At 70.4% G+C, this 57671-nt stretch carries 46 protein-coding genes, 1 tRNA gene, 1 other RNA gene and 1 pseudogene (1 of these 49 cut by a window edge); 25 read left to right on the top strand and 24 right to left on the bottom strand.

The genetic code is table 11. The features are described from left to right. Window positions 1-122: 122 nt before the first annotated feature. From ABD286_RS16415 to ABD286_RS16395, 5 genes are read right to left on the bottom strand one after another with little or no spacing between them, the layout of a single operon-like run. Window positions 123-1697 (bottom strand): hypothetical protein, encoded by a 1575-nt coding sequence (locus ABD286_RS16415; protein ID WP_344195400.1) that lies wholly within the window; start codon window positions 1695-1697, stop codon window positions 123-125. Then, window positions 1673-2443: an ABC transporter ATP-binding protein gene (locus ABD286_RS16410; protein WP_344195398.1), complete on the bottom strand. Its 771-nt coding sequence runs from the start codon at window positions 2441-2443 to the stop codon at window positions 1673-1675. Before ABD286_RS16410 ends, ABD286_RS16415 begins: the two co-directional genes overlap by 25 nt. A 10-nt stretch (window positions 2444-2453) precedes the next feature. Further along, on the bottom strand, window positions 2454-2666 hold the full coding sequence (locus ABD286_RS16405; protein ID WP_344195396.1) for a hypothetical protein: 213 nt from the start codon (window positions 2664-2666) through the stop codon (window positions 2454-2456). Window positions 2667-2725: 59 nt separating this feature from the next. Then, window positions 2726-3382, bottom strand: coding sequence for an MBL fold metallo-hydrolase (locus ABD286_RS16400; RefSeq protein ID WP_344195394.1), 657 nt, complete (start codon window positions 3380-3382; stop codon window positions 2726-2728). Between the two features lie 45 nt (window positions 3383-3427). Further along, a complete protein-coding gene (locus ABD286_RS16395) occupies window positions 3428-4333 on the bottom strand; it encodes an alpha/beta hydrolase (RefSeq protein WP_344195392.1) in 906 nt (301 codons plus the stop codon). A 336-nt stretch (window positions 4334-4669) separates the two neighbouring features. Between ABD286_RS16395 and ABD286_RS16390 the strand changes: the two genes are divergently transcribed. The 3 genes from ABD286_RS16390 (at window position 4670) to ABD286_RS16380 (ending at window position 6504) form a co-directional block, all read left to right on the top strand. After that, complete coding sequence (locus ABD286_RS16390) at window positions 4670-5863, top strand: hypothetical protein (protein WP_344195390.1); 1194 nt, start codon at window positions 4670-4672, stop codon at window positions 5861-5863. A gap of 153 nt (window positions 5864-6016) precedes the next feature. Continuing rightward, complete coding sequence (locus tag ABD286_RS16385; protein WP_344195388.1) at window positions 6017-6358, top strand: hypothetical protein; 342 nt, start codon at window positions 6017-6019, stop codon at window positions 6356-6358. After that, complete coding sequence (locus ABD286_RS16380) at window positions 6355-6504, top strand: hypothetical protein (RefSeq protein WP_344195386.1); 150 nt, start codon at window positions 6355-6357, stop codon at window positions 6502-6504. The genes ABD286_RS16385 and ABD286_RS16380 overlap by 4 nt, the downstream gene beginning before the upstream one ends. Window positions 6505-6619: 115 nt before the next feature. On the opposite strand, the gene rnpB is transcribed toward ABD286_RS16380, so the two are convergent. Continuing rightward, window positions 6620-7017, bottom strand: an RNA gene (rnpB, locus tag ABD286_RS16375) — RNase P RNA component class A. Window positions 7018-7215: 198 nt separating this feature from the next. Between rnpB and ABD286_RS16370 the strand changes: the two genes are divergently transcribed. From ABD286_RS16370 to ABD286_RS16355, 4 genes are all read left to right on the top strand, one after another. Further along, the gene (locus ABD286_RS16370; protein ID WP_344195384.1) at window positions 7216-8238 is read left to right on the top strand and encodes an AfsR/SARP family transcriptional regulator; all 1023 of its coding nucleotides are present in this window, start codon (window positions 7216-7218) and stop codon (window positions 8236-8238) included. An 84-nt stretch (window positions 8239-8322) separates the two neighbouring features. Continuing rightward, window positions 8323-9003, top strand: coding sequence for a response regulator (locus tag ABD286_RS16365; RefSeq protein WP_344195382.1), 681 nt, complete (start codon window positions 8323-8325; stop codon window positions 9001-9003). Beyond that, entirely contained in the window at window positions 9000-10343 is a 1344-nt protein-coding gene (locus tag ABD286_RS16360; protein ID WP_344195380.1) for a sensor histidine kinase, read from the top strand. Before ABD286_RS16365 ends, ABD286_RS16360 begins: the two co-directional genes overlap by 4 nt. A 198-nt stretch (window positions 10344-10541) precedes the next feature. After that, window positions 10542-15683 carry a peroxidase family protein gene (locus tag ABD286_RS16355; RefSeq protein ID WP_344195378.1) on the top strand — a complete coding sequence of 1714 codons (5142 nt, stop codon included), beginning with the start codon at window positions 10542-10544 and terminating at the stop codon, window positions 15681-15683. A 321-nt stretch (window positions 15684-16004) separates the two neighbouring features. Here the strand turns inward: ABD286_RS16355 and ABD286_RS16350 are convergent, their stop codons facing one another. After that, the gene (locus ABD286_RS16350) at window positions 16005-17438 is read right to left on the bottom strand and encodes a copper resistance CopC/CopD family protein (protein WP_344195376.1); all 1434 of its coding nucleotides are present in this window, start codon (window positions 17436-17438) and stop codon (window positions 16005-16007) included. Window positions 17439-17530: 92 nt separating this feature from the next. Between ABD286_RS16350 and ABD286_RS16345 the strand changes: the two genes are divergently transcribed. From ABD286_RS16345 to ABD286_RS16335, 3 genes and pseudogenes are all read left to right on the top strand, one after another. Further along, window positions 17531-18118: a hypothetical protein gene (locus ABD286_RS16345; RefSeq protein ID WP_344195374.1), complete on the top strand. Its 588-nt coding sequence runs from the start codon at window positions 17531-17533 to the stop codon at window positions 18116-18118. A 233-nt stretch (window positions 18119-18351) separates the two neighbouring features. Then, complete coding sequence (locus ABD286_RS16340; protein WP_344195372.1) at window positions 18352-22833, top strand: multicopper oxidase domain-containing protein; 4482 nt, start codon at window positions 18352-18354, stop codon at window positions 22831-22833. A 201-nt stretch (window positions 22834-23034) separates the two neighbouring features. Next, a pseudogene (locus tag ABD286_RS16335) lies at window positions 23035-23790 on the top strand (lytic murein transglycosylase); the annotation flags it as partial. An 839-nt stretch (window positions 23791-24629) separates the two neighbouring features. Here ABD286_RS16335 and ABD286_RS16330 read toward each other — a convergent pair. Further along, window positions 24630-26078 (bottom strand): RNB domain-containing ribonuclease, encoded by a 1449-nt coding sequence (locus ABD286_RS16330; RefSeq protein ID WP_425565408.1) that lies wholly within the window; start codon window positions 26076-26078, stop codon window positions 24630-24632. 63 nt (window positions 26079-26141) lie between these two features. Here ABD286_RS16330 and ABD286_RS16325 point away from each other — a divergent pair, with 63 nt between their 5' ends. From ABD286_RS16325 to ABD286_RS16310, 4 genes are all read left to right on the top strand, one after another. Then, entirely contained in the window at window positions 26142-26888 is a 747-nt protein-coding gene (locus tag ABD286_RS16325; RefSeq protein ID WP_344195370.1) for a YaaA family protein, read from the top strand. Window positions 26889-26901: 13 nt separating this feature from the next. Continuing rightward, window positions 26902-27999 (top strand): SLC13 family permease, encoded by a 1098-nt coding sequence (locus tag ABD286_RS16320; RefSeq protein ID WP_344195368.1) that lies wholly within the window; start codon window positions 26902-26904, stop codon window positions 27997-27999. 298 nt (window positions 28000-28297) lie between these two features. Next, on the top strand, window positions 28298-28519 hold the full coding sequence (locus ABD286_RS16315) for a hypothetical protein (protein WP_344195366.1): 222 nt from the start codon (window positions 28298-28300) through the stop codon (window positions 28517-28519). A gap of 481 nt (window positions 28520-29000) precedes the next feature. Further along, on the top strand, window positions 29001-29369 hold the full coding sequence (locus ABD286_RS16310; RefSeq protein ID WP_344195364.1) for a hypothetical protein: 369 nt from the start codon (window positions 29001-29003) through the stop codon (window positions 29367-29369). Between the two features lie 38 nt (window positions 29370-29407). On the opposite strand, the gene ABD286_RS16305 is transcribed toward ABD286_RS16310, so the two are convergent. The 8 genes from ABD286_RS16305 to ABD286_RS16270 all read right to left on the bottom strand — a co-directional run bounded on the left by ABD286_RS16305 (window position 29408) and on the right by ABD286_RS16270 (window position 34689). Beyond that, a complete protein-coding gene (locus tag ABD286_RS16305) occupies window positions 29408-29710 on the bottom strand; it encodes a DUF7668 domain-containing protein (protein ID WP_344195362.1) in 303 nt (100 codons plus the stop codon). 54 nt (window positions 29711-29764) lie between these two features. Further along, window positions 29765-30139, bottom strand: coding sequence for a hypothetical protein (locus ABD286_RS16300; protein ID WP_344195360.1), 375 nt, complete (start codon window positions 30137-30139; stop codon window positions 29765-29767). 67 nt (window positions 30140-30206) lie between these two features. After that, complete coding sequence (locus ABD286_RS16295; protein WP_344195358.1) at window positions 30207-31388, bottom strand: O-succinylhomoserine sulfhydrylase; 1182 nt, start codon at window positions 31386-31388, stop codon at window positions 30207-30209. Then, the gene (locus ABD286_RS16290) at window positions 31385-31798 is read right to left on the bottom strand and encodes a rhodanese-like domain-containing protein (protein ID WP_344195356.1); all 414 of its coding nucleotides are present in this window, start codon (window positions 31796-31798) and stop codon (window positions 31385-31387) included. Before ABD286_RS16290 ends, ABD286_RS16295 begins: the two co-directional genes overlap by 4 nt. Before the next feature lie 73 nt (window positions 31799-31871). Beyond that, window positions 31872-33023, bottom strand: coding sequence for a bifunctional RNase H/acid phosphatase (locus tag ABD286_RS16285; protein WP_344195354.1), 1152 nt, complete (start codon window positions 33021-33023; stop codon window positions 31872-31874). 3 nt (window positions 33024-33026) lie between these two features. Then, on the bottom strand, window positions 33027-33809 hold the full coding sequence (locus ABD286_RS16280) for a zinc ribbon domain-containing protein (protein ID WP_344195352.1): 783 nt from the start codon (window positions 33807-33809) through the stop codon (window positions 33027-33029). After that, window positions 33764-34615: a Nif3-like dinuclear metal center hexameric protein gene (locus ABD286_RS16275; RefSeq protein ID WP_344195350.1), complete on the bottom strand. Its 852-nt coding sequence runs from the start codon at window positions 34613-34615 to the stop codon at window positions 33764-33766. The genes ABD286_RS16280 and ABD286_RS16275 overlap by 46 nt, the downstream gene beginning before the upstream one ends. Before the next feature lies 1 nt (window position 34616). Further along, a tRNA-Val gene (locus tag ABD286_RS16270) sits at window positions 34617-34689 on the bottom strand. A gap of 204 nt (window positions 34690-34893) precedes the next feature. Between ABD286_RS16270 and ABD286_RS16265 the strand changes: the two genes are divergently transcribed. After that, on the top strand, window positions 34894-37716 hold the full coding sequence (locus ABD286_RS16265; RefSeq protein WP_344195348.1) for an immune inhibitor A domain-containing protein: 2823 nt from the start codon (window positions 34894-34896) through the stop codon (window positions 37714-37716). 119 nt (window positions 37717-37835) lie between these two features. Here the strand turns inward: ABD286_RS16265 and ABD286_RS16260 are convergent, their stop codons facing one another. Both ABD286_RS16260 and ABD286_RS16255 read right to left on the bottom strand, forming a co-directional pair. Then, window positions 37836-38303 (bottom strand): peroxiredoxin, encoded by a 468-nt coding sequence (locus tag ABD286_RS16260; protein WP_344195346.1) that lies wholly within the window; start codon window positions 38301-38303, stop codon window positions 37836-37838. Between the two features lie 22 nt (window positions 38304-38325). Next, complete coding sequence (locus ABD286_RS16255) at window positions 38326-38751, bottom strand: DUF3052 domain-containing protein (protein WP_344195344.1); 426 nt, start codon at window positions 38749-38751, stop codon at window positions 38326-38328. A 172-nt stretch (window positions 38752-38923) separates the two neighbouring features. Between ABD286_RS16255 and ABD286_RS16250 the strand changes: the two genes are divergently transcribed. Continuing rightward, window positions 38924-41236, top strand: coding sequence for an FdhF/YdeP family oxidoreductase (locus tag ABD286_RS16250; RefSeq protein ID WP_344195342.1), 2313 nt, complete (start codon window positions 38924-38926; stop codon window positions 41234-41236). A 62-nt stretch (window positions 41237-41298) separates the two neighbouring features. On the opposite strand, the gene ABD286_RS16245 is transcribed toward ABD286_RS16250, so the two are convergent. Genes ABD286_RS16245 through ABD286_RS16230 form a run of 4 tightly spaced genes read right to left on the bottom strand, consistent with a single transcriptional unit; the run spans window position 41299 to window position 44887 of the window. Beyond that, a complete protein-coding gene (locus tag ABD286_RS16245; RefSeq protein WP_344195340.1) occupies window positions 41299-42729 on the bottom strand; it encodes a PH domain-containing protein in 1431 nt (476 codons plus the stop codon). Continuing rightward, window positions 42726-43319: a PH domain-containing protein gene (locus ABD286_RS16240; RefSeq protein WP_344195338.1), complete on the bottom strand. Its 594-nt coding sequence runs from the start codon at window positions 43317-43319 to the stop codon at window positions 42726-42728. The genes ABD286_RS16245 and ABD286_RS16240 overlap by 4 nt, the downstream gene beginning before the upstream one ends. A 9-nt stretch (window positions 43320-43328) precedes the next feature. Beyond that, the gene (locus ABD286_RS16235; RefSeq protein WP_344195336.1) at window positions 43329-43490 is read right to left on the bottom strand and encodes an MFS transporter small subunit; all 162 of its coding nucleotides are present in this window, start codon (window positions 43488-43490) and stop codon (window positions 43329-43331) included. Continuing rightward, window positions 43487-44887, bottom strand: a complete 1401-nt coding sequence (locus tag ABD286_RS16230) for an OFA family MFS transporter (protein WP_344195334.1) — start codon at window positions 44885-44887, stop codon at window positions 43487-43489. Before ABD286_RS16230 ends, ABD286_RS16235 begins: the two co-directional genes overlap by 4 nt. Window positions 44888-45055: 168 nt before the next feature. On the opposite strand from ABD286_RS16230, the gene fdhD reads away from it, so the two are divergent. The 3 genes from fdhD to ABD286_RS16215 all read left to right on the top strand — a co-directional run bounded on the left by fdhD (window position 45056) and on the right by ABD286_RS16215 (window position 49893). Then, window positions 45056-45895 (top strand): formate dehydrogenase accessory sulfurtransferase FdhD, encoded by an 840-nt coding sequence (gene fdhD, locus ABD286_RS16225; RefSeq protein WP_344195332.1) that lies wholly within the window; start codon window positions 45056-45058, stop codon window positions 45893-45895. A 237-nt stretch (window positions 45896-46132) separates the two neighbouring features. Beyond that, the gene (gene aceE / locus ABD286_RS16220) at window positions 46133-48898 is read left to right on the top strand and encodes a pyruvate dehydrogenase (acetyl-transferring), homodimeric type (protein ID WP_344195330.1); all 2766 of its coding nucleotides are present in this window, start codon (window positions 46133-46135) and stop codon (window positions 48896-48898) included. A gap of 110 nt (window positions 48899-49008) precedes the next feature. After that, the gene (locus tag ABD286_RS16215; RefSeq protein WP_344195328.1) at window positions 49009-49893 is read left to right on the top strand and encodes an NAD-dependent epimerase/dehydratase family protein; all 885 of its coding nucleotides are present in this window, start codon (window positions 49009-49011) and stop codon (window positions 49891-49893) included. A gap of 116 nt (window positions 49894-50009) precedes the next feature. Here the strand turns inward: ABD286_RS16215 and ABD286_RS16210 are convergent, their stop codons facing one another. Continuing rightward, entirely contained in the window at window positions 50010-51188 is a 1179-nt protein-coding gene (locus ABD286_RS16210) for a glycerophosphodiester phosphodiesterase (RefSeq protein WP_344195326.1), read from the bottom strand. A gap of 126 nt (window positions 51189-51314) precedes the next feature. Between ABD286_RS16210 and ABD286_RS16205 the strand changes: the two genes are divergently transcribed. The 6 genes from ABD286_RS16205 to ABD286_RS16180 all read left to right on the top strand — a co-directional run bounded on the left by ABD286_RS16205 (window position 51315) and on the right by ABD286_RS16180 (window position 57061). Further along, a complete protein-coding gene (locus ABD286_RS16205) occupies window positions 51315-52511 on the top strand; it encodes a PucR family transcriptional regulator (protein ID WP_344195324.1) in 1197 nt (398 codons plus the stop codon). Window positions 52512-52628: 117 nt separating this feature from the next. Beyond that, a complete protein-coding gene (locus ABD286_RS16200) occupies window positions 52629-53558 on the top strand; it encodes an ACP S-malonyltransferase (protein WP_344195322.1) in 930 nt (309 codons plus the stop codon). Between the two features lies 1 nt (window position 53559). Then, on the top strand, window positions 53560-54579 hold the full coding sequence (locus ABD286_RS16195; RefSeq protein WP_344195320.1) for a beta-ketoacyl-ACP synthase III: 1020 nt from the start codon (window positions 53560-53562) through the stop codon (window positions 54577-54579). Window positions 54580-54678: 99 nt separating this feature from the next. Beyond that, window positions 54679-54927: an acyl carrier protein gene (locus tag ABD286_RS16190; protein WP_056917602.1), complete on the top strand. Its 249-nt coding sequence runs from the start codon at window positions 54679-54681 to the stop codon at window positions 54925-54927. Between the two features lie 138 nt (window positions 54928-55065). Then, on the top strand, window positions 55066-56310 hold the full coding sequence (gene fabF / locus ABD286_RS16185) for a beta-ketoacyl-ACP synthase II (RefSeq protein WP_344195316.1): 1245 nt from the start codon (window positions 55066-55068) through the stop codon (window positions 56308-56310). A gap of 124 nt (window positions 56311-56434) precedes the next feature. Continuing rightward, window positions 56435-57061, top strand: coding sequence for a hypothetical protein (locus ABD286_RS16180; RefSeq protein WP_344195314.1), 627 nt, complete (start codon window positions 56435-56437; stop codon window positions 57059-57061). An 18-nt stretch (window positions 57062-57079) separates the two neighbouring features. On the opposite strand, the gene ABD286_RS16175 is transcribed toward ABD286_RS16180, so the two are convergent. Next, a protein-coding gene (locus ABD286_RS16175) for a hypothetical protein (RefSeq protein WP_344195312.1) crosses the window boundary here: on the bottom strand, window positions 57080-57671 show its 3' portion. It continues 116 nt past the right edge of the window; only the last 592 of its 708 coding nucleotides appear in the window; the start codon falls outside the window, past its right edge; its stop codon occupies window positions 57080-57082.

Raw genomic sequence — 57671 nt, 5'->3', positions numbered from 1 at the left:
GTTCCAGCGGGAACCGGAACCGCCCTCGGGTGGGAGCCGCGGGTGACGAGCAGCCGGTGGCGACGACGAGGGCGAGGACACCGAGGAGTCCGGCCCGGCCGAGACGTGTGCGCCGAGCCATGTCAGCGCATCGAGACGAGGTCCTGCAGCAGGTCGGCCTGTCGGCGGGCGAACAGGCCCGCGCCGATCCGCACGGCGACGACGAAGCCGACCACACCCAGCACCGGCCCCAGCACGAGCACCGTCCACGCCGCCCAGGAGTACCCGAGCAGCGCGACGCCGAAGAGCACCAGCTCGGGCAGGGACAGCGCCATCACCGCACCACCGCACACGGTCTGCACGGCGAAGGTCACCCCGACCGAGCCCGGTCGGCTGCTGAACGGGCTCTCGCCCGGCGACGGCACGGCATACTGCTTGACCGCGCTGGTGATCGAGGCCACCGCGAACCCGTTGAGCACGACGGCGACGCCCGCCCCCAGCGCTGCGGGGAACAGCGCCCAGGAGCCGCCCACGAGGGGGCCGAGCAGGGCGTACCCGGGGACGCACACCAGGGCCAGCAGGCCCGACGGGAACAGCCGGCCCACGCGGTCAGCGACCCCGTCGACCCCTGAGGCGACGTGCAGCCAGAAGGCCGTCGAGTCGTAGCCGACGTCGTTGTGCTGCCCCCAGCCGATGAGGTAGGCCGAGACCAGCGGCATGACGGCGAGCACCACGTCGGACCCGTTGCCGGAGAGCCCGGGAAAGAGCAGTCCGGCCGGGAGCAGGATGGTCATGATCGCCGGGACGTTGAACCGGGGGTCACGCACCCAGTAGGTGCCGGCGCGCGCGGCGACGGCTCCCAGCGGGGTGCCCGGGAAGGTCGCGAACAGCCCGAGCCCGCGCCGCGCTCCGCCACCGTCGCTGGCCGTGCCCCGCGGGTTGCGCAGGACCGAGACGAGCAGCCGCTCCCACGCGACGAACAGCACGAGGGCGAGGATGGCGGCGAGAAGGAGCCGGATGCCGGCAGCGCCCCAGTGGCCGACCATGACGTCGCCCGAGGCGGCCCACGCCCACCCCAGCGGCGTCCAGGCGAGGACGTCCGCGAGGGCGACGAGGCGATCGCGCGTGAGCCCCCCGTCGTTGACGAAGCCGAGGGACGGACCCACCGCGAGCAGGAACAGCAGGCCCCCCACCCCGGCGACGTCCCGGCCCCGGCGTGAGGACAGGACGGCTGCGGCGGCTCCGGACACCACCCTGCTGATGATGAGGCAGGTGGCCAGCCCCAGGGCTCCTCCGACGAGGGCCACGACCGTCGCCACCACGGAGCGGGACGAGGCGAAGACGGTGCCGAGGACGACGAGGACCGTGCCGATTCCGGGGAGCCCGATCAGGGCGCTGAGCAGCAGCCCGACCGCCAGGGTGCGTTCCCGCACGGCGAACGTCGCGAAGCGTGTCGGGTCCAGGGTCGGGTCGATGCCGAAGAGCACCAGCGGCAGCAGCGCCCACCCAGCGATGAGCCCCGCCCCGCCGACGGTCAGCATGGTCCTGGTGAGCTCGGCGTCGCCCTCGAGTCGGAGGGTCACGAGCAGGAGCAGCGCTGCCAGGACGATGGCGCCGCCGTAGAGCAGTCCGAGCACCATGCCGACGATGGCCGCCGGACTGCGCCGGAACCCGTTCCGGACGAGGTCGAGCTTCAGTCGGAGGAGGTGCGCAACCACGCGAGCCCCTCCACGTCCGTGCGACCACCGACGAGGTCGAGGAACCGGTCGTCCAGGCTCATGCCCGCGCGGACGTCGTCGACCGTCCCGATCGCCCGGACCTGCCCGCTGGCGATGATCGCGACGTGGGTGCAGATCCGCTCGACGAGGTCCATGACGTGGCTGGACAGGACGACCGTGCCGCCGTTGGCCGCGAAGTCCTCGAGGATCCCGCGGATCGTCCGGGCGGAGACGGGGTCGACCGCCTCGAACGGCTCGTCGAGGACGAGCAGGCGCGGGGCATGGATCAGGGCGCAGGCCAAGGTGATCTTCTTGGTCATCCCGGCCGAGTAGTCGATGACGAGCTTGTCGCCGGCGTCGGTGAGCCCGAGGGCGACCATGAGCTCCTCGGTCCGCTCGGCGACGAGGGCGCGGTCCATGCCGCGCAGCAGCCCGGCGTAGGTGACCAGCTGACGCCCGGTCAGCCGGTCGAACAGGCGGAGCCCGTCGGGGAGCACCCCGATCCGGGCCTTGGCGGCGATCGGGTCGGTCCAGACGTCGGCGCCCAGGACGTGCGCGGTGCCGGCGTCCGGGCGCAGCAGCCCGGTGGCCATCGACAAGGTGGTGGTCTTCCCAGCGCCGTTGGGGCCCACGAGACCGAAGAAGGACCCGCGGGGCACGTCCAGGTCGAGGTGGTCGACGGCGACCATCTCGCCGAAGCGCTTGGTCAGGCCGCGCAGGCCCAGGGCGATCTGCTCGTCCGACATGCCCTCGACGCTAGCGCTGACGCGCGACGAGCATGGCCTTCTTGGGGACGTCGGTCTGAACGGTGTACCTGCGGGGCTTCTGCTCGTCCTGCTCCGCGTAGCCCATCTTGGCCAAGCGCATCAGGACGACCGGGCACTGCTTGCAGCGCGGCTTGTCCTTGCAGCACTTCTTCTTCGCCTTGGCCGTGGTCGTCGCCTTGGCCTTGGAGGAGTTCTTGGGCACAGGTCGAGGGTAGGTGAGGCTTACCTAACCGCCAAATCGGTGCCGATCCGCGGAACCGGTCAGCGCGTGAACTCGCGGCTGCGGCCGCCGGACAGGTCGTGGATCTCGGTGCCCTTCGAGCCGAGGTTCCCCGCCTGCGTGAGGTAGAGGGTTCGGCCCACCTCGCTGAGCAGGGCGTCGTGGACCGGTATGGCGTGGGGGGCAGCGATCCTGCGCAGGAACCCGGTCATGTCACGGCTGCGCGCCCACGGGGCGCTGAGGGGGAAGGCCAGGACGTCGATCTCACCCGGGTCGGCGTCGACCGCGTCTCCCGGGTGGAAGAAGCTGGGCTCCCCCTCCGCGGTGAGGCGCATCCCGGTGTTGTGGATCCGGGGGATGTCGTCGTGGATCAACGCGTGCATCTCCCCGACCCCGCTGACCGTGACGGTTCCGACCTCGACCTCGTCGCCGGCCCGCAGGGCCTCGGCGTCGATGCCCTTGCCGCCGAGCTGCGCGGCGGTCTCGGGGTCGGTCACGAGCTGGGCGCGCGGATTCGCCTCGAGCAGCGCCGGGAGCCGGTCGACGTCGAGGTGGTCGGGGTGCTGGTGGGTCACGAGGACCGCGTCGAGGTCGCGCTGGTGCTGAGCCTCGGGCGAGAACGTGCCCGGGTCGATCAGGAGACGCGCCCCACCGATCTCGACGAGGAGGCAGGCGTGGCCGAGGTGGGTGATCCGCATGGCTCCACCGTAGGCCGCTCGTCCGCACCGGGCCACGTGGACCGGTCAGCTCCTGTCGTGGCGCGAACCGGTGTCGTCCAACGCGTCACGGAGTCGGACTGCTATCCGTTCCAGCAGCGCCCTGGCGCGCTCGGGGTCACCGTCGAGGAAGTAGTGGTCCGCGCCGGGGACGACCTCGTGGTCGACGGCGACCCCGGAGTCCGCGAGGCGGGCTGCATACGCATCGCCCTCTGCGCGCAGCACGTCGCGCTGAGCCGTCACGACGTAGGCCGGCGGCAACTTGTCGAGCCGCGGTGCCAGCAATGGCGAGGCGTAGCCCTCCTCCCGGCGCGAGGCGTCACGGAAGTAGGTGGCGCGGACGAGCTCGAGCACCTGGCGCCCGATCATGCTCCCCGGTGCTCGCGCGACCTTGCTGTCGACGGGCTCCGCGACGTCGAGCGACGGGACGCCGAGGACCTGCAGGGCCGGCTGCACCGAACGCTCGTCGCGGGCCATGAGGCAGGCCGCTGCCGCGAGGTTCCCGCCGGCGCTCAGACCGCTGACGGCGACTCGCCTGCCGCCGGTGCTGAGCGAATCCCCCTGTGCCGCAGCCCAGACCAGCACATCGTGAGCCTGCTCCTGGGCAACCGGGTAGCGGTGTCGAGGGGCAACGTCGTAGTCGACGTTGACGACCACCACTCCTGCACGAGCCGCCATGTACCTCGCCCAGAAGTCGTCCATCGCGGGGTGACGCATGACAAACGCTCCTCCGTGCAGGTGCACGAGGACCCCGGTCGGCGTGCCGTGCGGTCGGTAGACGTCGCAGGGCACCGGGCCTCTCCTCGTGGGCACGCGGACCCGTGCAGTAGGCGCGAGGTCACCGCCCTCGAACTGCAGGGCGTCGCCGTACCGCACGGTGCGCGATGCACCGAGGCCAAGGCTCCAGGCGGTCAGGTCGGCTCGGATTCCCACGACCACCATTCGGTGCAGCGTCCGGATCGGCTTGGGCCTCAATGTCGTTCACGACTCGCTTCTGCCCTGAAACGGTGTCTAGTGCGATCGCACGGAGCGGACTGGCACGTCAGCACCGCTGCACGACCCACGCCTCGTTCGTGTGACGACTTCCGCACACCAGTTGGTGGAGAAGCGGCTGGACGAAAGGACGAGAGGACCTTCAAGGGTTGGCCAAGTCGGCGTGGGCGAAACGGCGCAGTCCCCACGATTGGTCCTGTCGCGGAGCCCCCGATCCGCGAGTCGCGGTGACCCCCCTGCTCACCACGACCACCATGAAGCAACGGAGATCCCCCCATGTCTGTTGAGACCAGCACCTCAGCCCGCCGCACCGTCCTCAAGTCCCTCGGTGTCGCAGCCGTCGTCGCCACCGGAGCAGCCGTCACCGGCGCGACGCCCGCCAGCGCGGCGCCCGCCCTGGACGACATCCTGCTCGACTCGTTCACCGGCACCGATGACGAGAAGCTCACCCAGGCCCTGGCTGTCGCCAAGGTGTCCTCGCCGCGCCGTGCGATCCGCCTCGCGGGCCGTGCCCACACCTTCACCCAGACGCGGACCACGTTCTCCGGCCTGCGGATCCTCGGCCCGAACGTCGGCTGGCAGAACCCCGAGATCGCCGGCATGGGCGGGTGCCTCCCGCAGTGCACCGTCACCCTCAACTGCGGCAACGCCGGCAACTCCTGGCTCGTCGGCACCTCCACGACGTACAACGTCATGATCGCCGGCATCACCTTCAAGTCGAGCAACGCCGTCACGCAGTTCTATCACCACCCCTACTCGGCCGGCACCTGCTACGCCGCGACCTTCGACACCCTGTCGTTCTACGGCTTCAAGCACGTCCTGGGCACCCCGGCCGACCCGTTCTCGATGACGCTGGTCACCACCAAGGGCTCGTGGACCTGCGTCGCCGTCCAGGACACGCAGTTCTCCCTGCGCGGTTCGGACAACTTCCTCTGGGTCGCCGGAGACATGAACTACGGCTGGCCCGGCGCGAACGGCGGCAAGTACCTCATGCGCTTCAGCAACCTGTCGAAGACGTCCGTGCGCCACCTCTACCTGACCGCCCGCGGCGGCTCCCGCGCCATCCTCGTCGAGGGCCCGGCCTCCCAGCAGGGTGGGCTGGACTTCAGCGACTGCGTCGTCGAGGGCCAGAACGCCAACGACCCGGCGATGGGTGCGCTCATCGTCGTCAAGGGCGGCGGCGTCTCCTTCACCAACACCAAGCTCAACTTCGGCATGGCCCGCCCGTCGGACTTCACCGACCAGACCGACACCGCGCTCATCATGGTCAAGGCCGGCACCGTCCTGCTCACCAACACCTGGACCTGTCGCGCCAGCGCCACGTCCGAGTCCGTCCCGGTCGTCCACGTCACCGGCGGCGCCGCATACGTGTCGCGCCTCATGGGCATGGGTGGCACCTGGGCCGGCAAGCCCAAGGTCGTCCGCTCCGCCGGCACGCTCATCGCCGACGAGACGGCCACCCTCGCCTGATCCGTCACCACACCGAAGCGCCCCACCCTCGTCGAGGGTGGGGCGCTCTCGCGTTCGTGTCCGGAGGACCCCGGACCTCTCACGAGTCGCACATCGCCTGTCACCAGCAGTGGTTATGAATTCTGGCACCACACGCGGAACTTGGAGGGGTGCGTGGACTGGAGTTGGTGGGAGCCCGCGCGGTTGGCGATCGGAGCCTTCCTCACATCGTCCGGCTTCGGCGGGCTGGCTGCCTTCGGTGCGGCTCTCCTCGCCTTTCGCGGCATCCGGGCTCGGATCGGCTACGACCAGTCAGCAGCCGTCGAGGCTGACGCCCGAGAACGTTGGTGGCAGGCGTACACACACCTCTGGGACAACCGCGAGAAGATTGCCGACGAGGACCTGCTGGACGGCGTAGCATCGTTGGAAGAGGTCGCCGAGACAGCCCAGCAGACCATGATGCTGGATCTGCTGGTGGCCCAGGTGATCGCGAGGGAAGAGGTGGAGACCACATGAGCACCACAGCCGAGCAGGGCAGGTCCGTCGTTCAGGGTGACAAAGGCCACCGCACGACCAAGAGTCGGATCCAGACCCTCGAACGTGCGCAGAAGATGCGCGCGCAGCTTCGCGCCAAGGCGAAGACCCTCCCCAACGGGATCTGATCAGCAGCTTCATCGCTCGGCGGCGCCGAGCCTCCGTTAGCACTTTCCGCCGCCGTCCTACTCTCCCCAGACGCGCGGCGAACTTCTCCTGCGCTGCGCGATGGGGGTGGAACGGGGGATGAGTCGGCCGATACGCCGGGTTCTGTCCCACGGCCCGGTTGCCCCGGCCGTGGTGACGGTCATCCATCTACGACAGCCGTTGCCGACTGCCTCCAGCGCTCTACCCGTGTGCTCGGGCGGGCAGCCCTCGGACGCACACTGTCTGAGCTTGCTCCGGGTGGGGTTTACCTAGCCGGACCAGTCACCTGGCCCGCTGGTGGTCTCTTACACCACCGTTTCACCCTTACCGCGGTGCCTGCGCAACCGGGGCTGCGTGGTCCACCGTGGCGGTCTGTTCTCTGTGGCACTGTCCCGCGGGTCACCCCGGGTGGCTGTTAACCACCACCGTGCCCTGTGGAGCCCGGACGTTCCTCGGCGGTGGTTGCCCACCGACGCGACCGTCTGGCCGACTCATCCGTCGCCAAGGATAGGGCAGGTATGGCGCCGAGCCGGCCAGGCGGCATACCTGCGTCGTCCTGCGGTGACTAGTCAGGGCTGACCATGGGTCGTGGTCACTTCGGGCCACACTGGATTGAGGGTCGTCCCCTGATTGAAATGCACCGTGCGCGCAGGCTTCGGATGAAGCAGCCTCGACGTGGTGAGGAGGGGACCATGACGACACACGAGACCATCACTGCGCTCGGATCCCGGGCAGGCCTGGCAGCTCCGACCATGGAGGTGTCCTTCCTGGGCGGCTTCCGCCTGACGGTGGGCGGCGTGAGGCTGGGGCCGCGTCAGTTGGGGGGCACCAAGCCGCGCCTGATCCTGGAGGCCCTGCTCGCCCATGGTGGGTCGCCGGTGTCCAAGGAGAAGCTGGTGTCGATGCTCTGGCCGGGCGAAGGGGGGCACGGCTCGAAGGCCAACCTCGAGACGTACGCCTGCGTCCTGCGCAAGCACCTGCACGCCGCCGCTGTCGGCAGTGAGGACATCATCTGCACGGTGTCGGGGAGCTACACGGTCGACATGGCACGCATCGACCTCGACCTCGACCGGTACCGCCGCCTCGTCCGGCTGGCGACCGATCCCCGCACTCCGCCCGACGACTCGCTGCCCCTGCTGGCCGAGGCGCTCGCCCTCGGTGACGCGGAGCTGCTTCCCGAGGAGGGCGACCTCGAGTGGCTCGTGGACCTTCGGAGACTGCACTCGGGCCTCCTGCGCAACCAGCTGGTCCAAGGGGCGGTCAAGATCATGAACATCGCTCCTTCCCTGGCCCGGCACTGGTCCCTTCTCGCCGTGCGCCGCGACTGCCTGGACGAGGCCGCCTGGATCGCCTACCTGTCCAGCCTGGAACGACTCGGTCTGCACGCCGAGGGCCTGCGCGCCTACAACGACTGCCGGCGTGTCTTCTCCCGCGAGCTCGGCTGCTCCCCCGGACGAGTGCTGCAGGACACGTACGTCCGGATGCTGCGGGGGGCCAACGAGGCCAACAGTGAGCTCAGCCGGCTCCTCGACGCCGTGGTCAGCCTGCACGGCGCCACGGGACCGAGCGACCGTACGAGCCCCGGTACCCGGACCACCGCCTCACTCCCGAGCTCGCCTGTGCCCGTCGACGAGGCGCGACGGGCGCTGACCAGCCTGCTCATGATGGGGAGCGGCACGCCTAATGGTGGAGCCGCGGCAGCGCGAACGGCCTGACAATCGGGGGGCGGGCGCTCGGGATGCACAGATGCCGTCCCATCCCCGCCGACCCGCACCGCACGACGAGGGGGTGAGCGCTGCATGGTCCGCAACCCGACGACTCGGGTGCTGGTCGTGGACGACCACACCACCTTCGCGGAGCTGCTGGCCGGCGCCCTGGACCGTGAGCCCGACCTCGAGAGCGTCGGTCACGCGACCACGGCGGCGGCCGGGGTCGCGATGTTCCGCGACCTGCGACCCGAGCTCGTGCTCATGGACGTCCAGCTTCCCGACGCCACGGGGTTCGACGCGACACGCCAGATCATGGCGATGGACCCGTTCGCACGGGTCATCGTCCTCACCGCCCACGCCAAGCCCGAGTTCGCGGGCGACGCGCTGGTCGCAGGCGCCTGCGGCTTCCTCGCCAAGGACGGGACGTTGGCCGCCATGCTCGCTGCTGTCCGGACCGCGCGACCGGGGCACGTGGCGGTGGACCCAGACCTGATGATCCACCTCATCGCCGACGCGGCTGCTCCACGTGAGCCGGCCGTTCGCCTGAGCGATCGACAGCTCGACGTCCTCGCCCTGCTGGCCGACGGCGAGGACGTCCAGCACATAGCCAAGGAGCTCGACATCTCCCTGAGCACCTGCCGCAGCTACGTGCAGTCGATCCTCATCAAGCTCAATGCCCACAGCCAGCTGGAGGCCGTGGTGATTGCCGCCCGTCTCGGGCTGGTGACCATCGGTCGACCAGATCGGCTGTCGCGCGACGCCCATCGATGATGGTGACCCGTTGGCGTTCCGGGTCCGAGACCGCAGAGGTCCGGCACGCCGTCCTGCGCTATCTCCTCTACGGCGCCGTGGCGCTGGTCGTCGTATCCGTGCCGACCTTCGTCGCCCTGAGCCGGATCGCCGAGCACCACGCGCTGCAGAGTGCCGCCGAGGACGGCGCGAGCATCGCCCGCCGACTACTGGCTCCCGCGGTGACCGCGGGCCTGCTCGCCGCCGATCCCGACGCCATCGCTGCCATGGACCGGCGACTGACGGGCCGGATGAGTGACGGCTCCCTTGCACGCGTCAAGATCTGGACCCGCGACGGCACCATCATCTACTCCGACGAGCACTCCCTCATCGGGCGACGATACCCGTCCAACCCCGACCTGGCCGGACTCGTCCCCGGCGCCCCTCCCGTCTCGGCCATCTCCGACCTCGATGAGCCCGAGAACGTCTTCGAACGAGCCAGCGGCGGGCTGGTCGAGGTCTACACGCTGCCCGTCTCGACGAACGGCATCGACGTCGTCTACGAGATGTACTTCCCCCTCGTCAGGGTCGAGCGCGAACGCAACCAGCTGGTCTCCCAGATGGTCCCCGTCGGGATGCTCGCCCTGGGCACCCTCGCCCTGTCCCAGTTGCCGCTGGCCATCGGCCTCGCCCGACGGGTCACCAGCATCCGCCGGTCACGGTTGCGGATGCTCGCACAGACGGTCAAGGCCGTCGAGCTCGAACGACATCGACTGGCCCAGGACCTGCACGACGACGTCATCCAGGACCTCTCGGGTGTCGCTGTCACGCTCGAGTCGGTCGGCAGGTCCGGTCGCACCGCGACGAGCCGGACCGGTCAGCAGACCATCGACCGGGATGTGGCCCACACCGTGGAACGGACGGCTCAGATCCTGCGCCGGGACGTCCAGCTGCTGCGCGACATCGTCGCCAACCTCTTCCCCGTCACGACCCACGACGGCGGGCTCGACGCCTCCATCCGCGAGCTAGCCGCCGTTCTCGTGCAGCAGGGACTGCGCGTCAACCTCGAGCTCGACCCCGACCCCGGCGTCGACCCGGTGACTGCGGGACTGGTTCACCGCGTCACCAGGGAGGCGATGGTCAACGTCTCCAAGCACGCCGAGGCGAGCACGGTGGACGTCGATCTCGTCATCACTTCCGACTCGGTCGAGCTGCGGGTCTCGGACAACGGCCGCGGCACCGACCCTGGTGGTCCACACCGGACCGCCGGACACGTGGGCCTCGACATCGTGCGCGAGACGATCTCCGAAGCGGGGGGCACCGTGGACGTCATACCGCGCCGACCGCACGGCACCACGGTGCGCGCCATACTCCCCCGCTGAGCCGAGCCGCGCGCCCGAAAGATTTTCCCAAGGTCGTGCCTTCACCGTGGGCCTGTCATTCCCTCACGAGGCAGGTGTGTCATGGCCCTTTCCCACGCACGGTTCGAGCGTGTAGCTCGCGAGCTCCAGGTCTCCGGGGCAGGTCGCTCCGGCCCGAGTGGCCGCCGACGCAGCAGGACCCTACGACGACCAGCCCGTATGACGGTTATCGGGTCCGTCGGTGCCGTCGTCGCCGCACTGCTGCTCCAGCCGTCGATGGCAGCCAGTGCCGCCGTCGCGCCGGTCGGAGCAGGTTTCACCATCACCACGGGTGACCTCTCGTTCATCCTGAAGCAGATCAACATCGCCGAGCGCCACGCCGCGACGGCGACCCCTGCCGAGCCCTGCAAGGGGCTGCTCAACCAGGTCGGCGACGGCATCCCGGACACCGAGCAGGTGCCGGACGTGCTCACGTCCTACGGCCTGCGCACCGTGGGCGGCGAGTGCAACAACCTGGTTCCCGGCCGCGAGAAGTTCGCCGCCGCCGACGTGCCGTTCGAGCGCATGGCCACCGCGGACTTCAAGAACGCGGAGAACGTGCCGGCGCCCTTCCCCGGAGCCGGGTCCCCCACGACCTACCAGTCCAAGACCCTCGGCAACATGGTCTTCGACAGCCAGCCGCGGACGATCAGCAACCTCATCGTCGACCAGACGGCGAAGAACCCGGCCGCCGTGGCGGCCGCCGGCAACCCGGTGCGAAGCCAGGGAAACAAGGGCGTGGTGCCCTGCGGACCGGGGGGAGACCCCAGCGCAACGGACCCGAACGGCAACCCCGACGGGTGCACGCCGTCCGGCGAGACCCTGTCCATCCCGAACATCACGACCGACGTAGGGCTGTCCCCGCCCTCCAACGGCCTCTTCACCATCTTCGGCCAGTTCTTCGACCACGGCGTCGACCAGACCGTCAAGGGCGGTGGCACCGTCTTCGTGCCGCTGCACGACGACGACCCGCTCGTCCTGGGCAAGGACGGCGTTCTCGGCACCTCCGACGACCTCGACCCGAATCTTCGGTTCATGGTCCTCACCCGCGGTCAGAACCAGGTAGGCGACGACGGGGTCCTCGGCACCGCCGACGACGTGCAGGATGCGGACAACACCGACACCCCGCTCGTGGACCAGAGCCAGACATACACCTCGCACGGCTCCCATCAGGCGTTCCTGCGCGAGTACGAGCTCGACGCCGCCAACCACCCGAAGGACACAGGTCGCCTGCTCGGCGGTCCCAGCATCGCCAACGGGCTGGCCACCGACGATCTGCGCAAGGGCGGCATGTCCACCTGGGCGACCACCAAGGACCAAGCGGCTCGTGTTCTGGGCCTGCGGCTCCGCGACACTGATGTCGCGGACATCCCGATGATTGCGACGGACCCCTACGGAAACTTCAAGCCCGGTCCGGACCGAGGCCTCCCGATGTGGGTCACCGCGACAGGAACCGTCGAAGGTGACCTGGCTGCTCCCGTCGCCCCCCCGGCCAACGTGCTGCACTTCCACACGCCGTTCCTCACCGACATCGCCCACGACGCCGATCCGGGTTCGGTCGGCCCTTGCGACGTCCCCGGGACCAACAGCCCGGCGGGCTGCAAGGACCCCGACAGCGACGCCACGGCAGGGACCCAGCTCGACGGGCAGGCCCCCAACACCTACGACGACGAGCTGCTCGACTCCCACTTCACCGCGGGAGACGGGCGAGTCAACGAGAACATCGCGCTGTCGGCCGTGCACCAGATCTTCCACTCCGAGCACGACCGGCTCGTGGGGGACATCAACACCACCCTGACCACGAAGGTGCCGCAGTCCGTCCTCGACCAGTGGCGGCGCACGAGCGGCCCGGCCGGGTGGAACTACGGGCAGCGCCTCTTCCAGGCGGCACGCTTCGTCACCGAGATGGAGTACCAGCACCTGGTGTTCGAGGAGTTCGCCCGCAAGGTGCAGCCGGCGATCGACCCGTTCCACGTCTACCACAGCGACGTGAACCCGACGATCCCCGCTGAGTTCGCCCACGCTGTCTACCGCTTCGGCCACTCCATGCTGGCCGAGACCATAGACCGCACCGCGCCGGTCCCCGCCGGCTCGACCTCGCCACCGCAGCACTACGACATCAAGCTGCTCGACGGGTTCCTCAACCCCCCGGAGTTCAACCGGGACCAGAACCACAACACCATCAGCTCTGAGGCGGCCGCTGGCGGCATCATGATGGGCATGTCCGACCAGGTCGGGCAGGAGATCGACGAGTTCGTCACGGAGACCCTGCGCAACAACCTGCTGGGGTTGCCGCTCGACCTCCCGACCCTGAACATGACCCGGGCCCGTTCCGAGGGCATTCCATCCCTCAACGACCTGCGTCGCAAGATCAACGCGGTGACCAACGACGGACAGCTCGCGCCCTACACGAGCTGGGCCGACTTCGGCAACAACCTGAAGCACCCGGAGTCCCTCGTGAACTTCGTGGCCGCCTATGGGACGTACCCGACGATCGTCAATGCCACGACCTACGTCGACAAGCGCGCAGCCGCCCAGAAGATCATCGACCCGGGCCTGGGCATCAGCCCGACCCAGGACGAGATGGACTTCATCAACGGCAGCGGCGACTGGGCCAACCAGGAGACCGGGCTGAACAAGGTCGACCTCTGGGTGGGTGGCCTCGCCGAGGCCACCGACATCAACGGAGGCCTTCTCGGCAAGACGTTCAACTACGTGTTCGAGACGTCGCTGACCAACCTGCAGAACGGGGACCGGTTCTACTACCTGGCCCGGACCCCCGGCATGAACCTGCGCACCCAGTTGGAGAGCAACAGCTTCGCTGAGATGGTCATGCGCAACACCGACAACACGCACACGCTCAAGCAGGACGCGTTCGCCACGGCGGACTGCAAGTTCCAGATGGGCAACCTCGCCAACACCGCAGCCGGGTTCACGCAGTTCGGCGCCACCGTCGCCGACGACCCGACCACGGACTGTGACGAGACCGCACTGCTCACCCGATCGGCCAACGGCCAGATCACCTACAAGCTCGTCAACTCGATCGACCCGGCCGGCATCAACGGGCAGTCCGTCTACAACGGCGACACCACGTCCAACCGGGTCAAGGGTGGCATCGACAACGACACCATCCTGGGCAACGACGGTGACGACTGGCTGGACGGCAACTCCGGTGACGACGTCACCATCGGCGGCGACGGATCCGACCGCATCACCGACACCGGTGGGGCGGACGTCCTCAAGGGCGGTCCCGGCAACGACGCCATGGACGCCGGCAACGGCATCGACATCATGATGGGCGGAGACGGCAAGGACTTCCTCAACGGCGGTGCCAACGACAACGAGGAGTTCGCCGGGCCGGATGACGACTTCGTCATCGCGGGCGCGGGCACCGACACGGCCTTCGGCGACGGTGGCGACGACTGGCTCCAGGGCGGCGCGGGCCAGGACCTGCTCATCGGCGACCACGCCGCTCCGTTCTTCGACGACCCTGCCGAGACCAGTCCCGGTCACGACGTCTTCGTCGGCCAGGTCGGTGAGAACGACTACGACGCCGAGGGCGGCGACGACATCATGAGCCAGAACTCGTTCGTCGACCGCAACGCCGGAGCCGCTGGCTTCGACTGGGCGATCCACCAGTACAACACCGTCGCCGCGGACGACGACATGGCGATCAACAACAACCTCGGGCCGCTGCCGATCCAGGTGGTCGTCAACCGCGACCGCTGGCAGGAGGTCGAGGCCGACTCGGGCTCGAGCCGGGACGACGTCATCCGTGGCACCGACGACGTGCCGGCAGTCCTCGGTGGTGCCGGGTTCGCCGGCTGCAACGTCCTAGATCAGGCGGGCGTCAACCGCATCAGTGGGCTCGCAGCCATCGTGCCGCAACCGCTCACCGGCGACCTCGCACCGGTCGTCGCGGCGTCGGCCGCGGGCACCTGCCCGCTCTCCGGACCCATCTGGGGCGACGGCAACATCCTGCTCGGCGGTGGCGGGAGCGACACGATCACGGGACGTGGCGCCAACGACATCATCGACGGTGACCGCTCCCTCCAGGTGCGGATCAGCGTCCGCACCAACCCGGACGGGACCGGCGCCGAGATCGGCTCCGCCACCCTGATGGAGGGCACCTACCAGGCGGGCAACCCCAAGACGCTGCAGCAGGCGATCTTCGACGGGACGCTCGACCCGGGCCAGCTGGTGGCGGTGCGCGAGATCGTGGGTGCACCCGCGGGTGATACCGGTGTCGACACGGCGGTGTTCTTGGCCCCGCGTTCCTCCTTCACAATCGTCCGCAACGCCAACGGCAGCTTCACGGTCACCCAGACCGGGGCCGTCAACCGGGCAACGCAGAAGGTCTCCGACGGTGTCGACACCCTCCGGGGCATCGAGCGGGTGCAGTTCACCGACCAGGTGCTGCTGCTCACCCCGCCGCCGGCGCCGACCAACGTCGCCGCCACGACGACGCCCAGCGCCAGCATCACGGGTTCGGCGACCGTGACCTGGACCGCTCCGGTCCTGCCGGCCGGGACCTCGCCGATCACGAGCTACGACATCGTCGTCAGCTCTGGCGGAGCCATCACCCAGACCGTCACCGGGATTGCTCGTACGGCCACCAGCCGCACGGTCACCGGACTCGTCACGGGACGCAGCTACACCTTCCAGGTGCGTGCCAACAACCTCTTCGGGTCAGGTCCGCTCTCGGCCGCGTCCAACGCGGTCACCCCCGTGGGCATCCCGAGCGCACCGACGGGCGTGGTCGCAGTCAGGGGCAACACCACGGCCAGCGTGAGCTGGACGCCTGGCAGCGATGGCGGCTCACCCGTCACAGGCTGGATCGTCACCGTCCGGACCGGGACCACGGTGGTCAGGACGGAACCGATCAGTGGCAGCACGCCCTCCACGGTCATCACCGGACTCACCAACGGCACGGCGTACAACTTCCGAGTCCAGGCGGTGAACGCCAACGGCACGAGTGCGCTGTCCACGGCCTCCAACACGGTGACCCCGGCCACCGTGCCCGGCGCTCCGACCATCGGCACCGCCCTCTCGGGTGCCACCGGCGGCGCGATCAACGCCCAAGCCGTCTGGACGGCTCCGGCCAGCAACGGTGGTTCGATCATCACGAACTACCGGGTCCTGGCCTACCGAGTCGCGGCCGATGGCAGCACGTCGTTCTTCAGCCAGACGACCTTCAACGGCACGGTGACGCCGCGCACCATCGCCCTGACGGCGGGCAACTACCAGTTCGAGGTGGTCGCCATCAACGCCCTGGGTGACAGCCCCGCCTCGGCCAAGTCCAACACGGTGGTGGCTCGATGAGCTGACGGCCGTCGGTCCGGGGGACGAGGGATCCCCCGGTACCGGCACCGTCCGGCACCGTCCGGAGCACGACCCCCACGACCGCGGGCCCCGGACCACCCCCTCACACAGTCCGGGGCACCGCCCCACCCGCAGCTGCCCGGCACCTTGGACGAGGTGCCGGGCAGCTGCACGTGCGCGCTGCACCAGCCTGTGGGATGGCCGAGGTGTGCCGCGCCGCCGACGCGCCGCGGCCGCACCGGCCACGCTCGACGTCGCGACTGGTGATCAGTTCGGTATGCCGCGTGGCCCAACGGCACCGTCCCCTACCGACCGGTGTGGTCAGCGACCGGTGGGCGTGACGGGCCCGACCGACGTGCCTGCCGGGGCGGACGACCCGGGCGCCCCCTCGGGCGCCTGGCGGCCGGGCACCACGGAGACCAGTGCCGCGGTGAGGCCGAGGATCACCGCGGCCAGCGCGACCTCTCCCACCAGCCCGGTGCGAAAGCGTGAGAAGCCACGATCATGAGTCGTGCCAACGGGTTCCACCTCATCACCGGTCGCGTTTCGCGCTACCCACCGGCGGGCGAGGTCCGCCACGCCCAGCAGCACCACCACGGCTGCCGTCTTGGCCAGCAGGACCCGTCCGAAGGTCGTGCCGCCGAGCGCGCCCACGGTGCCGACCTCGCGCCAGGCAAGCACCACACCCGACGCCACGAGGACGGTGACGCTCCCGAGCGCCACCAGGGAGAACCGGCGCAGCCCATCGGCGACCACCACGTCCCGGTCGACGGCCACACCGACGAGGACCACGGCCAGGCCACCGAGCCAGAGCACCATGGCCGCGAGGTGGACCAGGTTGACGACGACCGCCACCTGAGCCCCCGGCGGCACGGCCGAGTGCCCGACGAGGGGCCACGTCGCCAGCAGCGCCAGTGCGGCCACCGCTGCCACGACCACCCACGCCCGCCGCCACCGGTCGCGCGCCTCGGCGGGAAGCCCGAGCAGGGCGACCACCCCGACCGTGGCTGCGACGAGCAGGTAGCTCCGGACGGCATACACCCGGTCGAACCGCTCCGAGTGGCTGTCGAGGGTCTCGGGCGCCCGCCAGAGGGACGCCAGGGGCTGCCCGCTGGCGTAGACGCCCTGCAGCAACATCCCTCCCGCCGTGCTCACGACGAGCAGCGCGAGCCCTGCGCCGACCACCCTGCGCAGCGGTCGGGTGCCGAGTCCGGCCGGCCACACCAGCAGGGCGGCCACGACGGCGCCGGGCCCCAGGGCGGCACCGACGAAGCCGACCCACCGCAGCACCCCGAGGAACGTACCCACGGCTTCGTTGCGCCCTGTCTCAGGCAACGTTCCGACGACCCGGCTGGTGCTGCCGACGGAGAACTGGAAGGACCCAGCAACCGGATGGGTGTCGCGGGAGCTGACCCGCCAGGCCACGGTGTAGGTGCCGGTCGCCAGCCCCCGCGGCAAGGCCACGACGATGGTCAGGGGATCACTCGGTGCTGCGGCCGCCGGCCCCACGTCGAGCTCGGCGAACCGGTCGTCGTAGACCCGCACCCCGGCATCGGCAGCCAGGACCTGTTCCCCGAACGTCAGCGTCACCGCTTCGGGGGCGCGGGGGACCACAGCCCCTGCCGCGGGCGAGCTGCGGACCAGGCTGGCGTGCGCCTGCGCAGCCGTGGCGGTGAACCAGGTCAGGGCGCAGCAGCACAGCGCGACCGCAAGGGCGGTTGCGCCACGACCACGGAGCCCGCGGCGGAAGGGCACGCTCGGAGCCTAACGGCGCGCTCCCGACGAACAACTCCGTCGGGAGGACGAGCCCAAAGATTTGCCCAAGGTCGCAGCGCGACCATCGATCCATGTCCCGTGTGACTTCGTCAGGGTTGTGGCGGGTGGCCGTGGTGGCGCTGCTCGTCCTGTCGACGACCGCCATCGGCGTCCGCCACGCCGCAGCCGTGCTCTGGGGTACCGATGACGCGATGACGTTGAAGGTCAACGGGATCCAGTACCGCGTCCTGCACGCCGAGCAGGTGAGCGGACTCAGTGACGCCGACCTGGGCGGGATGTCGCACGGCGTGAACAGCCTCGTCACCACCGACCAGGCCCTCGTCCGGGTCACCCTCGACGTGGGCGCCGACAAGGACTCCCGCTTCGACACCTCGGTCCTGCGCGCCCTTGCGGGCACCGTGCCCATCGATCCGGTCCCCGGGTCGATGGAGCGGGGCACGTTGCGTCGTGGTGGACACCTGGAGGGCGCGCTCTCGTACGTCGTGCCGCGCAACGGCGCCCAGCTGCGCCTCACCGCTCCCGGCCAGGACCCCGTGCCGCTGCTGCGGGTGGACGTCGCCGGCACCGCGGCGGAGCACGGCCACGGAACATCGGGTCCACCCTCCACCACCGCCATACCGCTCCCCAGCACCACAGTCACGAGGCAGGTCACGCCATGACTCACCCCGCCACCCGAGCACAGCTCGACGGGCAGACCCGCGCACGGACCCGCTCAGGGACCCAGACCGGACGTCGAGCCCCAGACCTGGTGCCGCGTGTCGTCAGGGATGTCCTGGTCGCCTGCTCCTTCGCCGTGGTCGGAGCGCTGTGGCTGGGGTGGCTCGAGCAGGTAGAGGGGCCGGGTGTGCCAGCAGGTCGGCCCCACCTGGATGTTCTCCTCGACGGCCTCCCTGTGACCGGTTTCCTCCTTCCCCTGCTCCTTCTGGCCGTCCCGACCGTGCTCGCCCGCAACCGCCGCGGCGCCCAGTCCGGGGAGGCGGCCGTGGTGGCCACCCTCCAGGTCGCGATGACCGCAGCCCCAGCCGGAGCTGCCGGCCACGGCATCCGCTCCACGTTCTTCGACACCGGCAGCGAGGCCCTGCCGGTGATCGCCCTGCTTGCAGACACGGCGTCCCTGCTCGTCGTCTACCTGCCGCTGGCGATCCTCGTGGTGGCCGGTCCACTCATCCCGCGCATCGCGATCGTGCTGCTGCGCAAGGGAGCTGGCAGCCGCCGCGTGATCGCCGGGCTGTCGGTCATCGCCGTGGCGGCGGCCACAGCTGCAGCCAGTTCTGTCCCCGCGGTGGCGTCGCCGTCTCCCGGATCGGCGAGCTGCTTCGCCGGCGGCCCGGCCGACAAGGTCTTCGACATCACGGCGATGGACGTCGACACGCCCCTCAACCGGTTCGGTGACCACGACCCCAAGGGCAAGATCTACGCGCTCACCAGCCAGGTCGCGGCCGTCCGGGCCCAGGCGCTCTCGCAGAAGGTGTCGGTCGGTCTCCACGGCGACGCCATCCAGCCACTCGTGATCCGTGCCAACGAAGGTGACTGCGTCCAGGTCCGCTACACCAACCAGTCCGCGACCGGCGCGTACGGCTTCCACATCGACGGGCTCGAGTTCACGCTGGCCTCGTCCGGGAACACCCTCGGGAGGAACCCGACGGCCACGGTGCCGGTGGGTGCGACCCGCACCTATCGCTTCGCCGTCCCGGACGACGCTCGCGCAGAGGGAGGACACTACGTCCACCCCGGGCCGGGATTCCGGGCCGCCGTCAACCACGGCCTGTTCGGCGCGCTCGTCGTCGAGCCGAAGGGCTCCACGTACTGGGACCCGACCACGCCGGGCAAGCCGCTCCTTTCGGGGTGGGAGGCCATCATCAAGCCGGGCGGGACCGACGTCGCATGCGATCGCTACTCGACGATGCCGACCTGCGGGTTCCGTGAGGCAGCGCTGCTGCACCATGAGATCGGCAACGACAACGAGCTGCTGAAGGACAGGACCGGCACCGACATCCCCCTCGTCGACGACACCACTGGTTCCTACCGTCCCGGTGCCTTCGCGCTCAACTACCGCTCCGAGCCGTTCCGCAACCGCCTGCTGGCCTTCCCCAAGGAGAAGTCGCACGCCTACAGCTCCTACACCTTCGGGGAGCCGGCGACGCCGATCATGCGCGGCTACCTCGCCGACCCCACCAAGATCCGCCTCATGCACGTCGGTGCCGAGAAGTTCCACGTGTTCCACCTTCACGGTGGCGGCGACCGGTGGCGGGCCAATCCCGTGGCCGACGACGCCACGAGCTACGCCGAGACCGGTCTGCAGAAGGACCCCGCCACCGGGTCGCAGTCGCAACGCCTGGACTCCCAGTCGGTCGGGCCGGGCGAGTCCTACAACCTCGAGATCGAGGGTGGCGCCGGCGGCGTCCAGCAGAGTGCCGGCGACTTCCTCTTCCACTGCCACATCGCCAAGCACTACACCTCGGGAATGTGGGGCCTGTGGCGGGTCTTCGACACCCTCCAGCCTGATCTCGTGCCGATCGGAGACCGTCCTTCGCCGCCCGTCGCTGTCGACTCGACCGGTCTGCTGGACCGGACCTACAACGGAACGACCCTGACGAAGGACAACCTCGACGACTGGGTGCGTCCGCAGCTGCCGCCGTCCGGCATACCGAAGGGCGGACAGGACCCGACCGTGTGGGACTGGAAGATCGCCGGGACGATCGACTCCCCGCTGTACCTGGGTGCACCCGCCGATCCGACGGTGTTCCCGGACTCTGTCCAGGTCGTCCCCGGACAGCCGAACCTCCTCGCGGTCGACGTCGGACGCGTCGTGGGGAGCCGCCCCGCGATCTTGTTCAACCCTGTGAACGGCAGACCGGCCTACCCGTTGTTGCGCACCAACATCGGGAAGCGACCACCGTTCACGGGGAACGGACACTCCGGCACCCCGTGGTTGGGCGCGAACGCGAACCAGGCCTCCGGTTCCTCGGCCGACCCATGGGCCGGACGGGACGACGGGCTGTGTCCCCAGAACCGGGAGCGACGCAACTACAACGTCGTGGCCATCGGCAAGAGCATTCCCCGCACCCCGACGGTGAACGACCCTGACGGCAAGCTCTTCGTCCTGGCCAAGGACAAGGCAGCCACGTTGGCCGATCCGGCACGCTCCGACCCGCTCGCGATCCGCGCCAATGCAGGCGACTGCGTGGCCATCACCCTGACCAACGAGATCCCCGACGCCTCGGCGTTCGACAAGTTCTCCAAGACGTCCATGCACATCCACCACGTGCAGTTCGACATCCAGGGCTCGGACGGCGTCTCCGCCGGCTTCGCCTACGAGCACAGCGTGCGCCCCTACTCCGTCACCGACACCCGGCTCGTCGCCACCGCCCGAGCGGGCGACAACGTGCTGAGCCTGTCGTCGGTGGCCAAGTTGGCCGGAACCGACGCCAACGGCCAACCGACGCGCCCCTGGCTGGCCGTCGGCGAAGGGCTCGACTCGATCGAGGTGCACCAGGTGGCATCCGTCAACGTTGCAGCAGGTACCGTGACCCTGGCCACAGCCCTACGCGCCGACCACGAGGCGGCGGAGTTTGCTGGTACCGAGTTCATCCAGTACCGCTGGTACCCGGACGTGGATCTCGACAACGTCTTCTGGCACGACCACGTCGACGGCATCCACGGCTGGGGACACGGCCTGGTGGGTCAGCTCGTCGTCGAGCCCCGCGGCTCCACCTACCACGACCCGGTGACGGGCGATGAGGTCGATTCCGGCACCATCGTCGACATCCACACCTCGGACCCCCTGGTCCCGGGAGTCATCGACGGCAGCTTCCGCGAGCTGGTGCTGTGGACGCTCAACGACAACGATGCCGCCGGTTGGTCCACCCTCAACCTCAAGGCCAATCCGTTGTCCTCCCGACTCGACAAGGCCAACCAGTTCAGCTCGTGGAAGTATGGCGACCCCGTGACGCCCATGCCACGGTTGTATCCCGGCGACCCCCTCGTCGTCCGCTCCATCAGCGTCTCCCCCACTGCCGACTCGCTGCACTTCGTCGGCGCCCGCACGACCCAGGAGCTGCGCGAGACCAAGGCGACGATCCTCGACGCGGTGCACGCCGGCATCAGCGAGCGCGACAGCCTGATCATCGGCGGCAAGGACCCCGACCTGGCGCTGAGACCGGGTGACTACCTCTATGCCAACGGCACCGAGCTGCGCACCCAGCAGGGCGCCTGGGGCCTGGTACGGGTCCTGCCCGGCAGGATCGGCTCGCTGCGCCCGCTGCCGGGCAACACCCCGGACACGGACTACGTCCAGCCCACCCCGACAGGGGCGGCTCCCCCGCCGACGACCGGCCCGGGCAACCCGTGCCCGGCCGGCGCCCCCACCCGACAGTTCAACCTGAGTGCGATGGATCGCTCGGGCAACGTCTCCGGGGGCCGTACTGCCTACGTTCCCAATGAGGACGTCGCCTCGATCAAGGCGCGCCTCAAGGTTCCCGTCCCCCTCGTGATGCACGTGGTCGCAGGCGAGTGCGTCACCGTGCGGCTCACCAACCTGCTGACGACACCCGTCGGTTTCAGCGTCGGCAAGCTGGACCGCGAGGCCGGCTCGGGCGGAGTCAACATCGGGTTCTCCACGGACCAGAACACCGCCCCCAACGCCACCAGGTCCTATGTCTACTTCGTCCCGGAGCACCGGGTGGGATCGGCGGTGGTGAGCGACCTCGCCTCCAACGGACGACTCAAGAACGGCCTGTACGGGTTGGTCGTGGTCGCCCCCGCCTCCAAGGTGCCCGGCCTGAGCACGGAGTTCAGCGACCCCGTGACCGGTGCGGCCGCGGACCTCGGCGCCCAGGTGCTCGTCCACGTCCCCGGAGGCTCGCCTCAGGACTACCGCGACTTCACGGTGACCATGGCCGACGACGACACGCAGATCGGTCAGGACTTCATGCCCTACCCGACCAACGCGAACATCGGACGCTCCACCATCAACTACCTCGCAGCACCTGCCGGCGACGGACCGACCAGCTTCAAGAACCCCGGCAAGGTGCCCTACCTCACCGCCTTCGCCGGCGATCCCGAGGTGGTCCACGTCCTGATGGCGCCCGGGAGCGAGAACAACCACGTGTTCAGCCTGGGCGGCCTGCGCTGGGACCAGGACCCGCTCGTGGGACGCTCGCCGTGGATGACAGCCCAGGGCATGGCTCCGTGGGAGACCTTCGACCTCGAGGTGGTCGGGGGCGCCGGCGGGACGGCCGAGGTGCCGGGCGACTACTTCTACGGCGACCTGCGCAGACCCTTCACCGCGGTGGGGATCTGGGGCCTGCAACGGGTGCTCCCGCCGTCGACGGGCTCGTGTCCCATCCTGCTCGTCGACGGAAGCACCTGCTGAGGCGGTCATGCCACCGTCCCATCCCTTGGATGCAGTCACTGGGGCCACATCGGTCCATCACGTCACACCCCTCACATCCGCGCCCAGATCCGTCGGGGTCCAGACTCCCCAGGGCGAACGCGGCGGCTTACGATCGGCATCACCGGGGATCACGAAGTCGTGGTGCAAGGTGTTCTACGGCCAAGCCAGTGGGGAGGACTGATGGCCGAGCCAGACGCTCAGGGTGCGGCCCGCGTGGTTCGCATCCCCGTTGCGCGCCCGCTCGTGACGGCTGCAGCAGTGGTGGCGTTCGGGGCTGCCCTCCTGGTCGGCGGGGGCACGCAGCACCCTTCCGCCGTAGCGGGTCGTCCCACCGTCCCACCGGTCGCGGCCGGTGACCCGAAGGGCTCGATGGCCGACGCCGAGACCAGGGTCCTGCCACCGGACTGGGACGTGACGCCGCGCGACCTGGTGGTGGGCGACCGCAGTGCACAGGTCGTCACGGTGGACCAGGCCGTGGCCGGCCCCGCCCGACTGGCGACCCTGGCCGCGGCCCTCCAGCCCGTGTTCGCCGAGCAACAGGTCGCTCGTGCAGCCGGAGGCACCAGCGTCCCGCAGGTGCTGTGGAGCGCCTACCGGGCAGCCGTCTCATCGGCCCCGAGATCGTGCCGCCTCCCCGTCCAGCTGCTCGCGGCAATCGGCCAGGTCGAGTCCGGTTCGCTCGCCGGTCGCGGCCTGGACAGCCGCCACCGGGTGGTGCCGCCCGTCCTCGGCCCGGTGCTCGACGGCCGGGGCTTCGCTGCGATCCCCGACACCGACGGCGGACGCCTCGACGGGGACGCCACGTGGGACCGGGCCGTCGGGCCGATGCAGTTCATCCCGTCGACCTGGGAGCGCTGGGGCCGCGACGGCAACGCAGACGGGACCCGCGACCCGCAGAACGTCGAGGACGCGGCGTTCTCGGCAGCCGCCTACCTGTGCGCCGGTGGCCGGGACCTGTCGACCCCGGCCGGGCTGCGGTCGGCGATCCTGTCCTACAACCACTCCGAGGTCTACCTGGACGACGTGCTGGGGCTCATGAGCACCGTGTCCCCCGGCGGGACCATCCCGCGGTCGGTCGTCACCCTCCCCGCTCCGCCGCGACCCGTGGTGGGTCCGCCATCGCGTCCACCGGTGCGGGCCATCGCGAAGCCGGCCGAGCCGTCGAGCTCGCCCGAGCCCACGCGAACGACCAGCAGCCCGACGTCATCGAGTCCCGCACCGACGACGATGACCAGCACCGCGACCACCACCACGTCCTCGAGCACGACGTCGGGCACCACCTCCCCCACGTCCCCGAGTGGAACGACGACCTCGGGACCAGCCCCGACGACGACGACGACCTCGAGCCCGGTCACCACGACGGGCCCCACCACCACGACCACCACCACGACCCGCCCGTCCCCGACGTCCACCACGGGCGCGACGACGTCGACCACGAGCACGCCGTCCGCGACGTCGACGAGCACCGCGTGCCCGACCACGTCGGCCACGACCACCAGCTCGACGAGTGCCACGCCAACGTCCGCGACCACCACCGCAGCGACGGCCGGAGCGACGGCCCAGACGACCTCGCCGGCCACGCCGTCGACGACCACCTCAGCCACCACCTCACCCACGACGACGACCGGCCCCACGACCGCCACTGCGACGGGCACCAGCAGCACGACGTCCGCCGTGCCCACGCCCGACCCGTGCGGGCCGCCCCCGGGTGCCTCGGCAGACTCCGGCGGCGACAGCAGCGTGGCTGCGTGGTTCGGGCCGACCAGCTGGCCGGGTCAGTCGACGATCTCGAACCTCACGGTGCTCGTGCTGATGCTCGCCTCGGTGAGCTTCACCTTCACCCGTGTGCCGAGGTCGTGGTCGCCCGTGGCGTTCGCGAGGACCGCGGGTTCGTCGAGCTGAACCACGGCACGCCCCTTCTCCCGCTGGTCCACGACCATCGCGTCGAACACCTCACCGACCCGGTCCTCGAGGGCTGCCGCCTCGACGGCGTCGGCGCACCCCCGCTCGACCGCGCTGGCGACCTTGTCCGAGGCAGCCATCACCTCGGGCAGCGAAGGCAACGCCTCGCGCGCCCACTGCGGCACCTCGGTGCCGGCGCTGATCGCCTCGCAGATGGCCAGGCCGAACCGGTCGACCAGACGGCGCAGCGGCGCGGTGACGTGGGCGTAGCTCGCGGCCACCGCGGCGTGCTGCGGGTCGTCCGGGACCGTGCCGTCGAACGGCGTGTAGCCGGCTCCGCGGAACAACGAGGTCGCCTCGTGGATCAGGGCGAGGTGCTTGGGGTCGGTGCGGTCGAGGGTCCGCAGGAACTCGCCGTACGGCACGTCCTTGCGCCACTCCACCCCGAGCGCGCGCGACGCGCGTCGGAAACGGCTGACCGCGTCGGCGTCCGGGGCCGGCATGGTGCGCAGGATCCCGACCTTCGCGCCGAGCATCAGGTCGGCGGCCGCCATACCGGTCATGAGCGAGATCTGCGCGTTCCAGTCCTCGGCAGCCACAGGGGGACGGAAGTGCAGGCGGTAGTGACCGTTCTCGTCCTCGGTCACCTCCTGCTCGGGCATGGGCAGGCTCGCTCCCCCGCGCCGGCGCTCGAGCTCGATGCGTCGCGTGCCGACCTCCTCGAGCAGCTCGAGCCGCTCGTCGGCACCGCCGGCATCGACCGCATTCTGCACCTGGTCGTAGTCGAAGCGGTCGGTGCTGCGGACCATGGCCCGGTACAGCTCCGTCGACGTGGTGGAGCCGTCCGAAGCGAGTCGCAGGTCCCAGACGAACGCGGGGCGCACCTGGTCAGGAAGCAGGCTCGCCGCACCCTCGCTGACCACCGGCGGGTGCAGCGGCGTGCGGTGGTCGGGGGCGTAGATGGTCTGGCCCCGACGACGGGTCTCGGCGTCGATGGCACCTCCTGCACGGACGAAGGCTGGGACGTCCGCGATCGCGTACCGCACGCGGTACCCCTGGCCGTCGCGCTCGATGTGCAGCGCCTGGTCGAGGTCCATGGAGCCGGGCGGGTCGATGGTGAGGAAGGCGATCGCGGTCTCGTCACGCGAGGGGAGGTCCGGGGACTGCGCCACCTGCTCCGCCTCTGCCTCGACCTCAGGGGGAAAGGCGGTCGGCACGCCGTTCTCGGCGCGCACCGCGTCGAACCTCGCCTGCAGCTCGGCGGACTGGGCGACGGCCTCTTCGGCCACCGGCTTCTCGACCTGGATTCGTCGCATCGGCATGGTGCCCAACCTAGCCAGCACACCGGCGCGGCACCTGTTGGAGCACGGACCTAGGCTTGCCCCGTGCTGATCCTGCTTCCCCCGTCGGAGTCGAAGACGGGCCGGTCCCGTGGCCGTGCGGTCGCCCTCGAGACCCTGAGCTTCCCCGAGCTGACCGAGACCCGGCGCGCGGTGATCGATGCCGTGGCCAAGGTCAGTGCCCATCCGGAGGCCGCGGACGTGCTCGGCGTGAGCCCCAACCTCACCGCCGAGATCGCCCGCAACACCGTGCTGGACTCGGCGCCGTCCCTCCCCGCCTCCCGCGTCTACTCGGGGGTCCTCTACGACGCGTTCGACCACGCCTCCCTGGACACGCCGGCTCGGCGCCGCGCCAACCGCTGGGTCGTGGTCGTCTCCGCCCTCTACGGCGCGGTACGACCCACCGACGCCATCGCGCCATACCGGCTCTCCATGGCCGTGAACCTGCCCGGGGTGGGTCCGCTCGCCAGTGCGTGGAAGCCCGAGCTCAGCCAGGTGCTCCCCCACGCCGCCGGACGCGGGCTCGTGGTCGACTGCCGCTCGAGCACGTATGCCGCCGCGTGGACGCCGCAGGGCGAGCTCGCCGACCGCTGGGTGCAGGTCCGCGTCCCGGGCGCGACCCACATGGCCAAGCACACCCGCGGTCTGGTGACCCGCCACCTGTGCGAGGTCGGCCGCGACGTGCGCAAGGTGCCCCAGCTGCTCGACGTCCTCGGTGACGCGTTCGAGGTCGCCCTGACGCCACCGGCCAAGCCGGGACGCCCGTGGGTGCTCGACGCGACGGCCCGCTGATGTCAGTCCGATCGTGAGCGGGGCAGAGCTGGCCGACCTCGTCGGGAGGGTCGGCCCGGTCCTCGTCTTCTTCGTCGCCATCACCGTCGTCGCCGAGATCGCCGACGCCGCAGGTGTTTTCGACGTCGCAGGGCACTGGACCGCTCGTGCCGGACGGCATCGGGTGGCGCTGCTGTGGTTCTTGTTCGTCCTGCTGGCTGTCGTCTGCACGATCTTCCTGAGCCTGGACACGACAGCTGTTCTGCTCACCCCGGTAGGGCTCGCGATCGCAGCGCAGCTGGGGATCTCGCCACTGCCGTTCGCCATGACGACGCTGTGGCTGGCCAACACCGCCAGCATGCTGCTGCCGGTCTCCAACCTGTCGAATCTCCTTTCCCTGCACCACTTCGAGGAGCTCGGGGTCGGTCACGCCGGGTACGTCCGACTCGCTGCCGCACCTGCGGTGGCAGCGATCCTGGGGACCCTCGTCGTGCTGTGGGTCTTCAACGGCAGGAACCTCCGCGGGCGCTACGAGCTCGACGCTCCCCCCGAACCGCACGACACGGTGATGCTGCGAGTCGCCGGTGGGGTGTGCCTCGCGGTGGGCCCGCTGTTCGCTCTGGGCCTGTCCCCTGCGTGGGTGTCGTCCGCGGCGGCCGTGGTCCTGCTGGTCGCCGTCGCTGTGCGTGACCGCCCGCTACTGCGTCGTCTGTCGGTCCCGTGGCAGATGGCCCTGGGCGTCGCGGTGCTGTTCGTCGTCATCGACGTCGCGCTGCGCCACGGGTTGCAGCCGGTCCTCGAGTCGCTGGCCGGCACCGGTACGGCACCGATGGACCTCGCACGGGTGGCTGGCAGCGGGGCTCTCACCGCCAACGTGGCCAACAACCTGCCGGCCTACATCGCCCTCGAGTCGGTGACCTCGGATGCACCACAACGCCTGATGGCACTGCTGATCGGCGTCAACGTCGCACCGCTCGTGACGCCCTGGGCCTCTCTGGCCACGCTGTTGTGGGCGCAGCGCTGCCGCGCGCGAGGGCTCACCGTCAGCCTGTGGCGTCTGGCCGGCCAAGGTCTTGTCTGCGCAGTGGTTGCAGGTGCCCTGTCGGTCGCCGCGCTGGCCGGGCTGTCCTGACCCACGCCTCAGGAGCCCTGATGGAGCGAGGAGGTCCACGCGCTTCTCGGTTGGGACTGACGCCCGACGAGTCCGTGGCTGCAGGGATGCCGCGTCTGCACCTGTCCACCGTCGCACGCCACCAGGCCATCGTGCAGGGACCGCCGGGCGGATGGAAGATGGCTCCATGTCCCGGGCCGCCCAGCACCGCTTTCGGCTCACCACGCCAGGTCGCCGCGTGATGCGCGCCCCCAAACCTGACGTCGTGCTAGGAGTGCTCGAGTCGCTTCCCCGAGACGGCACGGCCCTTCTCGGGAGCATGGACGAGGCAGAGGTCTACATCCAGGTCTGGCTTCGTCCTGATGGGACCTACCAGCTCGAGACACGGCAAGGCTCGGTGAACACTCACGAGCAGACACGCACGGTGTCACGCGAGCGTGTTGCTGCCGCCTTCACCGGCTGGCTGGAGGAGCACAGCGGCGACGGCGACGACGGTTGGCGTACGCCGTTCCGCTGGAATCAGATCGGCAGCAGCCTGTGAGCACGGCGCGGGCGCAGGATGGTGGTGTTGAGCACGGGCGCCTCGGTGGTGCGCTACGGCCAGTAGCTGGACGAGGCACGCAGTGGGCGCATCTTCTGGCGCGTGGCGTCCGTGACGCAGTTGGTCCTGTTCGTGGGGCTGCCATTCGCGTTGGTGTGATCCGTATGGGATCGGTCGGACCTCGACCGCGCCGACCCAGCCAGGCTGGCGTTGATCCTCTCGGTGGCGCTGGTGTCCTGGTGGTGCGCACTCGTCTGGCAGAGCTCGGTCCGGGCCATGGCGCGAAGCCTCAGGTCCTCTACTCCGCTCCGCGACGAGGGTGAGGACAGAGACGGATCCTGACGTCGGCATGACCCTTCGCCTCGCCGTGTACTGGGTGTCCGGACAGGACGGACATGAAGTCACTGTGGGTCGCCGGTCAACTTCTGCATCTGCCGCTGATGATGTCTTGGGTCGCCTGACCTGCGGGTACGTTGCCATCATGCTGCTCCCTCTGGACCAGGCCTTGGAGGCGACGAGTACCGGTATGACCGAGCTCCAGCGCACCACGACGGTGGGACTCCTGAGACCCGGTCTGCCACCCGAGCAGACCCGCGCCCTGCTCGCTGAACGCGGGCTGGTCCCGTCCGCAGAGCCGGAGGGTCGAGGAGAGGTGATCCACTTCCGGATCGACGAGTCAGAGCAACCGGTGGAGTTCGCATCCATCTCACACATGGTCAACACCACGGCCGCTGCATACTCGGAGCAGGTGTACTTCATCGACGAGGACGGCTACCTGGAGATGGACGACCTGGCGTTCTCCCGGGTCGCGAGCCGCCTCAACCCCGACGTCGCGTGGTGGCAGGATTAGCGCCGTCCTGGGCGAATGCTCCGCAGCGCATGCGACGCTCAGAGCACGTGAACGTCAATCAGCTCCACCGCTCCACCCGCGGTGATCTCGCCCTCGGCGCAGAGATCACTCGGGGACTCCTCGGTCGTCCACAACGGGACCACGACCGAGGCCGTGCCATCCTCACGCTGCAGGAAGTCCGTCAGGGGGTGGTCCCAGATGGCCTCAGGTTGTGTGGTCAGGTCGGCACCCGACGCACCGTAGTCGCGAACCCACACCAACAAGTCGGGTCGGTCGCCCTGGACCAGCGACTTCAGCGCGGCCCGTACGGCTGGTCGGTGTCGCTCGGGAATCGTGCCCACGCCACGACGGTAGAGGATCCACCCATGGCTGGGCGACCGCGATGCAGTCCGCCCTCAGCGGTCGAAGGCCCAGCGCATCTCCCTCGGCGGTCGGCCGGTGTCGACGATGGCGCGCACGTCTGCGAGGGCGTCGGCCAAGGGCACGGTGTCCGCATCGTCGTAGGTGTCCTCCTGCCCGTTGTCCAGGACGTACCCGCCGCTCGACCCCGCGTCACCGGGAGAGACAGCATGCTGCCCCGGATCGCCCGCGCGTTCCATCAGCACGATCATCGCCCGGGCGCCGTTGGACACGAAGGTCAACAGGCATCCGGTGTCGCTCTGGAGGTACGTCGTCAGCAGGCCTTGGTCGACACGTGTCTGAAGGAGCGCACTCGCCGCGCTCCCGTCGAGGAGCCGGTCGTCTTCGAGGACCCTCCACCCCTGCGCCATGCAGGGACGCTACCGCCATCGGCATTTCGCTGCCGTGCTCATCTCGTGCAAAGGCGTGCTGGCCGAGTCAGCCGGGCAAGCCTCGGAGCAGGTCCTCGATGATGTCCTGCGGGTCCTCGAGGCCGACCGAGATGCGCACCGTGCCGTCCGTGATGCCGACCGCGGCCCGCGCCTCGGGAGCGAGTCGACGGTGGGTCGTCGTCGCCGGGTGGGTGACCATCGACTTGGCGTCGCCGAGGTTGTTGCTGATGTCGACGACCCGCAGGGCGTTCATCAGCGCGAAGGCCTCGTCCTTGCCGCCGTCGAGCTCGAACGTCACCACCGTGCCTCCGCCCAGCATCTGCCGACGGGCCAGCTCGTGCTGCGGGTGGGACGGCAGCCACGGGTAGACGACCTTGGTCACCGAGGCATGTGCCTCGAGCGCCTGCGCGACGGCCAACGCATTGGCCGCCTGCTGACGGACCCGCAGGCTCAGCGTCTCGAGTCCCTTGACGAGCACCCAGGCGTTGAACGGCGACATCGCCGGACCGGTGTGCCGCATGAGGTTCTTCACGGGTCCGTTGACGAACTCCGAGGTGCCCAGCACCGCCCCGCCGAGGGCGCGGCCCTGTCCGTCGATGTGCTTCGTGGCGGAGTAGACGACGACATCGGCGCCGTGCTCCAGGGGGCGGGAGAACACCGGTGTGCCGAAGACGTTGTCGACGACGACCTGGGCACCGGCAGCGTGCGCGAGGCCGGACACGGCCCGCATGTCGACGAGCTCCTGCATGGGGTTGCTGGGGGTCTCGAAGAAGACGGCCTGGGTCGGGACCGAGAGCGCCTCGCGCCACTGGTCGAGGTCGGGCCCGTCGACGAACACCGTCTCGACGCCCCAGCGCGGCAGGATCTCGTCGAGGATGACGAAGCACGAGCCGAACAACCCGCGCGACGACACGACCCGGTCACCCTGCCCGAGCAGAGCGGCCAACGCGACGAACACGGCCGACATGCCGGACGCCGTCGCGAAGCACGCCTCAGCACCCTCGAGCTGGCGCAGCCGCTCCTCGAACATCGACACCGTCGGGTTGCCGTACCGCGAGTAGATGAAGTGGTCGACCTCGTCCTTGAAGGCTGCCTCGGCCTGCTCGGCGCTCTCGTAGACGAAGCCGGAGGTGAGGTACAACGCCTCGGAAGTCTCGTCGAAGTTGCTGCGGGACAGGCCTCCCCGCACTGCTACCGTGTCGGGCCGGAATGCTGCGCCCTCGCTCATCCCTGCCTCCAGGGCAGGCCCGAATTCTTCCACCCGGACACTGCGCGGTGCCCCTGGTCGTCGTGCGGACCCTCGAACCCCTCGGTCACGTTGTACGACGGCTCCAACCCGGCAGCAGTCGCGGCCTCAGCAGCTGCGACAGAGCGCACCCCCGACCGGCAGAGGAAGTACACCGGGGCGCCGTCGGGCAGGCCGGCGTCACGCAGCTGCTCGACGAAGTCGCCGTTCACCGCACCGTCCGGGAAGCGTTGCCACTCCACGCAGATCACCTTCTTGCCGAGCTCGGTCAGGTCGGGCAGCCCGACGTAGTTCCACTCGGCACTGGTGCGCACGTCGACGAGGACCGCGTCCTCGTCGGCCGCCAACGCGGCATACGCATCGTGGGGGGCGACGTCTCCGGCGTAGCTCATGCCCCCAAGGGTAGGCCGGGGCGCCACATGGCGAGACTGCGCGGCCACATCGTGGTCGCGGAAGGACCGTCCCCTAGGTGCGGTTGGTGAACGCCACCGACACGTTGCCGTCGGGCCACACCTCGAGCGCGGTGAGCGAGCCCGGTGCCGCGGCGAGCCGCCAGATCTTGTCGTGCGGGATGCCCAGGACGTGCGCGAGGACGACCATGATCGGCTTGCGGTGGCAGACCACGACCGTGGTGCCCCCCGCGGCAACCACCCGCTCGTACGCGGCCAGGACCCGCTCGGCCAGCTCGAGGTGGGTCTCCCCGCCGGGACGGGCGTATGCCGCGTCGTTGCGCATCAGCGCCAGCTCGGCGGGCTCGTCGCGAGCCAGGTCGTGGACGCTGACGCCGTCCCAGTCGCCGAAGTCCTGCTCGTCCCAGTCCTCGTCGCGCTCGGCGTCGACGCCGATCGTGGCAGCGACGGCGGCCCCGGTCTGCACCGCCCTGGCGAGGGACGACGTGACGACCCTCGCCGCGCTGCCGCCGAGCAGGTGGGCGACGGCGGCACCGGCTGCGCGGGCCTGCTCACGACCTGTCTCGTTGAGCGACGGATCTGATCCGCCTCGTCCGTCCAAGCGGGCGTGGGTGGTGAAGTCGGTGACGCCGTGGCGCACCAGCACGAGCCGGGTCGGGGTCCCCCGTCCGGCCGCGGGGGGCAGCGCCGCCGTGGCGGGGTTCGGGTCGATGATCTCCTCGACGAGCTCGTCGGCCGACGCGTCGACACCCACCGCGGGCGTCTCCTCGAGCATGCGGTCGATGTGGCGACCGTCCATGCCGTCGTTGGACAGCGCGTCGGCGTCCTTGTTCTTCTCCCGCGGGATCCACGTGTAGGAGACCGAGCCGCCGCCGCGGCTGATCAGGGCAGCGAGCTCGCGCGCCTCGAGGGCGAGCCGACGCATGTCCTCGTGCTTGATCTTCCAGCGACCCGACATCTGCTCGACGACGAGCTTGGAGTCCATCTTCGCCTCGACCTCGGCGCCGGGGTCGATGCGCTGGGCCGCCCGGAGCCCGGCGATGAGGCCTGAGTACTCAGCGACGTTGTTGGACTCCTTGCCCAGGGGGGCAGCGCCCTCCCAGAGCACCTTCCCACTGGCACGGTCACGGACGAGGGCGCCGTAGCCGGCGACCCCGGGGTTGCCCCGGGAGCCGCCGTCGGCCTCGACGACGAGCTGGCGACCCACCGGTCAGAGGCCGGACTCGGACGTGCGCACGAGGATGCGGCGGCACTCCTCGCAGCGCAGCACCTCGTCGTCGGGAGCAGCCTTGATGCGGTTCATCTCCACGTTGTTGAGCTCGAGCTGGCAACCACCGCAACGGCGCTGGCGCAGCGCAGCAGCAGCCAGTCCCCCGGTCTGCGTGCGGATCTTCTCGTAGAGCGCGACGAGGTCGGCACCCACCCCCGCCACGGTGTCGGCACGCGGCGCGGCGACCTTGGCGGCCTCGGCCTCGAAGTCCTTGAGCGCGTCGTCCTTGGCAGCGGTGGCGGCCTCGAGCTCGGTCGCGAGCGCAGCGCGCTCGGCCTCGAGCCGCGTGACCTCGGCCTCGACCCCCTCGGCCCGCTCCATGACCTCGATCTCGACGTCCTCGAGCTCGGCCTGTCGACGGTTCAGCGAGTCGAGCTCGTGCTGGAGGGCCTGGAGGTCCTTGGCGGTGCCGGTGCCGGCATCGAGCCGGGCCCGGTTGCGGGCGGCGCGGTCGCGCACGAGCTGGACGTCGGTGTCGGCCTTGGAGACCTCACGCTGCACGTCCCCGAGGGCGGTCTGGGCCCGAACGAGGTCGGAGTCGAGGGCAGCTGCGCGCTTCTCGAGCTCGGCGAGCTGTGCTCGCTGCGGCAGGTTCTTGGTCGCGTGGGCGATCTGGTCGAGACGGGTGTCGATCGCCTGCAGGTCCAGGAGCCTCCACTGACGGGACGGGTCGGCTTTCAGGACGTACCTCCGGGCGGCTCGGCACCGACGACGAAGGTCCACGGGTCGGTGCGCAGTGTGGAAATGTGAGTCTCCACTCTAGAGGCCGCCGGGTGCGCCTCGGCAAGCGCGGTCTCCAGCCGCTGTGCCGCCCCGGCCAGCCACAGCGACTCGGTCGCCCAGTGCCCGGCGTCGACGAGGTACGGCGTGCCGCCGCGGGCCTCCTCGCGCGCCTCGAGGACCGGGTGGTGGCGCAGGTCGGCGGTGACGAAGACGTCGGCTCCGGCGGCGCGCACGTGGTCGAACATGTCGTCGCCCGCTCCCCCCATGACCGCCACCCGCTGCACCCTCGCGTCGGGCGGCCCGGCGACCCGTATGCCGCCCGCGGAGGCCGGCAGGGCGGCATACAGGGCGGTCGTGAACTCGGCCAGGCTGATCGGCGCCGGGAGCTCCCCCACCCGCCCGAGGGGCTGGCCCTCGACGGTGGCGAGCGGCGCGACGTCGGTGAGCCCGCACGCGGCGGCGAGGGCGTCGTTGACACCGGGCTCCGCGACGTCGGCGTTGGTGTGCGCGACCCAGAGCGCGATGTCGTGGACGACCAGGGCCGTGACGCTGGCCCCCTTCGCGGTCGAGGTGGCGACGCTGTGGATCCCGCGAAGCAGGAGCGGGTGATGGGTCACGAGCAGGTCGGCTCCGAGGGAACGCGCCTCGTCGATGACGGCCAGCGTCGGGTCGACCGCGAAGTGCACGCGTGTGACCGGCTGGTCGAGGTCACCGGACACCAGGCCCACCTGGTCCCAGGACTGGGCGGTCGACGGAGGGTAGAAACCCTCGAGGGCGCGGACGACGTCGGCGAGGGTGGGGTGCACGTGGGCCCGGCCGGGCTCGAACCGACGACACCCGCGGTGTAAACGCGGTGCTCTACCAACTGAGCTACAGGCCCCTGCGGGTCCGGTCTGCCGGACGACGCGGCGCCATTGTGTCAGGTGCGTCCGGGTGCCGGGGATATTGCGCCGGGGCGGCGCGTTGTGCGGATTTTCCTTCCCAATCCCTTCCAGCGGGTGCAAGATGCCCCCCATCGTGATCTCTCGCCGAGAGAGGTCCCTGCACCCGGCCGTCTCAGGCCGGGTCAGAACATGGAGGAAAAATGACTCATCGCAGGATCACGGGGCGTGCACTCCGGGCCGCCGCGGTGGTTCCGACGTTCGCGCTCGTCGCCACCAGCCTCGCGGCTGTCGGCGCAGCGGGCACCTCGTCGGCAGCACCCGCACCCGCGCCGGCCAGCCCCAGTGCTGCCGCAGGGGGCAGCACGTACCTCAACACCGTGGCCCCCCAGGTGGAGCGTGCCTTCGGCACCGACACCCGGGCCACGAAGGACAAGAAGGTCCTGGCTCGCCAGGCCGCCGCCCTGGAGAAGGCGCAGAAGTTCGACGCCAAGAACTCCAAGGGGTACCCCGTCGCCGCCCGCGGACTGGCCAAGGTGGAGGCCCAGTCCCTGCGCACCGGCGAGAACCCGGCCGACATCAAGAGCCGCTACAAGCAGGCGCCGTCCATGCAGAAGGCGAAGCTGCTGACGATCCTCGTCGAGTTCAACGACCAGGCCAACGACGACTTCCGGTCGTCGTACGTGCCGTCCGAGTTCGGGTCCGACACCTGCGTCAAGGGCAACGTCCAGAACGGCCCGAAGCACAACAAGATCCCCAACCCGGCGACCGCACCGCTGCTGGACAACAACTCCATGTGGGTCAAGGACTTCTCGTCCGCGCACTACAACACGATGCTCTACACCAAGACCGGCATCACCCAGCGCGTCCGCACCGACCTCAAGGGTCCTGACGGCAAGCCCGGCTTCGACATCTCCGGCTACACGATGAAGAACATGTACGAGGAGATGTCCAAGGGCGCCTACACCGTCGACGGTGCAGCCACCCCGTGGATCACCGTGCCCCACTCGGAGGCCTACTACGGCGCCACGCGCTGCTACCAGGACGACAAGGGCAACTGGACCTACGACGCGATCCAGGACATGCAGGGCCACCCGAGCAACAAGCTCGGCGCCGGCCAGCTGCCCATCGACGCCGTGGCAGCCCTCGCCAAGGCCCAGCCGAACTTCCCCTGGGCCGACTACGACATCGAGGACCAGGGCGACCTGGACGGTGACGGCAACTACTACGAGCCCGACGGTGTCATCGACCACGTCGTGCTCGTCCACGCCGGTGAGGACAAGTCCGGTGGCGGTGGCGCCGAGGGCACCTACGCCATCTGGGCGCACTCCTCGGCCGTCGCCGGTGGCGCTCCGGTCCCCGGGACCAAGCTCAAGCTGAGCAACTACATCGTGCAGCCCGAGGACTCCGGCGTCGGCGTCTTCGCCCACGAGTACGGCCACGACCTCGGCCTCCCGGACCTCTACGACACCGCCAGCGGTGGCGACTCCGACGTCGACTTCTGGGACCTGATGAGCTCCGGCTCGCACTCGGGCCCGATCTTCCAGTCGATGCCGACCCACATGGGCATCTGGGACAAGTGGGTGCTCGGCTGGGCCGACCCGCTCGTCGTCAACCCCGGTGACCCGCGTCGCTCGGTCCTCGTCGGCCAGGCCTCGCGCACCCCGCGCGGCACCCAGGACGGCATCAAGATCAACCTGCCGACCAAGGTCATCACCCTCGCCACCCCGCACAGCGGTTCGAAGATGTGGTTCTCGAGCGGCGACCAGGCGTGGGCGGACAACTCCCTGACCCGCTCGGTGACCGTGCCCGCCGGTGCGACCGACGCGAAGTTCTGGATGTGGAACAACTACTCCATCGAGGAGGACTGGGACTTCGGCTTCATCGAGGTCTCGGCCGACGGTGGCAAGACCTGGACCGAGCAGAAGGTCTACAACACCGCCGGTGAAGAGGTCTCGACCTCGGACACCTACGCCGACCCGAACGGCAACCTCGAGACGTTCGGCAACAAGAAGTACGGCCTCACCGGTGCGACCGACGGTTGGGAGCACCACTACGCCAAGGTGAGCGCCTACGCCGGCAAGACCATCTCGGTCCGCCTGCGCTACGCCACCGACGCCGGCTTCGAGGACCGCGGCTGGTTCGTCGACGACCTCTCCCTGACCAACGGGGCAGCGACCGTCTGGAGCGACGACGCCGAGGCCAACCACGGCTGGACGGCCACGGTCGGGACCTTCGTCGACACCTCGGGTGCCGGCTGGATCCTCGACACGGGCACCCAGAACAAGGCGCAGTACTACCTGGTCGAGTGGCGCAACTTCGACGGGTTCGACAAGGGCCTGCAGTACGCCTACGACACGACCTACCAGGCCGAAGGCGCCTGGAAGGTCGAGAAGATCAAGTACAACGCCCCGGGTGCGCTGGTCTGGTACCGCGACACCACCTTCGGCAACGCCAACCACGTCCTCAACAACCTCTCGGCCCTGCCGAGCGAGGGCGCCAAGGGCGGCCTGCTCATCGTCGACAGCCACTTCGACCCGCTGCGCCGCACCGGCGCCGCGGCAGCCCTGGACCCGACCAGGCTGAAGAACCTGCCGTCGCGTCCGCAGTCGTCCAACGCCGCGTTCAACCTCGTCGGGACCTACCCGTTCAAGGAGTGCGTGACGGACGACGCCATCACGAAGGAGGCCTGCAACACGTACCCGAAGCAGGCCGCGGTGCGGACCTTCACGGACAACCAGGGGTGGTACCCGGGCCTGGAGTACCGTCCCGACCTGGACGCGAAGAACCCGTACTTCTACCGCGACGCTGACGCCTCGACCGTGGTCCCGTCCAAGGGCAACAAGCCCTACACGATCCGGATCACGGACAAGAACGGCAAGCTCCTGCCCTCGCAGTACGGCGACGGGCTCGGCACCGGCAACCCGGCGGACTCGAAGGTCGGCTTCGGCACGACCGTCACCGTCGCGATGACGATGCAGAACAACCAGATGGCGCGGCTCATGGTGACCCCGCCGAAGAAGTAACCGGCACAGAACGACACAGGGCCGGTATGCCGCACCCGCGGCATACCGGCCCTGCTCTGTCCGTGGGCGGCCGGGAGGCGGTCCTCCCCCGCTCGCGCGTCGGACGAGGCTCGCGCGCGTCAGACGAGCTCGCGCAGCGCCTCGTGGTACCCGGTGAAGTCGCGGGCCTGGCCGATCTCGTTGACCAGGGACCAGCGGACGACGCCCTCGCGGTCGATGAGGAACGTGCCACGCACGGCGGCCCCGGCCCCCTCGTGGAGCACGCCGAAGGACTGCGCCACCGCGCCGTGCGGCCAGAAGTCCGACAGCAGGGGGAAGAAGTACCCCTCCTTGTCGGCCCAGGCGCGCTGGGTGAACATGTGGTCGGTCGAGATGCCGAGCACCTGGACGTCGTCGGAGACGAACGCACCGAGGTTGTCGCGGATCTCGCAGAGCTCGCCCGTGCAGATGCCCGAGAAGGCGAACGGGTAGAAGACGACGACGACGCACTTGTCGCCGCGGAACGAGGACAGCGTGACGTCCTGGCCGTTCTGGTCCTTGAGGGTGAAGTCCGGGGCGGCGGCGCCGACGGCGAGCGGTGAGGTCATGGCTGGCAGTCTGCCAGCGAACTCACCGACGGGCTGACTTGGGGGCGACGAGCCTCGTCGCGGTCCAGTCCTCGCAGGCGTTGACGGTGCCGGACGTGTGGAGCCCACCGGTCGTGGCGGCCTCCTCGATGTCGCTGGCCTGGACGTGGCCGGGGCGCCCCGCCTTGGGGGTGAGGATGACGATGAAGGCACCGTCAGCCAGGTTGGTCAGGGCATCGACGACGGCGTCGACGAGGTCGCCGTCGTCCTCACGCCACCAAATCAGGACGGAGTCGGCGACGTCGCCGTAGTCCTCGTCCTCGAGCTCGGTGCCCGTGAGGTCCTCGATGGCGAAGCGGAGGTCGTCGTCGACGTCCGAGTCGTAGCCGAATTCCTGGATCACCTGACCTGCGGTGAACCCCAGACGGTCGGCCCCACCGTGCGGCGCCGCCTGTGCGGACGTGCTCACGTGCTTCTCCTGTGTCTCGTCGTCGACCTTGCTGGTCGGGAACTGTGGCGCACAGTCCACTCTGTCCGGGCCGATTGCGCAACCAAACTCACCAGAATCGTCGCAGATCAGCCGCGATGTGGACCTGTCCGCCCACGGCGCGGCCCCCGGGCGGGCGGGTTAGGGTCGGCCCATGGCCACCTCCCCCGACGTCACGAGCAGCGATCCCCTGGCGACGGCGGACCCCACGGGGGCTGCCGAGGCGCACGAGCCGAAGCAGTGGGCGGCCGGTCTGCCGGCCGTGGCGAACTCGTTCCGGCACGGCGTCGAGCAGATGGGGCTGCCCCGCACGGCTCGCGTGTTCGGCCGGCTCAACCAGGACCAGGGGTTCGACTGCCCCTCCTGCGCCTGGCCGGACCCCGAGGCCGGCGACCGCCACGTCGCGGAGTTCTGCGAGTCGGGCGCCAAGGCCGTCGCGTGGGAGGCCACCAAGCGCCGCGTCGACCGGGACTTCTTCGCCAGACACCCGGTGTCCGCCCTGCACGAGCAGAGCGAGTGGTGGCTGGGGCAGCAGGGTCGTCTCACCGAGCCGATGTACCTGCCCGCCGGCGGGACGCACTACGTCCCGGTGACGTGGGGCGCCGCCAACGAGATCATGGCGCGCCACCTCAAGGCCCTGCCGACACCCGACGATGCCGTCTTCTACACGTCCGGGCGCACGAGCAACGAGGCCGCCTTCCTCTACCAGCTCATGGTCCGCGCCTTCGGCACCAACAACCTCCCCGACTGTTCCAACATGTGCCACGAGTCGTCGGGCACGGCGATGAGCGAACAGATCGGCATCGGCAAGGGCGCGGTCACCCTGGAGTCGATGGAGCAGGCCGAGCTCATCGTCATCGCCGGGCAGAACCCCGGCACCAACGCCCCGCGGATGCTCACGCACCTCGAGAACGCCAAGAAGAACGGCGCCGTCATCGTCGCCGTCAACCCGCTGCCCGAGGCCGGCCTGATCCGCTTCAAGAACCCCCAGACCCCCCGCGGCATGGTCGGCCCCGGAACCGCGTTGGCCGACGACTACCTCCAGATCCGGCTCGGTGGCGACCACGCCCTGTTCCGCGCGGTGGGGCACCTGCTCGTCACCGCCGAGGACGCGGCCCCGGGCACCGTCCTCGACCGCGCCTTCGTCGAGTCCCACACCGCTGGATACGAGGAGTATGCAGCGGCGGTGCGCGAGATCGACTGGACCGCAACGCAGCTCGCGACGGGACTCGACCGCGCCGAGATCGAGGCGCTGGCGCAACGGTTCGTCGAGTCGAGGGCCACCGTCGTCTGCTGGGCCATGGGGCTGACCCAGCACGTGCACGCGGTCAACACCATCCAGGAGGTCGTCAACGTCCTGCTGCTGCAGGGCAACATCGGCAAGCCGGGCGCCGGCCCGTGCCCGGTGCGCGGGCACTCCAACGTCCAGGGCGACCGCACCATGGGCATCTGGGAGCAGATGCCGCAGACCTTCCTCGATGCCATCGAGGGCGAGTTCGGATTCGCTCCCCCGACCGACCACGGCGTCGACGCGGTCGCGACCGTGCAGCGGTTGCGCGACAAGGCGGTCCGGGTCTTCTTCGGCATGGGCGGCAACTTCGCGATGGCCACCCCCGACACCCCCGTCGTCCACGAGGGTCTGCGCGCCTGCGACCTCACCGTGCACGTCTCGACCAAGCTCAACCGCTCGCACACCGTCACCGGCACCGAGGCGCTGATCCTGCCGTGCCTGGGTCGCACGGACCGGGACGCGACGCCGCGCGGCCACCAGGGCGTCACCGTCGAGGACTCCCAGGGTCAGGTCCACCTCTCCGAGGGTCGGCTCGACCCGCCGTCGGACCAGTGCCGCTCGGAGGTCGCCATCGTGACCGGCCTGGCCGAGCACCTCGTGCCGGACGTGGGCTCGGTCGACTGGCACGCCCTCGGCGAGGACAACGACCTCGTGCGGGACCACATCTCCCGGGTGGTGCCGAGCTTCGAGGACTACAACGCCCGCGTCCGCCAGCCCGGTGGCTTCCTGCTCCCCCACAAGCCGCGCGACAGCCGCGAGTTCGACACCCCGTCCGGCAAGGCTGAGTTCCTCGCCCGTGACGTGCCGATGCTCGAGCTCCCCGAGGGCCGCCTCCTGCTCCAGACGATCCGCAGCCACGACCAGTTCAACACGACGATCTACGGCCACGCCGACCGCTACCGCGGCATCAGCGGCAACCGTCGCGTGGTCCTGGTCAGCCCGGAGGACCTGCACCGCCTCGGCTTCCACCAGGGCGAGGTGGTCGACGTGGTCAGCGAGTTCGAGGGCACCGAGCGGCGCGCCGAGGGGTTCACGCTGGTGTCCTACCCGACGGCCCGGTCGTGCGCCGCCGCGTACTACCCGGAGACCAACGTGCTCATGGCCGCCGACCACGTCGCGCTGCGCTCGAACACGCCGGTGGCCAAGGCGCTCGTCGTCCGCCTCGAGCGCCGCTGACCGACCCCATAGCCGTATGGCGCGTCGCGCCGCTGCCCATGCGATGCGTCAGGTCCGACGCATCAGGTCCGGCGCCGGGCGAGACCCGAACGCCCGACCTGCTCCTCCAGGAGTCGTTCTGCCTCGGCCAGGTCGAGGTGGGATGCCACGGGGCTGACCGGCCCCGGTGTGGACACCAGCGTCACCGAGGCCACCCCGCGCGAACGTTCGAGCGGCCCCTGGGACAACCGCAGGGACTGCACGCGGGCATGCGGCACGAACTGCGCCACGCGCCACCAGCGACCGCGACGGGTCACCAGCACCTCGGGCGCCACGGTGTAGCCCAGGCGTCGCCACCCGACCGGGTCGAGCCGCTTGGCCCGGGTCGTCGCGGTCGTGAAGCCGTGTCCGGGACCGTCCCCGAGCATCGCGGCGGTCGCCACCTCCCGCGGGAGGCCGGGCAGGACCAGGACGAGGACCTCGATCGCTTCCTCGACGGTCCCGACCGGAAGCAGCACCGTCTCGGTCGCATCCTCCCCCTGGGCAGCGCCGGCCACGTTCATCCGCAGCCGCCACCACCCGGTGAGCCGCCAGGGCAACGGCTGACTCGCCTCGACCGCCTGGATCCGGTGCAGCGGAACGGTCGTCGCGCGAAGGTCGGTCAGGCCGTGCCGGATGCGCAGCCGGTCACCGCCGTGCAGGAGCTCGAAGTTGCCCTCGTGGAGCAACCGCTTGACCACGGTGCTCCCCACCGCGAGCGCCGCGGGACCCAGTCCGGCGACGGCCCCGCCGATGGAGGCGATGACAGCCCCGAACAGCGCCAGCGCCATCAGCACCAACGAGAGACTCTGGCCGCTGAAGAGGATCGCCTGCACCACCCGGGCGTTCGGCACCTTGACCACGCGTTGCCCCACGTGGGACGGCTCAGCCGCAGCAGCGGTGGGCGCCTCGTCGAGCACGCCGCCCGGGTCGTCGACCCTCAGGCGGCCACCGTCGACCCGGCTCGCCAGCGACAGCAGCTGCTCACGGACCTGCTGCGCCTGGGAGTCGGCGAGGAAGGACAGCTTCAGCTGGGCGTCCTTGCCACCGGCCGACTGGACGACGACCTCGGACAGCCCGGTGAGGCGGGCGAGCAGCGGCCGGCCGACGTCGACGGCCTGGATCCGGTCGAAGCGCACCTGTCGGTGCTGCCGGAACACGAAGCCCGTCCGCAGCTCGATCAGGGTGCCGGTGACGCGGTAGCGGGAGAACCGCCACGACAGCCAGGCCCCGGCGACGATGGCGAGGAGGACCCCGAGCACGGCGAGCGCGGCCCACCCGAGGTGTCCACGGGTCGGGTCGTCCCGCTGCGCCCCGAAGAGGGAGTCGACCTGTTGCGACACGACATAGGCCACGACGCCGGCGAACGCGAGACCACCGCGCAGCAGCGGCGACAACGGGTGAAGGTGCGACCACGCCTGCTCCTGCGCCGGCTCCTGCGGGTGCTGCGCCGCAGTGGTCTGCGGTTCGGTCACAGGCCGGCCCGCTGAGACTCCCCGCGGGCGGCGAGCCGTTCGCGCAGCCGCTCGGCCTCCGCGGTCGGCAGGCCCGGGATCTGGCCCCCGCTCTCCGGCGACGCGGTGTGCAGCTCGACGGTCGCGAGGTCGAAGCGACGCTCGAGCGGGCCGGACTGGACGTCGACGTACTGCAACCGGCCGTACGGCACCGAGACGACGGTCCGGAACAGCCGTCCGCGTCGAACGACGAGCTCCTCGGTCCCCTCGATCCAGCTGATCGCCGAGACCTGGCGCCCCGCCAGCCACCACCCCCAGAGCCCGAGCCCCACCGCCAGCGTCGCGCCGAGCCAGAACCACGACCAGGCGAGGACGGCCAGCGGCACGAGCACGAGCAGCACCGGCACGAGCAGGACGGTCAGGGACACGCGGCGCACGGTGGCCAGACGCTGGGAGACCGGCTGCCACGACAGCCCGGCGTCGTCATACAGCCGGACCGAGGCGTGGCGCGGTGCGCTGCCTCGGTCCGGGTCCGTCTGCGCCGCCGCCACGGAGGTGGTCGGAGGCACCGGCGGTGCTGCTGGTGGGACGGCTGGGGGCGTGGAGCTCACGCCTCCAACCTATCCGCCGAACAGCTTGGCGGCCTTGAGGATCGTCTGCCACAGGCCGTAGGCGAGCGGCGTGCCGACCACTAGCCAGGCCGCGGCGACGACGATCGGGCTCGTGGTGGCGGTGGCCGCAGCCGTGGCCCCCTTGCCGTCGCGGGTGCGGGTGTCGCTCATCGGCGTGCTCCTTCGGTCTCGCGCTGGGCGTCGGCGCCGGTGGTGGCGCCGGCGTCGAAGTGGTCCCGGCTGACATCGGTGACCAGCAGGTTGGCCACGAAGCCGACCACCAGGACGCCGACCATGGTGAACAGGGCCGGGCGGTAGTCGCCGTTGGACAACGTGCCGGGCTTGCCAGCGGCATCGAGGAACCCGTTGACGATCAGGGGTCCGGCGACACCAGCGGCCGACCAGGCGGTCAGCAGGCGACCGTGGATGGCCCCGACCTCGAGCGTCCCGAACAGGTCCTTGAGGTAGGCCGGGATGGTCGCGAAGCCGCCACCGTAGAAGGACAGGATGACCGCGGCCAGCAGGACGAACAAGCCGGTCGAGGTGTGGCCGATAGTCGCGAGCAGCAGGTAGGTCACGATGCCGACGCCGAGGTAGATCATGTAGATCGGCTTGCGGCCGATGATGTCGGAGGTGCTCGACCAGACGAACCGGCCGGCCATGTTCGCGAGCGACAGCACCCCGACGAACCCGCCCGCGGCTGCAGCGGTCACCGTGGAGGTGTCACCCTCGCGGAAGAAGTCCTGGATCATCGGCGCCGCCTGCTCGAGGATGCCGATGCCGGCGGTGACGTTGCAGAACAGCACGACCCACAGCAGCCAGAACTGCTTGGTCTTGACGGCCTCCGACGCGCGCACCATGGCACCACCGCGACCGGCCTGGTGGCCGGCGGCCACCTTCTTCCCGGCGGCGTCGGTCGACTCCGGGGGGACCCGGATGAGCGAGGCGCCGAACAGCATGAAGACGAGGTAGGACAGACCGAGGACGAGGAACGTCATCGTCAGCGCGTGCCCGTCGGCGACCGACCCGGTCTTGCCGTCGAAGCCGGCGTCGAAGGTGCCGAGCAGCTTGTTGGACAGCGGCGACGCGATGAGCGCGCCACCACCGAAGCCCATGATGGCCATGCCGGTCGCGAGGCCGGGGCGGTCCGGGAACCACTTCATCAGCGTGGAGACCGGGGAGATGTACCCGATGCCGAGGCCGATGCCGCCGATCACGCCGTAGCCGAGGTAGAGCAGCCAGAGCTGGCTCGTCGCGATGCCGAGCGAGCCGACGAGGAAGCCGGTGCCCCAGCACAGGGCGGCGGCGACCATGGCCTTGCGGGGACCCTCGCGCTCGACCCAGGTGCCGAGCACCGCAGCCGACAGGCCGAGCATGACGATGGCGATCGAGAAGATCGCCGCCACCGGTGTCTGCGACGTGCCGAAGTGGTCGACGAGCGAGGTCTTGAAGACGCTGAACGCGTAGACCTGGCCGATCGACAGGTGCACCGCGAGCGCCGCGGGCGGGATGAGCCACTTGCTGTACCCGGGGCCGGCCACCGAGTGGCTGCGGTCGAGGATCGACATGCACATACCTCCTTGTACGTGGCACAACCCCCACAGCAGGACGAAGGGGGGCAGGTGCCGCACGAGACGCTACCCCTGCGCGAGAGCAACCGCGCGCCAACTGGATCCGGGTGGCCCCACCACCGGGGCGGGCGAGCGGACCCGGAGCGCGCCGCATACCGTGGCGCCATGGGCAGGGTGACGCAGCGGACTCCGGCGATCCGACTCGAGGTGACCCCTGACGGGGTGGTCTCGCGGTCCCGACCGGACACCGTCGCCGTGGAGGAGCCGCTGGAGATGCGGGTCGACGGGACGTCGATCTCGGTCACGATGCGCACCCCGGGCGACGACTTCGACCTCACGCTCGGCTACCTGCTCACCGAGGGGGTGCTGCGGCACGCCACCGACGTGGCACGCCTGATGCACTGCCTCGACGAGGACGAGTTCGGCTCCCCCACCTACAACGTCGTCGACGTGACCCTGGCGCCGGACGTGACCGTCGACCTGTCGCGCAGCGAGCGCAACCAGTACACGACCAGTGCGTGCGGCGTGTGCGGCAAGACGAGCATCGAGGCCATCACCACCCATCGGCCGTATGCCGTCGACACCGATCCCGTGCGCCTCTCCCCTGCCGTCGTGGCCGGGTTTCCCGACGTCCTGCGCACGCAGCAGAAGGTGTTCGACAAGACCGGCGGCCTGCACGCGGCCGGGTTGTTCACGCCCGAGGGTGAGGCACTCGTCGTCCGGGAGGACGTCGGGCGGCACAACGCCGTCGACAAGGTGATCGGCTGGGCCGGGCGCGAGGACCGGCTCCCCCTGGCCGGCCACGTGCTCGTCGTCAGCGGCCGGGCCAGCTTCGAGCTCGTGCAGAAGGCCGTGATGGCCGGGATCCCGGCCCTGGTGGCGGTGTCGGCGCCGTCGTCGCTGGCTGTCGGGCTGGCTCGAGAGGCCGGGCTGACGCTGGTCGGGTTCGCCCGGGCGCCGAGGCTCACGGTCTACTCCGGCGACCACCGCCTCGACCTCGACTGACGCGCTCCCGCCGGCGACCTCCGCGCGTGCGCCCGGCGTGAGCGGGCGTCCATCGGCGTCGAGATGGTGTCCCGAGACGTCCCGAGATCCACATATATGTGCGCCCACGCTCCGGATACTGGCCAGTAGCCATGACCGGGTTGTGACCCGGGCCTCCCGAGGGGGGAAGATGGGGGCTGGTCGCTGGCAACCCCGCGACCCCACCGCCAAGACTGGCGCGAGAAAGGACTCACCACCGTGGCCGCACGCGAGGAAGCCGGACCCATTCTCAACGGCATCCCCAGCCAGCTCCCGGACATCGACCCGGATGAGACGCAGGAGTGGCTCGACTCCCTCGACGGAGTCATCGAGGAGGGCGGTCGCCAGCGGGCCCGCTACGTGATGCTCAAGCTGCTCGAGCGCGCTCGGGAGATGCAGGTCGGGGTGCCGTCGCTGACGGCGACCGACTACATCAACACCATCACCCCTGAGGCGGAGCCGTGGTTCCCCGGGGACGAGGAGGTCGAGCGCCGCTACCGCGCCTACCTGCGCTGGAACGCCGGTGTCATGGTGCACCGCGCGCAGGCTCCCGGCATCGGTGTCGGCGGCCACATCTCCACGTACGCCTCGGCCGCGACGCTGTACGAGGTGGGCTTCAACCACTTCTGGCGTGGCGCCGACCACCCCGGTGGCGGCGACCAGGTCTTCTTCCAGGGCCACGCCTCCCCCGGCATGTACGCCCGCGCCTACCTCGAGGGTCGCCTCTCCGAGGACCAGCTCGACGGGTTCCGTCAGGAGCACAGCCATGTCGTGGCCGGCAAGCCGCTGGCGCTGCCGTCCTACCCGCACCCGCGCCTCATGCCGGACTTCTGGCAGTTCCCGACCGTGTCCATGGGCATCGGCCCGATGAACGCGATCTACCAGGCGCAGTTCAACAAGTACATCCACAACCGTGGCATCAAGGACACCAGCCAGCAGCACGTCTGGGCGTTCCTCGGTGACGGCGAGATGGACGAGCCGGAGTCCCGCGGTCTGCTGCAGCTGGCGGCCGGCGAGGAGCTCGACAACCTCACCTTCGTCATCAACTGCAACCTGCAGCGCCTCGACGGCCCGGTCCGCGGCAACGGCAAAATCATCCAGGAGCTCGAGTCGTTCTTCCGCGGTGCGGGCTGGAACGTCATCAAGGTCGTCTGGGGCCGTGGCTGGGACCCGCTCCTGGCAGCAGACCGTGACGGCGCCCTCGCGCACATCATGAACACCACGAGCGACGGCGACTACCAGACCTTCCGCGCCAACGACGGCAAGTACGTCCGCGAGCACTTCTTCGGCAAGGACCCGCGCACGCGCGAGATGGTCAAGAACTGGTCCGACGAGGACATCTGGTGGAAGCTCAAGCGCGGTGGCCACGACTACCGCAAGGTCTTCGCCGCCTACCAGGCCGCGATGAACCACAACGGGCAGCCGACCGTCATCCTCGCGAAGACGATCAAGGGCTACGGCCTCGGCACGCACTTCGCCGGCCGCAACGCCACGCACCAGATGAAGAAGTTCACCCTCGACGACCTCAAGGGCCTGCGTGACAGCCTGAAGATCCCGGTCAGCGACGAGCAGCTCGAGAAGGACCCGTACCGCCCGCCGTACTTCCACCCCGGTGCGGACGACCCGACCATCCAGTACCTGCGCGAGCGTCGTGAGAAGCTCGGCGGCTCGCTGCCGGTCCGTCGGGTCCAGCACGAGCCCCTCAAGCTCCCGGCCGACTCGTCCTACGACGTCGTCAAGAAGGGCACGGGCAAGCAGCAGGTCGCCACGACGATGGCGTTCGTGCGACTGCTCAAGGAGCTCATGCGCGACAGGGAGTTCGGCAAGCGGATCGTGCCGATCATCCCCGACGAGGCACGCACGTTCGGCATGGACTCGTTCTTCCCGACGATCAAGATCTACAACCCGCACGGGCAGAACTACACCTCCGTGGACGCCGAGCTCATGCTCGCCTACAAGGAGGCCAAGGACGGCCAGATCCTGCACCTCGGCATCAACGAGGCCGGGTCGATGGCGGCCTTCACGGCAGCCGGCACGTCCTACGCCACGCACGGCGAGCCGATGATCCCGATCTACGTCTTCTACTCGATGTTCGGGTTCCAGCGCACCGCGGACTCGATCTGGGCGGCTGCCGACCAGATGACGCGGGGCTTCCTCATCGGCGCCACCGCCGGTCGCACCACGCTGACCGGTGAGGGCCTGCAGCACGCCGATGGCCACAGCCACATCCTCGCGGCGACCAACCCCGCGGTCGTGTCCTACGACCCGGCCTTCGCCTTCGAGATCGGCCACATCATGCAGGACGGCCTGCGGCGCATGTACGGCGACGACCCGGAGAACGTCATCTACTACGTGACGGTCTACAACGAGCCGATGAGCCAGCCGGCCGAGCCGGAGAACGTCGACAAGGAGGGCATCCTCAAGGGCATGTACCTCTTCGCCCCGGGGATCACCGACGGCCTGGGCGACGAGGCGCCGCGCGTGCAGCTGCTCGCGTCCGGTGTCGGTGTGCCGTGGGCGCTCGAGGCCCAGGAGCTGCTGCGCAACGACTGGGGCGTCGTCGCCGACGTGTGGTCGGTGACCTCGTGGAACGAGCTGCGTCGCGACGGCCTCGCCGCCGACGAGCAGGCGTTCCTGCACCCGGACGAGGAGCGTCGCGTCCCCTACGTCACCCAGCGCCTTCAGGACACCCGCGGCCCCGTCGTCGCCGTGTCCGACTACATGCGCCAGGTGCAGGACCAGATCCAGCAGTGGGTGCCCGGTGACTTCGCGTCACTGGGTGCCGACGGGTTCGGGTTCTCCGACACCCGCCCGGCCGCGCGTCGCTACTTCCACATCGACGGCCCCTCGGTCGCGGTGCGGGCGCTGCAGATGCTGGCCGCGAGGAACGAGATCGACGGCAACGTCGCGCGCGAGGCGGCGTCCCGCTACCGCCTGCTCGACGTCACCGCCGGCACCTCGGGCAACTCGGGCGGCGAGAGCTGACCGTCTGACCCCATGATCCGACGGTGGTCGGATCCCTTTGTGGCACAACAGGTATGCCGCCAGCTCACCATGAGCGGGCGGCATACCTGTCGGTGGGAGAGGATGGGGGCATGACCTCTGCATCCCCCCAGACCCCCCGCCGTCGCGTCGCGGTGACCGGCTCGTCGGGCAAGCTCGGCCGCACCGTCGTCGCCCACCTCGCCGAGAGCGGCTACGACGTCCTCGCCCTCGACCGCACCCGCCCCGACTCACCGCAGACGCCGTTCGTCGCGGTCGACCTCACCGACTACGGCCAGGTCTTCGAGGCGCTGTCCGGTGGGGTCGACGAGCACACGACCCCGGTCGACGCGGTCGTCCACCTCGCCGCGATCCCGGCGCCCGGCCTGACGACCAACGCCGCGACCTTCGCCAACAACTCGGCGGCGACCTACAACGTGTTCGCCGCCGCTCGCGCGCTCGAGGTCCGCAGCATCGTCTGGGCCTCGAGCGAGACCGTCCTCGGCCTGCCGTTCGACACTCCCCCGCCGTACGTCCCCGTCGACGAGGAGTACCACCCACGCCCGGAGTCGACGTACTCCCTGAACAAGGCGCTCGAGGAGGAGATGGCCGGGCACTTCTGCCGCTGGGACCCCGAGCTGACGATGGTCGGCCTGCGCTTCTCCAACGTCATGGACGTCGAGGACTACGCGGCGTTCCCGTCCTTCGACGCCGACGCCTCGGTGCGCAAGTGGAACCTCTGGGGCTACATCGACGCCCGCGACGGTGCCCAGGCCGTGCGCCTCGGGCTCGAGCGCACCGAGCCGGGGGTCGAGGTGTTCGTCATCGCCAACGCCGACACGGTGATGAGCCGCTCGAGCGCCGAGCTCGTGGCCGAGGTCTTCCCGGGCGTCGAGGTCCGCAAGGAGCTCGGCGAGCACGAGACGCTGCTCGGGATCGACAAGGCTCGTCGGGTGCTGGGGTACGAGCCGCAGCACTCCTGGCGCGACCACGTCTGACCGGTCGCGTCGGGCGCTGAAGTCCGCCTGACGCAGGCCACCCCGACACCGCGACCGGGTTGGTGGTCGGTGACGGTGCCGGGGTGGTGCGGGGACTTCGGCGGTGGCTGCGCCGGTCAGTCGCCCTGGCCGAGGAAGTCCTTGCGGGCCGTGACGCAGATGTCGGGCTGGTCGCAGAAGACGCCGTCGACCCCGGCCTTCATGAACTCCACGACCTCCTCGACCGCCCGCCCGAAGTCGGCGGGGTCCGTGCCGACCCGGTAGTCGGTCGGCAGGAAGGTGTTCTCCGCGCGGAACGTGTAGGGGGTCACCTTGAGCCCGGCCGCGTGCGCGGCGGCGACGAGCCCGGTCGGGCTGCCGAGGCTGCCGTCGGCGCGTCGCCCGATGACGAGGTTCTTGTCGGGGCCGATGCCGTCGATGGTGCGCGAGAGCTTCCGCAGGCTCGCTGCCGTGAGCAGGTCGGCGTAGGTGCGCCTGTCGCCCTTGCGGACGAGGTCGTACGGCGCACCCGACCCGCTGGCGAGGAAGACCTCGTTCGCGCGGTAGCCGTAGGTGGTGCGGAGCGTCACGAGGTTGGTCAGCTCGAAGCTCTGCACCCACAGCGGCGCCTTGGGCGTGTTGAGCCGGTGCTTGCGCACGAGCTTCATCAGCGCAGCCTCCGGGTTGAGCCCCTTGTCATGGAAGTACGTCGAGTGCTTGATCTCCGGGATGATGCCGATCTGGCGGCCGTACTCCCTGGAGAGCTTCTCGCGAAGGACCAGCACCTCCTCGAACGTCGGCACCGTGTAGCGGCCGTCGTAGACCGTCGACTCCTGGCGGATCTGCGGCAGCCGCTCCTTGGCCCGCAGGGTGCGCAGCTCGGCGAGCGTGAAGTCCTCGGTGAACCAGCCGGTCGTGGCGACGCCGTCGAGGTCCTTGGTCGTGCGACGGGAGGCGAACTCCGGGTGGTCGGCGACGTCGGTGGTGCCGGAGATCTCCGGCTCGTGCCGGTCGACGAGCACCCCGTCCCTGGTCATCACGAGGTCGGGCTCGATGTAGTCGGCCCCGAGTGCGACGGCCAGCTCGTAGGCACCGCTGGTGTGCTCCGGGCGGTAGCCGGAGGCCCCGCGGTGGGCGAGGACCAGCGGCCCGGTGGTCGTGCGGACCCGGTCGGTGGCGGCGGTCCGGTCGGTGCGGTCCGTGGCGGCTGCGGTCGCGCGGCTCGACGGGGCGGCGACGGAGGGCCCGGCGAGGGCGACGGTCGACCCGAGGACGAGGGCGCCGGTGACGGCCAGGGCGGGAAGGGTTCTGGTCATGCGGGCGACGCTAGGAACTCCACCGCCGTCGTGGGCGACCCTGCGGTGTCAGGCAGGTGAAGGTGCGCCGAACCGTTGGGGACGCTCACACCGCGGTTGTGGGCGTCATACAAATAGACTCCCCGTATGGCGCCCGCGACGGTCACGACGTCCCCCGCCACCCTGCAACGGGTGGAGCGGGCGGCGGGTGAGCTGTCGAGCGGCGCGACGCGACGCATGGAGGCGGCGCACGACTGGTACCGCGCACTGTCGGCGGAGGACCGGTCATGGGTCGGGCTCGTCGCCCAGGCCGGCATCGCAGCGTTCATCGCGTGGCTGCGCGAGGGCGGCGACCACATCCCGGTGACCGCCGACGTGTTCGGCACCGCCCCCCGCGAGCTCACCCGGTCGATCACGCTGCGCCAGACCCTCGACCTCGTCCGGTCGGTCGTCGACGTCGTCGAGCAGGACGCGACCGCGCTGGCCGAGCCGGGCGAGGAGCAGGCGCTGCGCGAGTCGGTGCTGCGGTACTCGCGCGAGATCGCGTTCGCTGCGGCCGAGGTCTACGCCCACGCGGCGGAGGCCCGTGGCGCGTGGGACGCCCGGCTCGAGGGCCTGGTCGTCGACGCCGTCCTGCGTGGTGAGGCCGACGACTCGATGCAGTCGCGGGCCGCGGCGCTGGGTTGGGGCTCGACGACGCGGGTCGCCGTCATCGCCGGCAGCACCCCACCCGGCAGCTCGGCCGGGGTGGTCGACGGCCTGCGCCGGGCGGCCGAGCGCGTGGGCGTCGACACCCTCGCGGCTGTCCAGGGTCGCCGACTGGTCTGCATCATCGGCAACGTCGACGACGCCATGCTGGCCGCGCGCGAGGTGGGCGACCAGTTCGGCGAGGGGCCGGTGGTGGTGGGGCCGACCGTGCCGCACCTGTTCGCCGCCGGCCGCTCGGCCCGCGCCGCGCTGGCCGGCCACTCCTGCGCGCAGGCATGGCCCGAGGCGCCCCGGCCGGTGGCGGCGGACGACCTGCTCGCCGAGCGGGTGCTCATCGGTGACGCCCCGGCGAGGGCGCTGATCCTGGACCGGATCTGGCACCCGCTGTCGGCCAGCGGGGGCGCCCTGCTCGAGACGGCAGCCTCCTACCTGGAGACCGGTGGCGGCCTCGAGGGCACGGCGCGGCTGCTGTTCGTCCACCCCAACACGGTGCGCTACCGCCTCGGCAAGATCGCCGACCTCACCGGCTACCAGCTCACCGACCCTCACGACGCACATACGGTCCGCATCGCGCTCGCCCTCGGCCGGCTGAGCCGGCCGGGACCCTCCGCGGTGCGCTACACCCCCTCGCCCTGAGGACGTGGCCTCGGTCACGTCGCTGGAGATCAATTGGAGGAAACCTCCAAAACGGGCCCCGGATGTTCGTGCGGAACGGTCACGCCCCGGGTGGTCGCGGACCGCAAGGGTGGAACCGTGCTCGCCATCGTCTGCCCCGGACAGGGCTCCCAGACCCCCGGTTTCCTCGCGCCCTGGCTCGAGGTGCCCGCCTTCCGCGAGCGGCTGGAGTCGCTCTCCGACGTCGCCGGGCTCGACCTCGTCGCCCACGGCACGACCTCGGACGCCGAGACCATCAAGGACACCGCGGTCGCCCAGCCGCTGATCGTCGGTGCCGGCCTCGCGACCGCTGCGGTGCTGCTGCCCGACGGCCCCGCGCGGACCGTCGGTGTGACCGCCGGCCACTCCGTCGGCGAGATCACGGCGGCAGCGTTCGCCGGGGTGCTGTCCGACCACGACGCGATGGTCTTCGTCCGTGCGCGCGGCGCCGGCATGGCTGCCGCGAGCGCCGTGACGCCCACCGGCATGAGTGCCGTCCTCGGTGGCGACCCCACCGAGGTGTCCGCCGTCCTCGAGCGCCACGGCCTGACCGCCGCCAACGCCAACGGTGCCGGCCAGACCGTCGCGGCCGGCACCCTGGACCAGCTGGCGGCCCTGGCCGCCGACCCGCCCGCCAAGGCGCGGGTCATCCCGCTCCAGGTGGCCGGCGCCTTCCACACCACGCACATGGCCCCGGCGGTCGCGGCCCTCGACGAGCTCTCGCAGGGCTTCGCCGTCAGCGACCCCGGTGTCACCCTGCTCTCCAACCGCGACGGCGCCCCCGTCACCGACGGCCCCGAGGCGCTCAGCCGACTGGTCCAGCAGGTGAGCAACCCGGTCCGCTGGGACCTGTGCATGCAGACCATGGTCGAGCAGGGCGTCACCACGCTCATCGAGCTCAGCCCGGCAGGCACCCTCGTGGGCCTGGCCAAGCGCGGGATGCCCGGGGTCACCACCCTGGCCCTGAAGACGCCCGACGATCTCGCGGCGGCCCAGCAGCTCATCTCCGACGACGCGCAAGAGGCCTGACATGACCACACCCGCCCCCAAGGGCACCGGCACGATCACCGCACCGTCCGGTGCCACCTACTCGCGCATCCTCGGCGTCGGTGGCTACCGCCCGGAGCGTGTCGTGTGGAACTCCGAGCTCGTCGAGGCGATCGACTCCTCCGACGAGTGGATCCAGGAGCGGTCGGGGATCAAGAGCCGCCGCTTCGCCGCCAAGGACGAGACGGTCGTGGACATGTCCGTCGCCGCCTCGCACGAGGCCCTCGCGATGGCCGGGCTCGAGGCCTCCGCCATCGACGCCGTGGTCCTTGCCACGGTGACGCACCCGTACCAGACCCCGGCCGCGGCGCCCATCGTCGCCGACCGGCTCGGCATCCAGGCCGCGGCCTTCGACATCTCGGCCGCGTGCGCCGGCTACTGCCACGCCATCAGCCTGGCCAACGACATGGTGCGTGGCGGCAGCGCCCGCCACGTCCTGGTGATCGGGGTCGAGAAGCTCTCCGAGTTCACCGACCCCAAGGACCGGGGCTCGGCGTTCATCTTCGGCGACGGAGCCGGCGCCGCGATCGTCGGCCCGTCCGACACCCCCGGCATCGGTCCCACCGTCTGGGGCTCCGACGGTGCGCAGTGGAAGGCGATCTCGCAGCGCGACTCCTGGGTCGACGTCCGCGACCACGACCTCGGCTGGCCCGCCATCGGCATGGCCGGGCAGACCGTCTTCCGCTGGGCCGTCTGGGGCATGGCGCCGGTGGCGCTCAAGGCCCTCGACGCCGCCGGGGTCCGCGCCGAGGACCTCGACGCGTTCATCCCCCACCAGGCCAACATGCGCATCATCGACGCGATGATCAAGCAGCTCAAGCTGCCCTCCGACATCGCTGTCGCCCGCGACATCGCCGACACCGCGAACACCTCGGCCGCATCCGTCCCGCTCGCGACCGAGCGGCTCCTGCGCGAGGGTGGTGCCCCCCGAGGTGGCCTCGCCCTCCAGATCGGCTTCGGTGCCGGCCTGGTGTATGCCGCGCAGGTCATCGTCCTGCCCTAGCGGCACCCCCGACTCCCGCGGGCCCGCGGGTTGCACGACCGGGCCGACCACCGACCAACCACCCCGACACCCGTCGGGACAACGAAGGAGCGCAAGCACATGGCACAGAGCGAGCAGGAGATCCTCGAGGGTCTGGCCGAGATCGTCAACGAGGAGACCGGTCTGGACACCGACTCGGTGCAGTCCGAGAAGTCCTTCACCGACGACCTCGACATCGACTCCCTGTCGATGATGACCATCGTGGTCAACGCCGAGGAGAAGTTCGGCGTCCGCATCCCCGACGACGAGGTCAAGAACCTCAAGACCGTCGGCGACGCCGTGTCCTTCATCTCGAAGAGCCAGAGCTGACCTCTGGGCTGACGTGCGGCTGACGCCGCACCCGCACCACCCGCGGGGTGGCGCGCCCGCGCCATACCGGCTTACCGGCCGCCACCCCGCAGCAGCACCACCTCGTCACTGCACCCCCTCACGAAGGAGCACCCAGACATGACCGCCGAACGACGCGTCGTCGTCACGGGCCTCGGAGCCACCACCCCGGTGGGCGGCAACGTCCCCGACACGTGGGACGCCATCCTGGCCGGCAAGTCCGGTGCGCGGACCATGCCCTACGAGTGGGTGGAGCAGTACGACCTCCCCGTGAAGTTCGCGGCGACCCTGCAGACCCCCGCCGAGGAGGTGCTGAGCAAGGTCGAGGTCCGTCGCATGGACCCGAGCGCGCAGTACGCCCTCATCGCCGCCCGTGAGGCGTGGGCCGACGCCGGCGCCCCCGAGGTCGACCCCGAGCGCTTGGCCGCCTCCATCGGCACCGGCATCGGCGGTGTGTGGACCCTGCTGTCGCAGTGGGACAACCTGCGCGAGAAGGGCCCGCGCCGGGTCTTCCCGCTCGCGGTCCCGATGCTCATGCCCAACGCCTCCTCGGCCGCCGTGTCACTCGAGATCGGCGCCCGCGCCGGCGCCCACACCCCCGTCTCCGCCTGCGCCTCCGGCCTGGAGGCCATGGGCTACGCCTACGACATGATCCGCGCCGGTCGCGCCGACATCGCGGTGGCCGGTGGCACCGAGGGTGCCGTGCACGCGCTGCCCATCGCCGGGTTCGCCGCCATGCAGGCACTGTCGACGCGCAACGACGACCCCGAGCGCGCCTCGCGTCCCTACGACACCGGCCGCGACGGGTTCGTCCTCGGTGAGGGTGCCGCGGTCGTGGTGCTCGAGGAGTACGAGGCGGCCAAGGCCCGCGGCGCCAAGATCTACGCCGAGATCGGTGGCGTGGGCATGTCCGCCGACTCCCACCACATCGCCGCCCCCGAGCCCGAGGGCGCCGGCGCCTCGCGCGCCATGGTCGAGGCGGTCCAGCGGGCCGGGCTGACGCCCAAGGACATCGTCCACGTCAACGCACACGCGACCTCCACCCCCGTCGGTGACGTCGCCGAGTCCAACGCCATCCGCCGCGCGTTCGGTGGCGACGCGGACGGCATGCCGGTCAGCGCCACCAAGTCGATGACCGGGCACCTGCTCGGTGCGGCCGGCGCCCTCGAGGGCGTCCTGACGATCCTCGCGCTGCACCACCGCCTGGCCCCCGCGACGATCAACCTCGACGACTTCGACCCGGCCATCAAGCTGGACGTCGTGCACGGCGAGGCCCGCAAGCTCCCGTCCGGCGACATCGCCGCCCTCAACAACTCGTTCGGGTTCGGCGGCCACAACGTTGCGGTGGTGTTCACTTCCCTCTGATCCGTGCGGTTGCGTGTGTTAACGGCAAGTCACCCGTTCGGAGGGTGGTTCTGTCGTGACGTCTTCGTGATCATCGACTCGCGGCTACCTTCATGCCGCTGGTCGGATGTCAGGAGGACGCGACGTGGTGGGTGCAGCAGGCGCTCGGGGTTGGGGCATCGAACGCATCCAGGTCGTCGATGAGCGTCTGGCTCGACGGTTCCGGTCGGCGCTGTGGACCCACACGCTCCGCAGCCCGCTCGTCCTGCGCCAGCTCGTCCCGGTCGTGTCGGTGTCGGCGGTCACCGCCGTCGTGTGCGCGCTCCTGCACCCCGGGAGCAGCCCCCAGCTGACCTGGTGGCTCATGGGCTCCCTGCCCGTCGTGGCGCTGGTCGCCTACGTGGCCATCGTCCTGATGACCATGTGGCGGAACGAGTCCTGGCTGGCCCGCGAGGTCGTGCCCGGCCGGTTCATCGCGGTCACCGTCGGGCAGGAGAGCATCCGCGTCCGGGACCACGACTCCTCCGTCGAGTACGGCTACTCCCTCGTCACCGGGGTCCACCAGTACGGCGACGTCGTCGTCATCGAGCACAGCCCGTCCTTCTGGACGCTGCCCCTCGAGCTGTTCGAGGTCCACGAGCTCAGCGTGATCCGCGCTCGGGCCGGGCGCACCTTCCTCCCGACACAGGGCACGTCGGCCCACCCGCTCGAGGTCGGCCCCGAGGTGCTGCTCCAGCAGAGGTCCCACCGCGAGGGCCGGGTCGTCCGCTGAGCCGAGCCCGGCCGAGCCTCACCGACCGCGCGGCGGCTTGTCCGTGGGGCGACCGGGTGCGGGAGGGAGGGTCAGGTCGATGATCGGCGTGCTCGTCGACGTGCTCGTCGACGAGGTCGGCGACAGCGTCGCGCTGCTCGACGGCTTCGGACCCTTGGTGCGGCTCGTGGTCGCGGACGCGGTCGGAGGCGTCGTCGCGCTGCCACGGGGCACCAAGGTGGCTGACGTCGCGGACCTCGACGTGCTCGTGGACGCCGAGGTCGTGGTGGCGTTCGTGGCGTCCGGGGTGGACCCCGTCCTGGAGGAGCGCGAGACCGACGTGGCGCCGTCGCGCCCCGTCGTCGGTCCGTCCCGTCCCACCGACGGCGCCGTGCGGTCGCTCTCGGCGGACTCCTGCTGCTGGGTCGGACCCGATGGGCGCTCGGGCAGCACGAACGGGAACGCCACCACGGCGGAGAGACCGGCCACCCAGAGCAGCGGCAGGCCGGGAAGCGGCTTCCAGCTCCCCCGGCGCTCGAGCACGCCGTGCCGGACCAGCTCGCGCAGGTAGGCGACGAGGGTCACGAGGGCGACGACGCTCAACAGCCACAGCACCCAGGCAGCGGTCGCT

It is taken from the genome of Pedococcus aerophilus, assembly GCF_039532215.1.
Classification (GTDB): domain Bacteria; phylum Actinomycetota; class Actinomycetes; order Actinomycetales; family Dermatophilaceae; genus Pedococcus; species Pedococcus aerophilus.
This window is presented reverse-complemented; position numbering and strand designations above follow the sequence as displayed.

Excerpts from the sequence above, each read along its gene's own strand:
- ABD286_RS16410 (WP_344195398.1), bottom strand. The coding sequence starts at position 2,443 with ATGTCGGACGAGCAGATCGCCCTGGGCCTGCGCGGCCTGACCAAGCGC.
- ABD286_RS16400 (WP_344195394.1), bottom strand. The coding sequence starts at position 3,382 with ATGCGGATCACCCACCTCGGCCACGCCTGCCTCCTCGTCGAGATCGGT.
- ABD286_RS16390 (WP_344195390.1), top strand. The coding sequence starts at position 4,670 with ATGTCTGTTGAGACCAGCACCTCAGCCCGCCGCACCGTCCTCAAGTCC.
- ABD286_RS16380 (WP_344195386.1), top strand. The coding sequence starts at position 6,355 with ATGAGCACCACAGCCGAGCAGGGCAGGTCCGTCGTTCAGGGTGACAAA.
- ABD286_RS16370 (WP_344195384.1), top strand. The coding sequence starts at position 7,216 with ATGACGACACACGAGACCATCACTGCGCTCGGATCCCGGGCAGGCCTG.
- ABD286_RS16365 (WP_344195382.1), top strand. The coding sequence starts at position 8,323 with ATGGTCCGCAACCCGACGACTCGGGTGCTGGTCGTGGACGACCACACC.
- ABD286_RS16360 (WP_344195380.1), top strand. The coding sequence starts at position 9,000 with ATGATGGTGACCCGTTGGCGTTCCGGGTCCGAGACCGCAGAGGTCCGG.
- ABD286_RS16355 (WP_344195378.1), top strand. The coding sequence starts at position 10,542 with ATGACGGTTATCGGGTCCGTCGGTGCCGTCGTCGCCGCACTGCTGCTC.
- ABD286_RS16345 (WP_344195374.1), top strand. The coding sequence starts at position 17,531 with ATGTCCCGTGTGACTTCGTCAGGGTTGTGGCGGGTGGCCGTGGTGGCG.
- ABD286_RS16330 (WP_425565408.1), bottom strand. The coding sequence starts at position 26,078 with ATGCCGATGCGACGAATCCAGGTCGAGAAGCCGGTGGCCGAAGAGGCC.
- ABD286_RS16315 (WP_344195366.1), top strand. The coding sequence starts at position 28,298 with ATGGACGAGGCAGAGGTCTACATCCAGGTCTGGCTTCGTCCTGATGGG.
- ABD286_RS16310 (WP_344195364.1), top strand. The coding sequence starts at position 29,001 with ATGCTGCTCCCTCTGGACCAGGCCTTGGAGGCGACGAGTACCGGTATG.
- ABD286_RS16300 (WP_344195360.1), bottom strand. The coding sequence starts at position 30,139 with ATGGCGCAGGGGTGGAGGGTCCTCGAAGACGACCGGCTCCTCGACGGG.
- ABD286_RS16295 (WP_344195358.1), bottom strand. The coding sequence starts at position 31,388 with ATGAGCGAGGGCGCAGCATTCCGGCCCGACACGGTAGCAGTGCGGGGA.
- ABD286_RS16290 (WP_344195356.1), bottom strand. The coding sequence starts at position 31,798 with ATGAGCTACGCCGGAGACGTCGCCCCCCACGATGCGTATGCCGCGTTG.
- ABD286_RS16265 (WP_344195348.1), top strand. The coding sequence starts at position 34,894 with ATGACTCATCGCAGGATCACGGGGCGTGCACTCCGGGCCGCCGCGGTG.
- ABD286_RS16260 (WP_344195346.1), bottom strand. The coding sequence starts at position 38,303 with ATGACCTCACCGCTCGCCGTCGGCGCCGCCGCCCCGGACTTCACCCTC.
- ABD286_RS16250 (WP_344195342.1), top strand. The coding sequence starts at position 38,924 with ATGGCCACCTCCCCCGACGTCACGAGCAGCGATCCCCTGGCGACGGCG.
- ABD286_RS16235 (WP_344195336.1), bottom strand. The coding sequence starts at position 43,490 with ATGAGCGACACCCGCACCCGCGACGGCAAGGGGGCCACGGCTGCGGCC.
- ABD286_RS16230 (WP_344195334.1), bottom strand. The coding sequence starts at position 44,887 with ATGTCGATCCTCGACCGCAGCCACTCGGTGGCCGGCCCCGGGTACAGC.
- fdhD (WP_344195332.1), top strand. The coding sequence starts at position 45,056 with ATGGGCAGGGTGACGCAGCGGACTCCGGCGATCCGACTCGAGGTGACC.
- ABD286_RS16215 (WP_344195328.1), top strand. The coding sequence starts at position 49,009 with ATGACCTCTGCATCCCCCCAGACCCCCCGCCGTCGCGTCGCGGTGACC.
- ABD286_RS16210 (WP_344195326.1), bottom strand. The coding sequence starts at position 51,188 with ATGACCAGAACCCTTCCCGCCCTGGCCGTCACCGGCGCCCTCGTCCTC.
- ABD286_RS16205 (WP_344195324.1), top strand. The coding sequence starts at position 51,315 with ATGGCGCCCGCGACGGTCACGACGTCCCCCGCCACCCTGCAACGGGTG.
- ABD286_RS16195 (WP_344195320.1), top strand. The coding sequence starts at position 53,560 with ATGACCACACCCGCCCCCAAGGGCACCGGCACGATCACCGCACCGTCC.
- ABD286_RS16190 (WP_056917602.1), top strand. The coding sequence starts at position 54,679 with ATGGCACAGAGCGAGCAGGAGATCCTCGAGGGTCTGGCCGAGATCGTC.
- fabF (WP_344195316.1), top strand. The coding sequence starts at position 55,066 with ATGACCGCCGAACGACGCGTCGTCGTCACGGGCCTCGGAGCCACCACC.